Origin of the sequence: Acetobacter sp. DsW_54 (assembly GCF_002153575.1) — a bacterium.
Lineage (GTDB): Bacteria > Pseudomonadota > Alphaproteobacteria > Acetobacterales > Acetobacteraceae > Acetobacter > Acetobacter fabarum.
In genome coordinates this window covers 1-57,671 of the sequence record NZ_JOPD01000007.1, presented here as the reverse complement: position 1 = coordinate 57,671, position 57,671 = coordinate 1, and the positions used below count along the sequence as shown (strand labels likewise).

Annotated in this window: 48 protein-coding genes (1 of these 48 running past the window's edge); 29 read left to right on the top strand and 19 right to left on the bottom strand. The window is 59.6% G+C overall.

The window, feature by feature from the left end:
- From pgsA to HK20_RS04320, 3 genes are all read right to left on the bottom strand, one after another.
- A protein-coding gene (gene pgsA, locus HK20_RS04330) for a CDP-diacylglycerol--glycerol-3-phosphate 3-phosphatidyltransferase (protein ID WP_086645862.1) crosses the window boundary here: on the bottom strand, positions 1 to 448 show its 5' portion. It extends 122 nt beyond the left edge of the window; 448 of the gene's 570 nt are visible here — the first part of the coding sequence; its start codon is at positions 446 to 448; the stop codon falls past the left edge of the window.
- Between the two features lie 121 nt (positions 449 to 569).
- Positions 570 to 2,483, bottom strand: a complete 1,914-nt coding sequence (gene uvrC, locus HK20_RS04325) for an excinuclease ABC subunit UvrC (protein ID WP_086645861.1) — start codon at positions 2,481 to 2,483, stop codon at positions 570 to 572.
- A 247-nt stretch (positions 2,484 to 2,730) separates the two neighbouring features.
- Positions 2,731 to 3,813, bottom strand: coding sequence for a dipeptidase (locus tag HK20_RS04320; RefSeq protein ID WP_086645860.1), 1,083 nt, complete (start codon positions 3,811 to 3,813; stop codon positions 2,731 to 2,733).
- 116 nt (positions 3,814 to 3,929) lie between these two features.
- On the opposite strand from HK20_RS04320, the gene HK20_RS04315 reads away from it, so the two are divergent.
- Positions 3,930 to 4,730, top strand: a complete 801-nt coding sequence (locus HK20_RS04315; RefSeq protein ID WP_086646051.1) for an exodeoxyribonuclease III — start codon at positions 3,930 to 3,932, stop codon at positions 4,728 to 4,730.
- Positions 4,731 to 5,114: 384 nt separating this feature from the next.
- Positions 5,115 to 5,804, top strand: coding sequence for a class I SAM-dependent methyltransferase (locus HK20_RS04310; protein ID WP_086645859.1), 690 nt, complete (start codon positions 5,115 to 5,117; stop codon positions 5,802 to 5,804).
- Between the two features lie 183 nt (positions 5,805 to 5,987).
- On the opposite strand, the gene HK20_RS04305 is transcribed toward HK20_RS04310, so the two are convergent.
- Entirely contained in the window at positions 5,988 to 10,226 is a 4,239-nt protein-coding gene (locus HK20_RS04305) for a translocation/assembly module TamB domain-containing protein (protein WP_086645858.1), read from the bottom strand.
- A complete protein-coding gene (locus HK20_RS04300) occupies positions 10,226 to 12,091 on the bottom strand; it encodes an autotransporter assembly complex family protein (protein WP_369823024.1) in 1,866 nt (621 codons plus the stop codon). Before HK20_RS04300 ends, HK20_RS04305 begins: the two co-directional genes overlap by 1 nt.
- 319 nt (positions 12,092 to 12,410) lie before the next feature.
- On the opposite strand from HK20_RS04300, the gene HK20_RS04295 reads away from it, so the two are divergent.
- The 8 genes from HK20_RS04295 to HK20_RS04260 all read left to right on the top strand — a co-directional run bounded on the left by HK20_RS04295 (position 12,411) and on the right by HK20_RS04260 (position 23,703).
- Positions 12,411 to 13,499, top strand: coding sequence for a 1-acyl-sn-glycerol-3-phosphate acyltransferase (locus HK20_RS04295; protein ID WP_086645856.1), 1,089 nt, complete (start codon positions 12,411 to 12,413; stop codon positions 13,497 to 13,499).
- A 172-nt stretch (positions 13,500 to 13,671) separates the two neighbouring features.
- A complete protein-coding gene (gene miaB, locus HK20_RS04290; protein WP_086645855.1) occupies positions 13,672 to 15,090 on the top strand; it encodes a tRNA (N6-isopentenyl adenosine(37)-C2)-methylthiotransferase MiaB in 1,419 nt (472 codons plus the stop codon).
- Positions 15,087 to 16,184 carry a PhoH family protein gene (locus HK20_RS04285; protein WP_369823019.1) on the top strand — a complete coding sequence of 366 codons (1,098 nt, stop codon included), beginning with the start codon at positions 15,087 to 15,089 and terminating at the stop codon, positions 16,182 to 16,184. Before miaB ends, HK20_RS04285 begins: the two co-directional genes overlap by 4 nt.
- The gene (gene ybeY / locus HK20_RS04280) at positions 16,168 to 16,710 is read left to right on the top strand and encodes an rRNA maturation RNase YbeY (protein ID WP_086645854.1); all 543 of its coding nucleotides are present in this window, start codon (positions 16,168 to 16,170) and stop codon (positions 16,708 to 16,710) included. The genes HK20_RS04285 and ybeY overlap by 17 nt, the downstream gene beginning before the upstream one ends.
- The gene (locus HK20_RS04275) at positions 16,707 to 17,654 is read left to right on the top strand and encodes a hemolysin family protein (RefSeq protein WP_086646049.1); all 948 of its coding nucleotides are present in this window, start codon (positions 16,707 to 16,709) and stop codon (positions 17,652 to 17,654) included. Before ybeY ends, HK20_RS04275 begins: the two co-directional genes overlap by 4 nt.
- 70 nt (positions 17,655 to 17,724) lie before the next feature.
- Positions 17,725 to 18,345, top strand: a complete 621-nt coding sequence (locus HK20_RS04270) for a DsbA family protein (protein ID WP_086645853.1) — start codon at positions 17,725 to 17,727, stop codon at positions 18,343 to 18,345.
- A 47-nt stretch (positions 18,346 to 18,392) separates the two neighbouring features.
- A complete protein-coding gene (locus HK20_RS04265) occupies positions 18,393 to 22,940 on the top strand; it encodes a chromosome segregation protein SMC (RefSeq protein WP_086645852.1) in 4,548 nt (1,515 codons plus the stop codon).
- Between the two features lie 52 nt (positions 22,941 to 22,992).
- Positions 22,993 to 23,703 (top strand): hypothetical protein, encoded by a 711-nt coding sequence (locus HK20_RS04260; RefSeq protein ID WP_233129075.1) that lies wholly within the window; start codon positions 22,993 to 22,995, stop codon positions 23,701 to 23,703.
- 130 nt (positions 23,704 to 23,833) lie between these two features.
- On the opposite strand, the gene HK20_RS04255 is transcribed toward HK20_RS04260, so the two are convergent.
- Positions 23,834 to 25,351 (bottom strand): acetyl-CoA hydrolase/transferase family protein, encoded by a 1,518-nt coding sequence (locus HK20_RS04255; protein WP_086645850.1) that lies wholly within the window; start codon positions 25,349 to 25,351, stop codon positions 23,834 to 23,836.
- A gap of 308 nt (positions 25,352 to 25,659) precedes the next feature.
- On the opposite strand from HK20_RS04255, the gene HK20_RS04250 reads away from it, so the two are divergent.
- From HK20_RS04250 to gltA, 4 genes are all read left to right on the top strand, one after another.
- Positions 25,660 to 26,403 carry a metallophosphoesterase gene (locus HK20_RS04250; protein WP_086646048.1) on the top strand — a complete coding sequence of 248 codons (744 nt, stop codon included), beginning with the start codon at positions 25,660 to 25,662 and terminating at the stop codon, positions 26,401 to 26,403.
- A 69-nt stretch (positions 26,404 to 26,472) separates the two neighbouring features.
- Positions 26,473 to 26,793, top strand: coding sequence for a chorismate mutase (locus HK20_RS04245; RefSeq protein ID WP_369823018.1), 321 nt, complete (start codon positions 26,473 to 26,475; stop codon positions 26,791 to 26,793).
- A gap of 14 nt (positions 26,794 to 26,807) precedes the next feature.
- Positions 26,808 to 27,353: a histidine phosphatase family protein gene (locus tag HK20_RS04240; protein WP_086645849.1), complete on the top strand. Its 546-nt coding sequence runs from the start codon at positions 26,808 to 26,810 to the stop codon at positions 27,351 to 27,353.
- Positions 27,354 to 27,503: 150 nt separating this feature from the next.
- Positions 27,504 to 28,814 carry a citrate synthase gene (gene gltA, locus HK20_RS04235; RefSeq protein ID WP_086645848.1) on the top strand — a complete coding sequence of 437 codons (1,311 nt, stop codon included), beginning with the start codon at positions 27,504 to 27,506 and terminating at the stop codon, positions 28,812 to 28,814.
- A gap of 195 nt (positions 28,815 to 29,009) precedes the next feature.
- Here gltA and HK20_RS04230 read toward each other — a convergent pair whose 3' ends face one another.
- Positions 29,010 to 29,249 carry a hypothetical protein gene (locus HK20_RS04230; protein ID WP_086645847.1) on the bottom strand — a complete coding sequence of 80 codons (240 nt, stop codon included), beginning with the start codon at positions 29,247 to 29,249 and terminating at the stop codon, positions 29,010 to 29,012.
- Positions 29,250 to 29,518: 269 nt separating this feature from the next.
- Here HK20_RS04230 and HK20_RS04225 point away from each other — a divergent pair, with 269 nt between their 5' ends.
- On the top strand, positions 29,519 to 30,271 hold the full coding sequence (locus tag HK20_RS04225) for an orotate phosphoribosyltransferase (protein ID WP_086645846.1): 753 nt from the start codon (positions 29,519 to 29,521) through the stop codon (positions 30,269 to 30,271).
- A gap of 4 nt (positions 30,272 to 30,275) precedes the next feature.
- Complete coding sequence (locus tag HK20_RS04220; RefSeq protein ID WP_086645845.1) at positions 30,276 to 31,139, top strand: glutamate racemase; 864 nt, start codon at positions 30,276 to 30,278, stop codon at positions 31,137 to 31,139.
- Between the two features lie 93 nt (positions 31,140 to 31,232).
- Here HK20_RS04220 and HK20_RS04215 read toward each other — a convergent pair whose 3' ends face one another.
- Entirely contained in the window at positions 31,233 to 32,303 is a 1,071-nt protein-coding gene (locus HK20_RS04215) for a polyprenyl synthetase family protein (RefSeq protein ID WP_198943878.1), read from the bottom strand.
- Positions 32,304 to 32,404: 101 nt separating this feature from the next.
- On the opposite strand from HK20_RS04215, the gene HK20_RS04210 reads away from it, so the two are divergent.
- Positions 32,405 to 33,160 carry a methyltransferase gene (locus tag HK20_RS04210; protein WP_086645843.1) on the top strand — a complete coding sequence of 252 codons (756 nt, stop codon included), beginning with the start codon at positions 32,405 to 32,407 and terminating at the stop codon, positions 33,158 to 33,160.
- Positions 33,161 to 33,181: 21 nt separating this feature from the next.
- Here HK20_RS04210 and HK20_RS04205 read toward each other — a convergent pair whose 3' ends face one another.
- The 3 genes from HK20_RS04205 to HK20_RS04195 form a co-directional block, all read right to left on the bottom strand.
- Positions 33,182 to 34,198: a ribonucleotide-diphosphate reductase subunit beta gene (locus HK20_RS04205; RefSeq protein ID WP_086646046.1), complete on the bottom strand. Its 1,017-nt coding sequence runs from the start codon at positions 34,196 to 34,198 to the stop codon at positions 33,182 to 33,184.
- Positions 34,199 to 34,275: 77 nt separating this feature from the next.
- Positions 34,276 to 36,213, bottom strand: a complete 1,938-nt coding sequence (locus HK20_RS04200; RefSeq protein ID WP_086646045.1) for a ribonucleoside-diphosphate reductase subunit alpha — start codon at positions 36,211 to 36,213, stop codon at positions 34,276 to 34,278.
- A gap of 191 nt (positions 36,214 to 36,404) precedes the next feature.
- The gene (locus HK20_RS04195) at positions 36,405 to 37,385 is read right to left on the bottom strand and encodes a Gfo/Idh/MocA family protein (RefSeq protein ID WP_086645842.1); all 981 of its coding nucleotides are present in this window, start codon (positions 37,383 to 37,385) and stop codon (positions 36,405 to 36,407) included.
- A gap of 265 nt (positions 37,386 to 37,650) precedes the next feature.
- Between HK20_RS04195 and secD the strand changes: the two genes are divergently transcribed.
- Complete coding sequence (gene secD / locus HK20_RS04190) at positions 37,651 to 39,210, top strand: protein translocase subunit SecD (protein ID WP_086645841.1); 1,560 nt, start codon at positions 37,651 to 37,653, stop codon at positions 39,208 to 39,210.
- Between the two features lie 17 nt (positions 39,211 to 39,227).
- Positions 39,228 to 40,175, top strand: coding sequence for a protein translocase subunit SecF (secF, locus tag HK20_RS04185; protein WP_086645840.1), 948 nt, complete (start codon positions 39,228 to 39,230; stop codon positions 40,173 to 40,175).
- Positions 40,176 to 40,242: 67 nt separating this feature from the next.
- On the opposite strand, the gene HK20_RS04180 is transcribed toward secF, so the two are convergent.
- On the bottom strand, positions 40,243 to 40,641 hold the full coding sequence (locus tag HK20_RS04180; RefSeq protein WP_086645839.1) for a hypothetical protein: 399 nt from the start codon (positions 40,639 to 40,641) through the stop codon (positions 40,243 to 40,245).
- Positions 40,642 to 40,728: 87 nt separating this feature from the next.
- Positions 40,729 to 41,220, bottom strand: a complete 492-nt coding sequence (gene mscL / locus HK20_RS04175) for a large conductance mechanosensitive channel protein MscL (protein ID WP_086645838.1) — start codon at positions 41,218 to 41,220, stop codon at positions 40,729 to 40,731.
- A gap of 302 nt (positions 41,221 to 41,522) precedes the next feature.
- Between mscL and rpmE the strand changes: the two genes are divergently transcribed.
- The 3 genes from rpmE (at position 41,523) to HK20_RS04160 (ending at position 43,271) form a co-directional block, all read left to right on the top strand.
- Entirely contained in the window at positions 41,523 to 41,753 is a 231-nt protein-coding gene (gene rpmE / locus HK20_RS04170) for a 50S ribosomal protein L31 (RefSeq protein ID WP_086638545.1), read from the top strand.
- Positions 41,754 to 41,927: 174 nt separating this feature from the next.
- A complete protein-coding gene (locus HK20_RS04165; protein WP_233129073.1) occupies positions 41,928 to 42,476 on the top strand; it encodes an Hsp20 family protein in 549 nt (182 codons plus the stop codon).
- Positions 42,477 to 42,680: 204 nt separating this feature from the next.
- Positions 42,681 to 43,271 (top strand): DUF1013 domain-containing protein, encoded by a 591-nt coding sequence (locus HK20_RS04160; protein ID WP_086645837.1) that lies wholly within the window; start codon positions 42,681 to 42,683, stop codon positions 43,269 to 43,271.
- 60 nt (positions 43,272 to 43,331) lie between these two features.
- Here HK20_RS04160 and HK20_RS04155 read toward each other — a convergent pair whose 3' ends face one another.
- On the bottom strand, positions 43,332 to 43,496 hold the full coding sequence (locus tag HK20_RS04155; RefSeq protein WP_086646044.1) for a YdcH family protein: 165 nt from the start codon (positions 43,494 to 43,496) through the stop codon (positions 43,332 to 43,334).
- A gap of 230 nt (positions 43,497 to 43,726) precedes the next feature.
- Between HK20_RS04155 and HK20_RS04150 the strand changes: the two genes are divergently transcribed.
- From HK20_RS04150 to HK20_RS04140, 3 genes are read left to right on the top strand one after another with little or no spacing between them, the layout of a single operon-like run.
- The gene (locus HK20_RS04150) at positions 43,727 to 43,933 is read left to right on the top strand and encodes a YdcH family protein (protein WP_025824960.1); all 207 of its coding nucleotides are present in this window, start codon (positions 43,727 to 43,729) and stop codon (positions 43,931 to 43,933) included.
- A gap of 45 nt (positions 43,934 to 43,978) precedes the next feature.
- Positions 43,979 to 44,530: a 5-(carboxyamino)imidazole ribonucleotide mutase gene (purE, locus tag HK20_RS04145; RefSeq protein ID WP_255375210.1), complete on the top strand. Its 552-nt coding sequence runs from the start codon at positions 43,979 to 43,981 to the stop codon at positions 44,528 to 44,530.
- The gene (locus HK20_RS04140) at positions 44,527 to 45,717 is read left to right on the top strand and encodes a 5-(carboxyamino)imidazole ribonucleotide synthase (RefSeq protein WP_086645836.1); all 1,191 of its coding nucleotides are present in this window, start codon (positions 44,527 to 44,529) and stop codon (positions 45,715 to 45,717) included. Before purE ends, HK20_RS04140 begins: the two co-directional genes overlap by 4 nt.
- Before the next feature lie 15 nt (positions 45,718 to 45,732).
- On the opposite strand, the gene HK20_RS04135 is transcribed toward HK20_RS04140, so the two are convergent.
- Positions 45,733 to 46,446 (bottom strand): RadC family protein, encoded by a 714-nt coding sequence (locus tag HK20_RS04135; protein WP_158093031.1) that lies wholly within the window; start codon positions 46,444 to 46,446, stop codon positions 45,733 to 45,735.
- Positions 46,443 to 47,147, bottom strand: coding sequence for a JAB domain-containing protein (locus HK20_RS04130; protein ID WP_158093030.1), 705 nt, complete (start codon positions 47,145 to 47,147; stop codon positions 46,443 to 46,445). The genes HK20_RS04135 and HK20_RS04130 overlap by 4 nt, the downstream gene beginning before the upstream one ends.
- Before the next feature lie 102 nt (positions 47,148 to 47,249).
- Here HK20_RS04130 and HK20_RS04125 point away from each other — a divergent pair, with 102 nt between their 5' ends.
- The 4 genes from HK20_RS04125 (at position 47,250) to HK20_RS04110 (ending at position 53,385) form a co-directional block, all read left to right on the top strand.
- Entirely contained in the window at positions 47,250 to 49,475 is a 2,226-nt protein-coding gene (locus HK20_RS04125) for an ATP-dependent helicase (protein WP_086645834.1), read from the top strand.
- Positions 49,475 to 50,389 carry a 50S ribosomal protein L11 methyltransferase gene (locus HK20_RS04120; protein ID WP_086645833.1) on the top strand — a complete coding sequence of 305 codons (915 nt, stop codon included), beginning with the start codon at positions 49,475 to 49,477 and terminating at the stop codon, positions 50,387 to 50,389. The genes HK20_RS04125 and HK20_RS04120 overlap by 1 nt, the downstream gene beginning before the upstream one ends.
- Before the next feature lie 84 nt (positions 50,390 to 50,473).
- The gene (locus HK20_RS04115) at positions 50,474 to 52,255 is read left to right on the top strand and encodes an aminopeptidase P family protein (RefSeq protein WP_086646041.1); all 1,782 of its coding nucleotides are present in this window, start codon (positions 50,474 to 50,476) and stop codon (positions 52,253 to 52,255) included.
- 98 nt (positions 52,256 to 52,353) lie between these two features.
- The gene (locus tag HK20_RS04110) at positions 52,354 to 53,385 is read left to right on the top strand and encodes an isocitrate/isopropylmalate dehydrogenase family protein (RefSeq protein ID WP_086645832.1); all 1,032 of its coding nucleotides are present in this window, start codon (positions 52,354 to 52,356) and stop codon (positions 53,383 to 53,385) included.
- An 80-nt stretch (positions 53,386 to 53,465) separates the two neighbouring features.
- On the opposite strand, the gene HK20_RS04105 is transcribed toward HK20_RS04110, so the two are convergent.
- From HK20_RS04105 to HK20_RS04095, 3 genes are all read right to left on the bottom strand, one after another.
- Positions 53,466 to 55,385, bottom strand: a complete 1,920-nt coding sequence (locus tag HK20_RS04105; protein ID WP_233129072.1) for an FUSC family protein — start codon at positions 55,383 to 55,385, stop codon at positions 53,466 to 53,468.
- 115 nt (positions 55,386 to 55,500) lie between these two features.
- Positions 55,501 to 56,406, bottom strand: a complete 906-nt coding sequence (locus HK20_RS04100; RefSeq protein WP_086645831.1) for a LysR family transcriptional regulator — start codon at positions 56,404 to 56,406, stop codon at positions 55,501 to 55,503.
- 15 nt (positions 56,407 to 56,421) lie between these two features.
- The coding region (locus tag HK20_RS04095; protein ID WP_143296447.1) for a peptide chain release factor 3 at positions 56,422 to 57,671 on the bottom strand (1,250 nt) is incomplete at its 5' end.

Genomic DNA, 57,671 nt, shown 5'->3' with positions numbered 1-57,671 from the left:
GCAGCGCGCCCGTTCCATCCCCCGCCAGCAAAAAGCCTATGGCGGTCATCTGGAATCCGGTTTTCCATTTTGCCAGCCGGGTTACGGGCAGGCTGGCGCGCCGCTCGGCCAGATACTCACGCATACCAGATACCAGAATTTCGCGGCACAGAATGATAATGGCAGGCCACAGGCTAAGGTAGGGCAGGCGCAAAAAGCCCGCCAGCACCATAAGGCAGGCCCCTACCAGCAGTTTGTCCGCTATGGAATCAAACATACGCCCGAAATCGGATAGTTGATGGCGCGAGCGCGCCAGCTTGCCATCAAAATAATCGGTAATACCGGCCAGTATGAACAGCAGACAGGCCAACGCATCCGCCTGCGGTGTTCCCCATGCGGCAAATCCAACCACGATGGGAATGGCCACAATGCGCGAAAGTGTCAGGACGTTGGGCAGGTCTGTCAGCATTGCGATGCATGCTAGCGCATTTTCCACCAAACTGAAATGGTTTGACCTATCGCAAAGTCGTCACCCATCCACAATTTGGTTGCAGGGCTGCCATCGGCACGCAAAAAAGTGCTTACCCCGTTTAGTCTGGTGACCAACCGGGGTGAAAATGCCCGTAAACCACCCGTGCCAGTTCCCGGCTCACCCCCGGAGCCGCCTCCAGTGCCTCCAGCCCCGCCTGCTTGACCGCCCGGGCCGAGCCAAAGGTGTTGAGCAGCATTTTTTTGCGCGCAGGGCCAATGCCGGGAATGTCATCCAGCTCAGATGTCACAAGTGCCTTGGAGCGCCCCGAGCGATGCGTGGTAATGGCAAAGCGGTGCGCCTCATCCCGCAGCCTTTGCAGGTAATACAGAACCGGGTCGCGCAAAGGGAGCTGGAAAGGCTCCGTATGGTCGGTATAAAACCACTCCCGCCCTGCATCCCGGTCCGGCCCTTTGGCAATCCCCACGAGCTTGACGCCTGTTACACCCAGCTCATCCAGCACGGCCCGCACGGCGGAATACTGGCCTGCGCCACCATCTATCAGCAGCACATCGGGCCAGTTGGAGGTATCTCCATCCTCCGCTTCCCGCAGGGCACGGCCAAAGCGGCGCTCCAGCACTTCACGCATCATGGCAAAGTCATCCCCCGGTGTGATGGGGCCTTTAATGCGGAATTTGCGGTACGCCTTGCGGTTGAACCCTTCCGGGCCGCCCACAATCATCACCCCATAGGCATGCGCGCCCTGAATATGGCTGTTGTCATACACCTCTATGCGCTCAGGCGGGGCATCCAGCGCAAACACATCCGCAACACCCTGAAGCAGTTTGGCCTGCCCTGCTGTTTCGGCCAGCCTGCGGTTGAGCGCATCCCGCGCGTTGGTTACGGCGTGATCGACCACCTGTTTTTTCTCACCGCGTTGCGGGTTGAGAATCTCCACCTTTTTGCCGCGCCGCAGGGCAAGAGCCTCGGCCATGAGCGGGCTTTCCGCCAGAGCATGGTTGACCAGAATCTGCGCCGGGCAAGGTTTGTCATCATAAAACTGGACGATAAAAGCGGAAAGAATATCAGCCGGGGCCTCATCCTGCGCATGGGCCGGAAAAAACGAGCGGCTGCCATTGTTACGCCCGCCACGCACAAAAAAGACCTGAATGCAGGTCTGCCCGGCCTCCTGCCATAGCCCGAACACGTCCGCATCCTGCAAGGACGCGGGATTGATCACGCTAGACTCCTGCATTTGGGCCAGCGCGCGAATACGGTCGCGCAGTACGGCCGCGCGCTCGAAATCCATCTCCTCCGCCGCACGGTTCATGTCCGCGCCCAGTGTCTCACGCAATGCGGTGTCCTTGCCGGACAGAAAATCCCGCGCCTGTTCCACCAGTTGCCCGTAAGCCTGCTGGTCTATGCGCTCCACGCACGGAGCGGAACAGCGTTTGATCTGGAACAGGAGGCACGGTCGGCTGCGGCTGTTAAAAACGGAATCCGCACAAGAGCGCAGCAAAAACACCCGCTGGATCAGGTTCAGCGTCTGGTTGACCGCCCATGCGGAAGCAAAAGGCCCCCACAGGCTGGCCCCCTTGACCGCCTTGCCCCGGTGCTTGGCAATCTGGGGGAATGCCTGCCCATCGGTCAGCATCAGCCACGGGTAGCTCTTGTCATCACGCAGGAGGATATTGAAGCGGGGCTTCATCCGCTTGATGTAATTGGCCTCCAGCAGCAGGGCTTCGGCCTCGGTATGGGTTGTCACGATCTCCATGGAGGCGGTTTCCGACACCATGCGCCGCAGGCGTTCGGGCAGACGGCCAACCTGCGTATAGGACGTGACACGTTTTTTGAGCGAGAGCGCCTTGCCCACATACAGCACCTCCCCCTTGCTCCCGAGCATGCGGTAAACGCCCGGGGCAAAGGGCATGGTGCGCAGGGCATGGCGAATGACCTCCACCCCCTTGGCCGGAAGGTCAGGCTGGGCGTTGGTCAGGGCCTCCGCGTTATCCTGTGGCGAATTTTGTGCAGTCATCTGGCGCTCTTTGGGGGGCGATCAATTTCATCCACCGTTTTTGTGGATAAGTCTGTGGACGATGGGGGGCGGAAAGGGTGCAAACCGCAGATTTTCAGCCCTTCCAACGGATTGCATATTTTTTAATCAAACACATCATGCCATTGATTTAAAAGGATTTTACTCCTGAGCACCCTTAACCCATCTTTGCTTTTTTGAACTCTTTGTTGAAAATAGGGCGTGTCAAGAGGAATAGTGGACAAAATTTTCAGTCCGCAGCGTGGGCTGTAGTCCCGCTTTGTTCTGCCACCTGCTCCGCCTTTTCCAGCAGCCGCAAAAAATTCTCACCCCAGAAGGCCGCTATCTCGCTTCGGTCATACCCCCTGCGCAGCAGCTCGGCGGTAATGTTGGCACCCTGCGTTGCATCCTGCCAGTCCGCCAGTGCGCCGCCGCCATCAAAATCGGAGGAAATCCCGACATAAGCGGGGCCGAGCCTGCGCACCACATAGTCAATATGGTCCACAAGGTCAGCAACACCAGCAGAACGCCGCCCCTCCTCCGGTTTGGGTTTGAGGAAGGCCGGCATGGCGGTTATCTGGATCAGCCCGCCGCTAGCCCCGAGTGCATCAAGCTGTTCATCATCCAGATTGCGCGGATGATCGCACAATGTGCGCACGCAGGAATGGCTGGCAACAACTGGCGTGGCCGAAGCCGCAACAGCCTGCAACATGGTCTGCTTGGAGGCGTGGGACACATCCACCAGCAGGCCAAGCCTGTTCATCTCCCGAACTGCTTCACGCCCAAGGGTGGAAAGCCCACCGTGTTTTTGCGGTGTATCCCCCAGACTGGGGCGGTGGATGGCCGCATCCGCCAGAGCGTTGTGCCCGTTATGGGTCAGGGTAACGTACCGCGCGCCGCGCTGGGCAAATGCGCCAAGCAGAGCCGGGTCCTCACCCATGCCATAACCATTTTCCACAGCGGGAATAACCGCGATCACACCTTGGGCGTGAGCTGCCCGAATATCAGCCACGCGGGAGCACACCCGGGCCGTAACCCCATTATGGGTACCCTGCATGGTGTTGATGGCGTCCAGCATGGCCAGACATTCCTGCTGCACCTGTGCGTGCGCCTGCGCTGTAACCGGCCCCTGTGCCGTATAGGCCACAAAGCAGCCTGCCGACATGCCGCCACGCTGCATTTTAGGCAGATCCACCTTGCGCTGGGGGGTGTCCTCAAACGCATCGGCCCGGTCAGGCCATGGAATGTCGATATGGCTATCGAGTGTCAGGAGGGCGCGGTGCAGGGCTATGGCATCCTGCGGGGGGGCTGGCTGGGGGCGTTGGGTATCCATGCTTCTAATATCATGGTGCGGTTGCCAGAAATTGCAAGACTCCTCCCACCCCTGTGTGCATGGAGGTGCCTGTGTTTTTGCTTGCCCTCCCCCACACAATACGCCATGCCCTGCCCATGCGACTTGTGACATGGAACATCAATTCCCTCCGCCTGCGTATGCCGCTGCTGGAAAAACTGACCACCGCCTTGCAACCAGACGTTGTCTGCCTGCAGGAAACAAAGGTGACAGACGAACTTTTCCCGCATGAGAGCGTGCGTGCCCTTGGGTTTGAACACCTGCACTACAAGGGGATGAAGGGGTATAACGGCGTGGCCATTCTCTCGCGCCTGCCGCTCAGCCCGGTTGTGGACACGCCAACATGGTACGCTCAGGAAGACTGCCGCCATGTTGCTGCCACCGTTCATGCACCGGGGGGGGACATCACCCTGCATGATTTTTACGTCCCCGCAGGTGGGGATGAACCGGACCCGGAAACCAACCCAAAGTTTGCCCACAAACTTGCCTTTGTGGACGAAGCCACACAGTGGTTTGCCCAGCAAAAACCAGCCCGTACGGTACTGGTAGGCGACCTGAACATTGCCCCCCTTGAGCATGATGTGTGGAGCCACAAGCAACTGCTGAAAATTGTCAGCCACACACCACCGGAAACCCAGCGCCTGACCCAATGGCAGCAGACCGGCTTTGTGGATGCCATGCGCCGCTTTGTACCCCCCACCGACAAGCTGTACACATGGTGGTCTTACCGTAACAAGGACTGGCGCAAGTCCAACCGGGGCCGCAGGCTGGACCACATATGGGTCACCCCCGATCTGGTGCCGGAACTGGCCAGCATGTCCGTGCTGGAAGAGGCCAGAGACTGGCCATCCCCCTCCGACCATGTGCCTGTGGTCATGGACATTCACCCTCAGTCCTGAACAAAAACAGGGTCAGGGGCTATTATATTCATGCCCCCTTAGTGCTCGCACGATGCACCTGCCCGCCGTCCGACCAAGGCCGTCTGCCCGGTTCTGAAAGAACTGGGCAGGGTGTCTGCCTGTACCAACCTTGGCGACATGCAGTGCAGGCCCCAAAAACAACGCAATACACGCGGGTAAACACCCCTTATCTGCCGATTACGGCACCCCCGGCAAAATACCCGGCCCACCTGCGCGGAAACACATGCGGCAAGGGGCCGATAAGCTGACCAAGAACCATGCACGGCAAGCATAAATTTAAATTGTGCGGTAATGTCGTTTTATGCCAGAAGTGCCACTATTATTTTACAAACAGGCAACTTCTTTCACTCAAAAAAGGTCACGATGTCTATTTTTGATAATAGAGGCATTCTATGCCATATATATAAAAAATTATTACATAAATACTACTCAAATGACTTATGGATAGATTTGAAAATAAATGCAAAGAAGGAAACTGTAGATTACATATTAAATAATATGGGTCGCGCCATTGTCTCCAAAGACCGTTACTCTTTGCTAAAATACGCTTTCCAACATGCCGACAAAGAGGGACTAATACTTGAATTTGGCGTCGAAAAAGGGGCCTCAATCAATTACTTAGCCTCCCTTACCCAGCAGACCGTTCACGGGTTCGATTCTTTTGAAGGCCTCCCGACCGACTGGAAAGGCACGATGGAAACAAAAGGAGCGTTCAATATGAACAAGGCTCCCCCCAAAGTGCGCCCTAATGTTCAGCTCCACATTGGCTGGTTTGATGACGTTATTCCTGTTTTTCTAAAACAGACAGACAACAGCATTGCCTATATGCACGTTGATTGTGACACGTACGAATCAACAAAAATTCTGCTGGATCTGACCAAAGACAGAATAAAATCCGGAACCGTAATAGTATTCGATGAATACTTTAACTACCCCGGATGGAAAGAAAACGAATTCAAGGCTTTTCAGGAATTTGTTGCCGACACAAAAATAAAATACGAATACATCGGCTTTTCATCAGAAAAAGGGCACGTCGCGGTCAAGATCATTTAAGATCCGGGCCTATTCCATGCGACTGCATACATTCGCTCGCTGCCTTTAAAAGCCTATCGTCACTCACAGCAGCCCCCCTTGCGGAGCGCGCCTTGTGAGTGACGCATACTTTGCGGCCTGAAAACACTCCGGCGCAGCCAATACAGCCCCGCCAGAGGCCCCATGGGCCGCAAATACCCCCACCTAGTAGCGATACTGCCAGACCAGCCCCACACTGCTCCCCGGGTCGTTTTCGGGCGTAGTAAAGCCCGTTACGGAGCCACCCGTGCCTACCGTGGTGTTGAGCTTAAGGTGGTTTGTCAGGTCCACCTGCACCTGCGCCTGCGTGCCGGAGCCAGAGGTCGCCTGCTTGGCACCTACGTAAACACCTTTCATGACATATTTGCCGGCTTCCACGCTGGTACCACCATTACCAACGCCTGAACCGCCGCCAACGGCCAGCCTGTCCAGATGCAGGGTTTTACGCAAGGTGCCCATGGGGTCAAAGGTGGTCAGCCCGGTCAGGGTTGCCAGCGCTGTGCCCACCTCCACCATCTGGGTGGAAGAAAGCGAGCGGGCATCCGTGCCAAACAGCAGCATGGCCAGCACCTGATCCTGCGGCAGGGAGGGTATGGAATCAAAGCTGATCTTGGGAGCGCTGGCATAGCCCCCTACCTTCAGCATGGCTGTCTGGCCTTCCACCGCCCGGTCGGCTTCAAAATCAAGCGTTGGGTCAAGCTTGTGTCCAACGCCCGACCCATTAAAGCCGACCCGGCCCTTGGTGAAGTTGAGCGAGATCCCCGCCAGATCAAAATTACCGCGCTTGAGGTCAAACCCACCGGTTACAACGGGGGCCTGTGCCGTGCCCGTTACATTCAGGCGGCCTGCCATTTCCGCATCCAGCCCGTGCCCGCGCACAAAAAACTTGCCCGGAGATGTCAGCTTAAGGTCCAGCCCGATAACCGACTGGTGCGTGGAGGCGGCCATGGCTTCCTCCACCCGCTTTTTTTCCTCGCCGGGGCGTATGATGTCCAGACGCGCAACAGAGGCCGGGAGCGAATTGGGAATATTGATTTCCACGCGCCGCAGATCGACCCCACCGCTCACATCCATACGGGTTTGTACCTGCCCCCGCACGGTTATGTCGGCATTGAGTACCGCAGTCAGCAGGTCACTTGTAACCGGGCGTGCATCCTTGGCAAACAGATGCAGGTCTATGGGCATGCCCGGCATGGCAACACCCACAAAGCCATTTGCACCCAGTGTGCCGTCCCCTGCTTTTGCGCTGAGTGTCTGAATAACAATGCGGTCCCGCGCCCCGACCACACGACCGTTAATGGCGCTCAGATGGAACCCCTGCGCAAAATCCTGAAAATCTGCATTAATCAGGTCAACCGCCCCCATAATGGCGGGAGAGGCCGGCGTGCCACGCACCTGCAGGGCCAGTTGCACCTTGCCCTGCGCCTGCCGGGCCTGCGCGCCAAGTATGCCGTTGCCGATGCTCAGGTCCAGATTGCCATTGGCCCGCAAATCCAGCGGTCCCGTTTTGGACAGGGGCGCACTGCCGCGCACCTGCAGGCCCATTTTGCTTCCGGCAGATGCATCAAGCTGCACCTGTGCCTGCGTGCGGGCAAAAGTGGCCGTACCCGCCACCTCCATTGCAGGAACGGAGGCCGCAGCAGAACTATCTGCCATACGCAGGTTGCTGCCCCTGACCTGCACCTTGCCTTCTGGCTTATCCAGCGCACCAGAGAGTTTGGCGTTCAGAGACACCACACCCGTGGCGTTCAGGTCCGGCATAAACGGGTGTGCCAGTGCCGGGGTTACATTGCGAATATCCGCCGTAACCGACAGGCTGGGCTTTATCCGCCCGGCCACATCCAGCGTAGCAGGCTGGCTACCCGGCGTGCTCAGTACCGCTCGCAGGCGGTCGATTCCCAGCGTATCCCCAAACGAGACAAGCACAGGCGCTTGCAGGCGCAGGGTTTCCTGCTTTGCCGTGGCGTTCAGCTTCTGGAGTTTAAGCTGTTTATCCGGCAGATTCAGCACAGCCTGTGTGTTCAGCATCAGGGGGCTGTTCATCCAGCTAGCTGGCCCCACCTGCGCAGCAAGCACCATGCCTGTATCCGGCCCTTTAGCACTCAACTGCGCCTGCCCGCTTACCCCGGCGGCAGCCAGCCCGCCAAGGCGCAGGGTCAGGTCTGGCGTGGGGTGGGCAACCGGGTCGGTTATGGAACCCGCCAGCGCAATCGACCCCACCTTGAATGTGGGGGTCTGCACATTCCCCTTGAGCTTGAGGGCCACCACCGGCTTGTCCTCGGCCATGGTGGTATTGACCGATGCGGCCAGTGAGCCCGCTATTTTCTGGCCAACCAGAGGGCTGTAATCCGCCAGCCGGCCAATTGTCAGCTCCAGGTTCCCCTGTGGCACCACCTCTTTGGGGGCAAGTGTAAGCGCGCCTTCCCCTTTGGTGCTGTTCCAGGCCAGTTTTTGCAGGTCAAGATGGCGCGTGCCATCGGCTGCCTGCCCAAATGCCACAGCCAGTTGCGCGGGCGCGCGGTCCAGCGTGCCCTCCAGAGCAAGTGTGCCCTGAGGAGCCACTGGCAGGTGGGCAACCGAGGCATCCAGCGCCAACGCTCCCTTGGGCATTGAGGCAGTACCCAGATTGGCCTTTGCCCCCAATGTGGCAACAAAGTCCTGCAATGGCCCCTTGAGGGCGAGCGCAATACTAGTATCCCCCCGCAAGGTGGGGGCCAGTTTTTCCAGCGCGGGCAGGCCGATATTGGCCGTTATATCCACATTGCGGCCAGTCTGCACATGGCCCTGCACCTTGGCGTCCAGCGCCTGCCCCGACAGGGTGAGCGAGGACAGGTCAATCTGCTGCCCGGCAGCCATACCCGCCTGCGCTGGCAGCGGGTGCATGGCTGCAGCAAGGGCCAAATGCCCATCCGGGCCAATAAGCCCTGCGGCCTGCGCCTGCCCACCCGTTATGGCCAGTTGACCGTCGGTAGCCAGATGTGTCTCGCCCTGCGGGTCGCGGGGGCGGTCAAACTGGGCATTCAGGCTTGCATGCCCGCGCAGGGGCACGCCTGCAGCCTCCCCCACAGGGAGCAGGTCAGGCACGTTCAGGCTGAGTGTGCCACGCTGTGGTGCGGCTGCCTGCACAGAACCCGACAGGGCAATAACAGGATGTTCAAGGGTAAAGACCACCGGTAACCCCGGCACGGCTGGCTTGGCCACAACATCCAGCTTGAGCGGGGCGGCCGCCAGCAATGTGGGGGCTTTACCCGGCAGGCGCAGCCCATCGGCCGTGAGCATCAGGTGGAGCTGTTCAGCCAGTGCGGCAGCGTTACCGCCCTCCCCCGCAAAGCGGACACGCAGAGTACCCACCTGCACGCCAGAAGCGGCAAGCTGATCCACATCCAGTTGCGCTGTGCCATGGGGAGCCGCCATTTTGCCATTCAGCCGGGCAGCAAGGCGCACGGCCTGCCACCCGATCTCGGGCGTAAGAGCAAGCTGGGGTGACTGGGCCGAAACCTCCAGCTGGGCCATTTGCTGCGCAAGCAGGTCCAGCGTACCACGTGCCTGCGCGCTTACTGCTCCGGCGGAGGCCGAAAATGCCAGAGTGTTGGCCGTAACCGGCCCCTGCATATCCAGCTTGAGCGCTATGGGGGCCAGTTGCGGCATGCCCAGTTGGGTTGCCACAAACCCACCATTTGCGCCTTCGCTCGCATTCAGGTGCAGGGCCAGCTTGCCCTTCCCCGTTGCCGTGGACAGGCTGATCTGCCCGGTCTGGTCCAGCCGTGTAACCTGTATGGCAATGTCGGAACGGGGGAGTTTTGGCAGACTCAGCCCGTTAATAACCGGGTCAATATTGGCAAGCCTGCCATGCCCACTCACCCGGAAGCTGGCAGCCTGCCCGGCAAGGGGCGCGCCCACATTAATCTGCCCAACCTCCAGCTTGCGAATATCCACCCCCATACGCAAGGCGGAAGGGGAGGACGAGGTCGGCTGGGCAGGTTGTGGAGTTGGGTCAGACACCGGCAGGCGCGGAATATCCAGCACGCTTGCACTAAACACATAAATGCGGGCCTGCCGCCACACCATGGCCATGGGCGACCAGTCAAACCGCACGTCATGCAGTGTTAGCCAGGCTCCCTGCCGGTCATGGATCGCCAGCGTTTTAACACGCAGGTTATCGGGAAAACGGCCAGACAGCCCATCCAGCGTAACCATGCCCCCGGTCAGGGATGCGGTCTGGCGCACCAGCATCCGCCGCCCCGGCCCCGTATTGGCACCGATGAGCAGAACGGTTGTTGCCAACGCGCCAATGCCCGCCAGCGAGCCTGCGGTTATCAGCGCAAAACGGCCTGCGCGCCGCCACAGGCTGCGCGGTGGTGGAGGTGTGGGTGTGCTCGGGGGGGCGGGTGTGGCTTCTGGCATCAGAATGTTTCCCCCAGCCCGATGTACAAGTCCCACGAATCCCCACGTGGCGCGCGGTTAAGCGGCACGGCCACATCCAGCCGGACCGGACCAATAGGTGTATAATACCGCACACCACCACCAGCACCCACACGCAGGGTTCCGGTAAAGGGCATGCTGTTGCTCCCCACCTGCCCGGCATCCGCAAAAGCGGCCAGCCCAAAGCTCTTGAACAGGCGCTGCCTGTATTCCACCGTTCCCGCATCCAGCGAGGTGCCACCAATGGCATATTTGGTGTGGCCATATTGCGGCCCAACGCCCTGCCAGCGATAACCACGCACCGTAGCACTCCCCCCCGCGTACATGCGCTGGTCAGGCGGAATGTCCCACGTGCCTGCCCCCTGAATACTGCCAATAGTTCCACGGAACGCCAGAATACTCCGCCCCGGGCGGCTTATGCCCAGCTTGTGCAGGTCCACGTAGGTGGAGGCTGTTGCATTCATGATTGTAAAGAACGACGTACCCGCCCCCTTGCTCCCCAGAGAGACCGAGGGGGTCACGTTAATGCTCGCACGCACGCCATGTGTTGCGGGCTCTATGGGGTTGCCCACCCCGGTATTGTCATACATGCCCGAAAGCGGTGCCGAGAGAATGGTGTAGCTACGCGAAACGCCGAACTGCTCAATTCTTTCCTGCTCTGCGGCAATTCCAAAATTGCCGTTCCAGTTCTTGGCCAGTGGGCGGGTTATGCCCCCGCGCAACAGCAATGCCGTCTGCCGGTAGGACCAGAAGAGCTGCCGCAGGCCTTCTATGCGGGCATTCAGGTTCTGTTTGCTTTCCAGAAAGTCAGGTTTGAAAAAATCTGCATACACATCATACCCCAGCCCCTGCTGGGCAGACCCGCCAAGGCCGGTGATCAGGGCTGTCAGGCGCAGGCGCTCGGCATTGCCGAGCAGGTTGTTGTGAGTCCACATGGCCCCCACACGGGCGCCAAGGTCCGTGGAGTATCCGAGTTCTGCCCCAATGGAGTGGCGCTTGCCTTCCTGAAAGGAAAAATCCAGCGGCATGGTGCCATTAACCGCCTTGTTGGAGGCATCCCTGACCGTAACATTGGAAAAAACACCCAAGGTGGTCAGGTCCTGCCGTGCGGCTTCTATGCGGGATGGCTGGTACAGTTCCCCTTCATGCACGGTCAGCCGCCTGCGCACGAACGACTGATGCACCCGCTTAAGCCCTTCTAGGTTGATCCTGCCAATATCCAGTATGGGACCGGGAACAACAGGGTACACAATATCCACTGTTTTGGTGCCCGGGCGCAGGTAGGCCATGGGCTTGTCAACCTGTGCCAGCGCGTGCCCGCTCTCACGCAGAGCATCCATCAGGCGGCCACCTGCGGCCAGCACGTCTGCGGCTATGGCAGGCTGGCCGGTGTGCAGGCCAAACGCTTTTTGCTGTTCGGGAGTAAGTTGCGGGGCAACGCCAGTGGCACTTTCCACCAGCTTGACCGAACCAAGGTGGAAAAGCGGGCCTTTATCAACCTTAACGGTAATATCCACCTTGTCATGCTCGGGCACGGTCCCAATCCATGATGCCAGGGCGTTGGACATCCCATCCATGGCAATGCCCTGTTTGCCATTGCGGAGCATGATATGCACCGTACCGTCGTAATACCCGCAGCTTTCCAGCGCGCCGCGCAGGCGGTCATATTCGTTGCGCACGCGCCCGGCCAGCGCAAACGGGCCAACCGCCCGCGTGGATTGCAGGCTTAACAGGTCGGACGAAGCCTTGAGCGCGGTATCCAGATCGCTCTGCCCGGTTGGGTCGAGGTTTGTCACATAGGGCTGTGGGTCTGCTGCCCGCGCGCCACATGTTAAAACGCTCCACAGCGCCGCTCCAGCCAGAAGCCGATTCGCGGTGCCAGTAAACCTGCCAAGTATGTTGCGATTGTAAACGGCCACTCTGTCCTGTCTGTCTGTTGCTGCATGTAGGCTATGTGGCCCGTTATCGGGGCTTATTTTTACATGTTTCTCCCGGCCTACAAGCATACCATGACAAAAATTAGGTATTCCGCCAAAAAAAACCTTCTCACACGGTGGATTGTCCCCTCCCCCCTCTTCGCGGTATGAGAACGCATGTTTATGTGTTTCTTCCACATTGCTGCCCGCTCCTTGGCCCAACCGGCCAGCCTCTGGCAGAAGCAGGACCATGCGCACCAAGCCTGACCAACCTACGCAGTCCCTGCCCCTGGGCACGCCTGCCACCGCTCCGATCTCTCCCCTTCCGTCATGGGTAGATATGCTGTTCCGCCGTGCGGGGCAGGCCCGCTCGGCCATACGTCTGGCCGGACTGCTGGTATGGGTGCCGCTTTCCGTCGGGTTTGAGGCCTGCCTGCTGCCCGTGCCCGGCACGGCCAAAATCCGCTGGACGCGGGTTATCTGGGGTGTGCTGTGCCGCATTATTGGCCTGCATATTACCGTTGTGGGCAAACGGGTGGGCACGGTTGGGGGCATCAAGGCCCGCAAACGGGGTGAGCGGCCTGTTATCTATATTTCCAACCACATGTCATGGCTGGATGTGCCTGTGCTGGGCACGCTGCTACCCTCTGTTTTTGTGGCCAAGGGGGATATTGAAAAATGGCCGGTCATGGGGCTTATCTCCCATATTGGCCGCACCATTTTTGTCAGCCGCCAGCGCAGCACCACCGGGCGCGAACGCGACCAGATGATCCAGCGTATGGTGAACGGGGATAATCTGGTCCTCTTCCCCGAGGGCACATCCTCCGATGGGTCGCGCGTTCTGCCGTTCATGTCCGCTTTTTTTGCCATTGCCAAACTGCCCAAGCTCAAGGACGGCATGGACAAGAGCCTGCTGCCGGTAACCTACGAGCCCGGCATGGTGCCCCTTATACAGCCTGTCTCCCTTGTTTATGACGAACTGGAGGGCCTGCCGATCAGCCGGTTCCGCCGCCCTGTTTTCTCATGGTACGGGGATATGGATCTGGGCCCGCATGTCTGGCAGCTTTTGCAGTGGAAGCGCTCGCGTGTAACCGTTGTGCTACACGAACCACTGGACCCTGACCTGTTCCCCAGCCGCAAGGCGCTGGCGCAGGCAGCATGGAAAGCCGTGGCTGATGGCTGCGCCGACCTGCGACAAAACCGTGAGCCACGTGTGCAGCCCGGCCGGTTTAATGCGGCATCCCTGCCCGCCAATTTTTTACCCGCGCATGTGAAGAAAACAAAACTGCTGCTTGACAGAACGACCTCATTTTTTGCTTCATTGAAAAAGAGGACATAACCAGCGCGGTCGTCCCAAAACGGCCGGCGTATTGTTCACGGCGGGAGGCCACTCTGTCCGGCACGGCATGGCTCTTATTACGCACCATTCCTGACCACGCCCTTCCAAGCCGTGAGAAAAGAGGCTTGACCTGCGCCCCCGCACGCCTGATGTCCTCTTTCCGCCGCATGGAATGGGCCAGCGGCAGAGCGGAGTGGCAGCCATTATGACCCGAACCCCCGACCAAACAGCACCGTCACGCGCCCTGCATGTGATTACATGGGGCTGCCAGATGAACGTGTATGACAGTGCACGCATGGGGGATGTGCTGCGCCCATTGGGCTACCAGCCGGTGGATACGCCCGATACGGCAGATATGATCATCCTTAACACCTGCCATATTCGTGACCGTGCGGCGGAAAAGGTTTTTTCCGAACTCGGCCGCCTGCGGCTGATCAAGGAAGCCCGTAAGGCGGAAGGCCAGCAGACCATTATTGCCGTTGCCGGGTGTGTGGCGCAGGCCGAAGGGCAGGAAATTCTGGCCCGCGCACCATATGTGGACATCGTTCTTGGCCCACAGACATACCACCGCCTGCCAGAAATGGTGGCCCGCGCGGCCCGTGCGGGGAATGCCGTGATCGAAACCGACTTCCCCACCGAACAGAAATTCGACTTCCTGCCCGAAGCCGAAGCCCCGCAGACACCGGGGAATTACACAGCCTTCCTGACCATTCAGGAAGGGTGCGACAAGTTCTGCTCCTTCTGCGTGGTCCCTTACACCCGCGGGGCGGAAAGCAGCCGCAGCGTGCAGTCCGTTCTGGCCGAAGCCCGCCGCATGGCCCAAAGCGGCGTGCGCGAGATCAGCCTGCTGGGGCAGAACGTCAACGCCTATCACGGCGAAGGCCCTGATGGCACGGTATGGGACCTGACCCGTCTGGCCTATGCGCTGGCGGAAATTCCCGGTCTGTCCCGCATCCGCTACACCACATCCCACCCGCGGGACATGAACGATGCGCTGATCGCAGCCCACCGCGACCTGCCAGAGCTCATGCCGTTCCTCCACCTGCCTGTACAATCCGGCTCCGACCGTATTCTGCGCGCCATGAACCGTGGCCACACGGCAGATGAATACCGTGACCTTGTGCACCGCCTGCGCGCGGCCAAGCCGGACCTTGCCCTGTCCTCCGACTTTATTATCGGCCACCCGGGCGAGACGGATGAGGATTTTGAAGCCACCATGCAGCTTGTGCGCGATGTGGGGTTTGCGCTGGCCTATTCCTTTAAATACTCCCCCCGCCCCGGCACCCCGGCAGCGGGCGCGCCCCTGCAGGTGCCCGAGGACGTAAAGGATGCCCGCCTGCAAGCCCTGCAGAAACTCCTGCGCGAACAGCAGGATGCGTTTAACGCATCCATGGTTGGCAAGACCGTGCCCGTCCTGTTTACTGGCAAAGGGCGCAAGCCCGGGCAGATTGCAGGACGCTCACCCTGGCTCCAGCCGGTCCATGTGATCGGCCCTGACCGCCTGATCGGCCAGACGGTGCCAGTCCGCATAACAGAACGCCTGACAAACTCGCTGGGCGGTATTCTGGAAGAGGAGAATGTATACGCTTGAACACCACGCGCACGTCCCCCCCTCCTTCCGTCGCGGTTGCGGAGCTGGCTCAGCCCGTAACCCTGCAATTTGAAAACAACGCGCTGCTTGCCCGACTGGTCGGAGACCACGACAGGCACCTGCGCTGCCTGGAAGAAGGGCTGGAAGTGGACGTTGCGCGACGCGGCAACCGCATTTCCATCCGGGGTCTGCCAGAAACCACATCCCTTGCCCGCACGACCCTGAGCCTGCTGTACCAGAAACTGGCAGCGGGCGAGACCATAGACATCAGCGCAGTAGAGGCGGCCATACGCATGTCCAGAGTACATGAAAGCAGACCTACCCTCCCCCTGTCTGTTGCTCCGGCAACGCCCTTTGCCAATCAGGACCCCACACTGCCCGTTATCCGGCTGCGTCAGGGCAACATAGAGCCCCGCTCCCCCGGACAGGCCAGCTACATGCGCGCCCTTGCCACCAAGGAGCTTGTGTTTGGCATCGGCCCTGCAGGTACGGGCAAAACCTACCTTGCGGTAGCTCAGGCGGTCTCCCTCCTGCTGGCAGGCTCCATTGACCGGATCATTCTCTCCCGCCCTGCGGTGGAAGCGGGCGAACGGCTCGGCTTTCTGCCCGGGGACATGAAGGACAAGATCGACCCCTACCTCCGCCCTCTCTATGACGCACTGCACGACATGCTCCCCGGTGATCAGGTCATGCGCCGCATGAGTGCGGGTGAGATTGAAGTCGCCCCCCTTGCCTTCATGCGCGGGCGCACGCTCTCGCACGCATATGTTATTCTGGACGAAGCCCAGAACACCACCATCGCGCAGATGAAGATGTTCCTGACCCGCCTGGGGCCGGGCTCACGCATGGTTGTAACGGGGGATCTGACCCAGATTGACCTGCCGCATGACACGCCCTCGGGGCTGCAGGATGCGGTAGATACGCTTGAAAACGTCAAGGGAATTACCATTTGCCGTTTTGAAGCCGCTGATGTTGTGCGACACAAGCTGGTCGCGCGCATTATTGAAGCTTATGATGCAAAAACGACGACGGCTGATAAAAAAGGGCACTCCCGCCACAAGGGCCGTCAGGAGAACAATGGAACCGCGAAGTAGCCTTGGCCCTGTCCTGACGCAGGACGTGGCCGACCCTGTGGATACGGACCCGTATCCAACAGGGTTTCATGATGAGTTGACGCAGGATGGCCCGGATGTGCTTATCCGGGACGCACGCTGGCGCTCCTACGCCCCCGCACCCGAAAAAACCGTGCGCCGCGCTCTGGCGGCCTGCGCGCAGTATGGGCTTGAACCCGGCAGTGTTGTGCTGGCAAGCGACCGGGAGGTGCGGCTGCTCAACGGCAGGCACCGGGGCAAGCATAAACCCACCAACGTACTGACCTTTGAACCCCCACCCGGCTATGGCGGGGGGGATATTATTCTGGCGCTGGAAACGGTTGTGCGTGAGGCCCGCAAGGCTGGGCGGCCAGTCAGCCACCATCTGGCGCATCTGGTTGTGCATGGCAGCCTGCATCTGGCTGGGTATGACCACCACCACCCAGGCGAAGCACGGGAAATGGAAATGCTGGAATCCCGCCTGCTTTCCCGCATGAAAGTGCCTAACCCGTGGAAGACCCGGTCATGAGCGAACACGATACGTCAGCCGAGCGGGCGGAGCCTTCCGGGCGCAGCCTGTTTTCGTTTTTTCATCGCAAAAAGCCTACGGGCGGGTTGCGCAGTTCCATTGCCGCCCTTGTGCAGCAGGCCGCCGAAGCAGGGGATGAGAGCGCCCCGGACGGCGAAAAACCCGAACTGGACCGGCAGGAACGTGCGCTCATCGCCAATATCCTGCGCCTGCGCAATATTTCGGCCGATGACGTAATGGTGCCCCGAGCCGATATTGTGGCCATGCCGGTTTCCATCTCTCTGGACGAGGCCCTAGCCATGATGCGGCGCGAAAACCACTCGCGCATGCCCGTGTACCGCGACCAGCTTGATGACATTGTTGGCATGATCCACGTAAAGGATCTTATTGCCTATGTTGGCACCAGCGAGGCGTTCAATCTGGAACCCCTGCTCCGCCAGCCCCTGTTTATTGCCCCACAGATTCCCGTGCTGGACCTGCTGCTGCAAATGCGCCAGCGCCACATGCACCTTGCCCTTGTTATTGATGAATACGGCGGCATTGATGGTCTGGTAACGATTGAAGACCTGATCGAAACCATTGTGGGCGATATTTCCGACGAGCATGATGAACCCGAGGCGGTGCTGATTACCCCCCGCCCCGATGGGTCATATGACGTGGATGCCCGCTGCCCGGTGGAAGAGTTCGAGCAAAAAATTGGCCCGATTCTGACCGATAGCGAAAAAGAAGCCGAAATCGAGACCATTGGTGGCCTTGTCTTTCGTATGGCCGGGCATGTGCCCACACGCGGCGAGGTGCTGACGCACGAAAACGGTTATCTGTTCCGCGTGCTTGATGCGGATGCACGGCATATCCGCCGGGTACGGGTACGCAAGCTGGGTAGCGAGGGAGAAAACCCCTCCAATCCACCGGCTCAGGCAGGTCTGCCTGCAACAACAGGTTGACGGCAGTTCTTTCTGCCGCCATCCCTGTTCGCAGCATTTTGGTCCATTGATCGGGAAGGCTTGGTTCCTCATGTCCTTTACACGTCGTTCTTTTCTTGTCGCTACGGGCGCCGCCCTTACCGCCAGTTCACTCCCCGGGCTGGCTTTTGCGGCCGATGCAGCCGATACGCGCTTTACCCCGCGCGTGCTGGGCAACCCCAACGCCAAGGTGGTGGTGGAGGAATGGTTCTCCCTGACCTGCATCCACTGTGCGCATTTTGCGGAAGAAACCTTCCCGCAGGTTAAGAAAAACCTGATCGATACGGGCAAAATCCGTTACGTTTTTCATGACTTCCCCACCGACCAGCTCGCAACACTTGCTGCCATGGTCGCGCGCTCCCTGCCCGAAGAACGGTACGAGCCCTTCTGCTCGGCCGTGCTCTCCAGCTTGGATCGGTGGGCGTACAACAACGAGGCCGACCACAAGGCCGAGCTGCAAAAAATGGCGGCCTTTGCCGGCATGCCACCCGAAACGTTTGAAAAAGCGGTAACGGACCAGAAGCTGCTCCAGTTCATCATGACCGAGCAGAGCGAAGCGCAGGACAAATACAACATTGAGTCCACCCCCACCTTCCGCTTCAACAACAAGGAGCAGGTGTCCAGCGCCCTCTCCTACGACGACTTTGTTAAATATCTGACCAAGGCAAGCTGACTGTTTTTTAACAGTCAGCCCTCCCGACCAGAAAAACACAGATCTGTATGACGGTTCGTTTTGTTCGCCTCCGCATTGTGGGGTTCAAAAGCTTTGCCGACCCCATAACCGTGGATCTGCTCCCCGGTCTGACCGGCGTTGTTGGCCCTAACGGATGCGGCAAATCCAACGTGGTGGAAGCACTCCGTTGGGTTATGGGGGAATCCTCCGCCCGCTCCCTGCGGGGGGGGGAAATGGATGACCTTATTTTTGCAGGCACAGCCGGGCGTCCGGCCCGCTCGCTGGCGGAAGTCACCGTAACGCTGGAAGGCACAAAGGGCTTTGGCCCCGCAGCCTTTGCCGATCTGGATGAACTCCAGATTACCCGCCGGGCAGAACGCGGTGCCGGGAGCGATTACCGCATTAACGGCCGCCCCGTTCGCGCAAGGGATGTACAGACCCTTTTTGCCGATCTGGCATCTGGTGCGCGCTCCTCCGCCATGGTCAGTCAGGGCCGGGTGGCCATGCTGGTCGGTGCCCGCCCGGAAGAGCGGCGCAGCATTCTGGAAGAAGCCGCAGGCATTACCGGCCTGCATGCCCGCCGGCACGAAGCCGAGATCAAGCTCCGTGCAACCGAAGGCAACCTGACCCGCGCGGAAGACCGCCGCGTGCAGTTGACCGAACGGCTGAGTGGTCTGGCCGAACAGTCGCGCGAGGCCACGCGCTACCGCGAAATTTCGGCGGCCCTGCGGGACGCGGAAACCGAGCTGCTGGCAGTCCTGCACGCACGGGCCAGACTGGCCGTGGAGCGCGCGGCAAATGCTGCCGTGCAGGCCCGCAAAACCCTGACGACACATGAAGAAGCGGCCGAAACCGCTGTTCTGGCCGAATTTGAAGCCACCAAAGCCCTCCCCGCGCTGCGCGAAAAAGCCGATGCCGCCCGCACGGCACTGGAACGCTGCCGTGTTCTGGCAGAAGGCGTGGTCAAGGAAGAAGAACGCGCAGCCGCTCAGGCGCAGGCCGCAGCCGAACTGCTGCAACAGCACGAGGCCGATGCACAGGCCGCACAGACCCGCCTGCAGGACGTGCTGGACACGCTCGAACGCCTTAAGGCGGATATGGCCGAGGTGCTGGCCGCCCAGACATCGCTCCCCACCCGCACAGCCGAGGCCGAGCAGCAGATACAGCAACTGGGCACCCAGCAGACCGAAACCGAACAGGCCCTTGCCAGCCTGACAGCCGAGCTGAGTGCAGCCCGCGCAGGCAAGGAACGGGCCGAAGACAGCCTGAACAACGCCCGCACACGGCACGAGCGGATTGCTCTCGCGCTCAACACCATTCAGGCCGAACTGGCGGAACTGGAAAGCCAGCTCCCCTCCGAGCAGGCACTGGCTATGGCGCAGGAGCAGGCAGAGCAGGCCGCACAGGCCCAGCAGGCAGCCAAAGCCGCGCAGGAGGAAGCCGAGCGCCTTTGTGCGCAATGCAATATTGACCTCTCCATTGCCAAAAATAATGCACAGGCTGCGCAAGCTGCTCAAAACGAGCAACAAAAAGCCCTGCAACAGGCCCGACAACGCCTGACAGCCCTACAGGCTGAACTGCATGGGGCCGAAAAACGGCATGCCGAAGCGCTGGAGGCGCTCATCAGCCCCGATGTGCTGGATGCGCTCCAAACCAGCACCCAGCAGGCAGCCGCCACGCTGGAACAGGCCACGCAAACACAGGAAAAAGCCGAGGCCGAACGCCGCGCCGCCAGCACCGCCTTTACCGAGGCCAGCCGCGCTGCGCAGGAGGCCGAAGCACACCAACGTAGTGCTGCCGAAGCCCTGCGCACGGCCAGCACCACGCAGCAACGCGCACAGCACGAAGCACAGACCCTTACGCGGGAACTGGACAAGGTGCGGGCCGAAGCCATTGCTGACACGGTTCTGGACAGCGCCCGACAGGCACGCACCCAGCAGGAAAATGCACTGGCCCAGACCGGGGCCGAACTGGAGCAGGCCGAACACACACTAAGTGTGCATAAAGCCCAGTACGCAACAGCCCAGGAGCAGCAGACCACACTCCAGACCGAACTGACCCGCCTGCAGGCACAGGCCGAAGGGCTGGATCAGGCTCTGGGGCAGGATAGTGCTGTGGCGGAAAACCCGGTTTCCGCCCAGATTACCGTTCCCGAAGAATACGAAAACGCTCTGGCAGCGGCTTTGGCGGAAGGGCTGGACGCACCCGCAGCCCCCGATGCCCCCCAAGGCTGGCGGCACCTCCCGCCTGAATCCCTGCCTGCCCTGCCCGGCGGCGCACAGCCGCTCAAAAACCACATTACAGCACCGCCGGAGCTGGACAGGGTCCTGCTTTGTACCGGGCTGCTGCCCGAAGGTGCGGATGGGCGAGCGCTTCAGCCCTTGCTGGCTCCGGGGCAATGTCTGGTCTCCACCGCAGGGGACCTGTGGCGGTGGGACGGGTTTTACACTCAGGCAGGGGGAACCAGCACGGCCGCGCGCAGGCTGGCCCAACGCCGTGTTCTGCGCGAAACCCAAAGCCGCCTGAGCGTGTTGCAGGCCGACCTGCCCGCCATACAGGCAGGCGTTGCAAGCTGTGCTGCCGCAGTCCAAGCCAATGAGGACCTGCTCAGGCAACTGCGCAGCAGCCGCAACACGCAGGAACAAGCACTCCAGAAGGCCCGCGCGCATGAAACCGAAACAGAGCGCCGCCATGCCTCCTACCGCGCAAGGCTGGATGCCACACTCCCCCAGCATGAGCGCGCACAGGCCGCTCTAGCCGAAGCCGAGGCCACACTCAGCAGCGCCCGGCTCGCGCATGAGAGCCTGCCATCCTTACAGGATACCCAACGCGCCCTTGCCACCACGCGTGAGAGAAACACCGCGGCACAAACCGCCGAGCAGCAGGCACACACCACCTTCAAGCAAGCACAGACGGCCTTGCAAACGGCCCGGGACAAACTGGCCCGCGCCGAACAGCAGCATGCCTCCGCCACAACGCGGCTGGAAACGCTCACCCCCGAGCTTGAACGCCTGCGCCATAATCTGACAACGGAATCCACAACCGTTGCAGAAATGGAAGATAAACTGGCCTCTGCCCAGTCCATGCAGCAGGCACAGAATGCCCTGCACGCAGCGCAGGAAAAGCTGAACGCCGCCAACACGGCCCTACAGGCTGCAACCCAGACCACCTTGCAGGCCGATACGCAGATGGCCGCAACTGCGCAGACCAGCCGCGCATTGCACGAGCAGGCCCTTACCCTGCGCAGCCGTCTGGCGGGGCTGGCCCCACGGCAGGCCGAACTACACAGCGAACACACGGACACCCAGCAGAACCTGCTTGCAGCACAAACCGCGCTGGAGGCCGCCTGCGCCGCAGTGCCAGAAGATGCACAGGCCAGACTGGACAACCTGCACGCCCAGAAGGCCGACCTGCTGGGCAGGCTTGATGCCGCGCGCGAACTCCGTGCAGCCCTGCAGGCCGAATCCACCACGCTGGCAGACCGGATTAACACGCTCAACACCGCACAGGCCGAGTGGAGCGCGCGTGAGGACCTTGCCCGGACAGACACCACAAATGCCCTCCAGCGGTTGGAAGCGGCACGGGCCAACCACAACAAGGTGGCCGAACTCCCCACGGCGGCACAGCAGCAAAAAGCCAGCACATTGGCGGCTCTGGAAGATGCCGAGGAACACTTTTCCCAGACCGACCGCCTGCGGGCCGAAGCCGAAGCAGCCCTGACCACTGCCCACGAACTGCGCCGCAAAACAGAAGGCGAACTGGCCACCGCGCGTGAAAACCTGCTGAAGGCGGAAGGCAAGAGCGAGCAGGCACAGGCCATTCTGGACCAGTTGCTGGTAGAAACCCCTAACCCGCCCAGACAACCCGTTTCCGACCTGACAGAAGGGGCCGAAACCTCCCTGCGCCGCAAGATTGCCCGCCTGACCCGCGAGCGGGACGATATGGGGCCGGTCAACCTGCGGGCTGAACTGGAAGCGGAGGAAGCCTCCACCCAGGCCCAGACCCTTGGGGCGGAAATGACTGATCTGGAGGAAGCCATAAACCGCCTACGCGGCTCCATAGGCTCGCTCAACAAGGAAGGGCGTGAGCGGCTTATGGCGGTGTTCACACAGGTGGACCAGCATTTTCAGTCCCTGTTTACCCGTATGTTTGGCGGTGGGCGCGCCCATCTTGGCCTTGTCGGGAGTGATGACCCGCTGGAAGCCGGGCTGGAAATCTATGCCCAGCCACCGGGCAAAAAGCTGGCCACACTTTCGCTCCTGTCCGGAGGTGAACAAGCTTTAACCGCGCTTTCCTTGATTTTTGCGGTGTTCCGCTGTAACCCTGCTCCGATATGCGTACTGGACGAAGTGGATGCCCCACTGGATGACGCCAATGTGGGCCGCTTTAGCGCCCTGCTGGGCGACATGGTTGCAGAAGCCGGTACGCGTTTTCTGGTCGTGACACACCACCAGCTCACCATGGCCCATATGGACCAGCTTTTTGGTGTAACCATGCAGGAACGCGGAGTAAGCCGCGTTCTTTCTGTTGATCTGGCTAAAGCGGCCTCTATGGTCGGTCAGAAGGACAAGGAACCCACTGATGTCACATCCTGAAAAGGGAGCTGACATATCTGTTTGCTGCGGTGCCACCACCTCGCACAGGTGTTTGAAAAAAATTGCCTTTGCAGCAACCCTATGCGCTGCATCCGTAGCCGTGCTGGCCATCCACCACACCAAAACCAGTGGTATTATGGCGCGCATTCACCACGGGCTTATTGTTTGTGCCAGCAATACGGGCACACAGAGCGTGGCACAGGCAGCGACCATTTCCTCCATGGGGCGGCCCGGCATGGTACGTTTGAGCCTGACCAGTGGTGCAGACGGGCAGGTTGCCGTAGAACCGGGCAGCAGCACGCTTGCAACCATTCTGGACACGGCCAGCCACTCCAACACCCTGCTGATGCTTGACCTGCATGGAGCAGACCCCAAGGAAGTGGCGCATGAGGTCAGCAAGGCCCATATGCGTGACCGGGTGATTTTTGTACCAGCCGATTACAAAAGCACCGCAGCGGCCCTAAAAGCCGATTCCAAGGTTATGGTGGCCATTCCCATAAACTCCGAGCGGGATGCCTATAACGCGCACCGCATGGCCGGGCGCCACCCCTACGCGGCCTATCTTTCCCCCACTGCGGCACCCAGCCTGTTCTCTCTGGTTCACCGCGATGCCGAAGCCATTATTACCGACACCCCTTCGGCCAAAATATCTACGGCGGATTTTCTGGCAAACAGGCCGGTTGATATTGTTATTACCCACCAACCGTACCAGTTGACCACATCCCTTACGGTGCCCGGGTCTTCCACCACACATTCCGAATAACATCTGCCCCGAACCTTTTGCTCCTTGCAAAACCGGGTAGCGGGTCGGCTTGCGTTTTAAACGCCCCAACAAAAAAGCCCCTGCCCTTTTTACAGGAGCAGGGGCCTTGTGGCCGTAGGGCGCAACCCGCTTACGCGGGAAGCATTGAGCCTGTTTCAATAAACCGCTGGTGCCAGGACAGGGCTTCGGTCAGCAGGTGTGGTGTATGCTTGCCGAAGGACTCCTTGCATGCACGGTCCAGATAATCCTGCAACATCGGGCGGTAATCCGGATGTGCGCATTTTTCGATAATGGTCTGAGCGCGCTTGACGGGCGAAAGCCCACGCAGATCGGCCAGCCCCTGCTCGGTCACAAAAATCTGGGTGTCCTGCATGATGTGGTCCACATGGGCTGCCATGGGCACAATGGCAGAAATTTTGCCACCCTTGGCTGTGGACGGCGACAGGAAGATGGACAGATAGGCGTTACGGGCAAAATCCCCCGAACCCCCAATACCATTCATCATCTTGGAACCCATGACGCGGGTGGAGTTAACGTTACCGTAAATATCCGCCTCGATCATGCCGTTCATGGCAATACAGCCTAGCTGGCGGATAACGCCCGTGCTGTTGCTGATGTCCTGCTGGCGCAGGATGATCTTGGAGCGGAAGAAGTCCATCCGGTTGTTGATCTCTTCCGCCGCTTCGGGGCTGAGAGAGAACGAAGTTGCCGAGGCAATACGCATACGCCCCGAATCCAGCATGGCGAGCATGCCATCCTGAATAACTTCGCTAAAGCCAACCAGATTTTCGAACGGCCCTTCGTTCAGGCCATCGAGTACGGCATTGGCAACGTTGCCAACACCGGACTGCAACGGCAGCAGGGAGGGCGGCAGGCGGTTCTGTTTGACTTCGTGCTCAAAAAAATCAAGCAGGTAGCCCGCAATAGCTTTTGCTGTGCCATCTGGCGCGGCAAAAGGTGCGTTGCGGTCGCTGTCATTCGTGCGGACGATGGCCTGAATCTTGGCCGGATCAACCTTGAGGAAGGTGCGGCCAATGCGCTGGTCCGCACGGGAGAGCGGGATAATATCACGCGGGGCGGCACCATAGCTGTTGCCATCCCAGACATCATGCGTGCCTTCCAGCCCCGGATTTTGCCATTCGTTGACTTCGATAATGACCTTGTCGGCCAGATCGAGAAAAGCCTGCGAATTGCCCACGGAGGAGGTCGGTACAATGCCGCCTTCTTCCGTAATGGCGGTAGCTTCGACCACGGCAACATCGAACTTGCCGTAATTGCCCTGAGCCGCACGCAGGGCCACCTGCCCGAGATGGTTATCAAAATAATCCGTCTCGCCAGCATTAATGCGGTTGCGCATGGCCGGGTCGGTGTTGAACGGGGAGCGGAAGTAAACACCGTTCACCTTGCCCAGCTCGCCATCAAGCTGCGGGCCGGTGGATGCGCCCGTAATCAGGCTGATCCGGTGTTCCTGCCCATTGTTATGGGCGGCTTCCATCTGCTGGGCCAGGGCCATGGGCACGGCCTTGGGGTAGCCTGCGCCAGTAAAACCGCTGGTGCCCACTACGTCACCGTTTCGGATCAGCTTTGCCGCGGCCTCTGCCGGGCAAACCTTGCTACGCAGCGCGACGTTCCGAATGCGCTCTGTCATGAGAGGCCTTCCTGTTTTTTCTTCTCAAACTGTTCCGAACATACAAAAGCTGCAAACCACCACAGAGTTCCTGCGCCACGCCCCGGTCTGGAGCTGTGCGCCATCTGGCAATGGCCCTGCCCTGCTTTCGCATTTTCAGGCTTGTTTCCGCCCCTGAAAGTTCTTGCACCCTATGCGCAAACAGAAGCCTCTGGCGCGTCACATACTTGTGCATGTGTATGCCCCCTTCAAAAAAAACTTGCCAGCACCGTTCCTGTTTTCGCTCGAAAAGCCTACATGAAGGTTAGGAAAGAACGGGTATGGATGGCATGTTCACGGATACCAGGCATGACGAAAACGTGAAGAACGCAATGCGAAAAGGACTCCGCATTGTGGGCGATGTGCATGGGGATCTGGAAGCATTCCGCCATGCCGTGGCTACGGATCGTTTTATCATCCAGCTGGGTGATCTGGTGGATTACGGGCCAGATAGCGCAGGTGTTCTGCGCCTGATGCTCCAGGTCCAGCGCGAAGGGCGCGGCCTGTTCCTTATTGGCAACCACGACCGCAAACTCGGCCGTGCGCTTATGGGCAAGAAGCTCCGCTCCTCCCCCCATCTGGATGAAACACTGGCCCAGTTGAGCGCACCAGATAACATGGACGTCCTGCATGACGTGCTGCCAGCACTGGAGCAGGCTCCGGCATGGCTGGTCATGGGGCGAACCATTTTTGTGCACGGTGCGTTTGAGCCGCACATGCTGAACGAACCCCCGCCCCCACCGCTGGGCCGCGTAACCTACCTGCTCTCACGCGCACTGTTTGGCGAAACAACGAGCCGCGTGCAGGCCGATGGTTACCCCGAACGCACGCTTAACTGGGTCAACCACATTCCCAACGGCTACACGGTTTACTGTGGCCACGACCAGCGTTCGACCAATGGCTGCCCCCTGACCATACCCGGCCGGGCTGGCGGGCGCGCCATATTTGTGGATACGGGTGCAGGCAAAGGCGGACATCTGGCGTGGGTGGACCTGCCTTACCCGCCTGTGGAAGAAAAACTTTTTGTCTGTTAACGTCAGGGCGTTACGCGTTTATAACGCTCCCATAATGTTCTTTTCCAGCAGCCAGAGACCTTGATCACCGTGACAAATCAGCCGTGCCCCCCGGAAGCCCTGCAGGACCTCCGCCGCAGCATAGACAATATTGACGCAGCTCTCGTGGCCATGCTGGCAGAACGCTTCCGCTGCACCAAGGCCGTGGGGGCACTCAAGGCTCTCCACAAGCTCCCTCCCGCGGATCCCGCGCGTGAGACTCAGCAGATCGCGCGCCTGCGCCGCCTTGCGGAAGATGCACATCTTGACCCCGACTTTGCGGAGAAATTCCTCAACTTCATTATCCACGAGGTGATCCGCCACCATGAAGCCATCGCGCTTGAATCGGCTCCTCACCCCTCCTCCCCATAACATCATGTGATCTTATGCCCGCTCTCCCCACACCCCGCCGCCTGATTCTGCTCCGTCATGCGGAAGCGGTGCCACCTGATCCGGGCAATTTTTCTGTCGAGTCAGACATGGCGCGCCCCTTGACCCACAATGGCGAGCGCGCCGCCATACGGTGCGGGATGTGGCTCCACCAGAACGGAGTGGCCCCCGATGCGGTCCTGTGCAGTCCGGCGGTAAGAACGCAGCAGACCCTTGCAGGCGTGCAGAGCGCTCTCCCCCCCGCCAGCCCAGACACCGTGTTGTTGTGCCCCGAAATCTATGAGGCAGCACTTGGCGCGTTAAGCAATGCGCTCCGGCAGGCTCCCCTACAGGCCCGTACGGTTCTGCTGGTCGGGCATAATCCCGGCATTTCAGAGTTTGCGCGCTGGCTGGATAGCAGGAACGAAAAGCTCGATCAGGGATTCGCTCCGGCCTCTCTCGCGGTCTTCGAGATGATCGGAAGCGACCTTGTTCCGGACCCGACCACTTGGGCAAACTGCGACAGCATGAGTCTTACATTGCACACATTCACGCGACCCTGAGAGAAAAAACCCCGGTTTTCTGCCGGTGTGCACGCGTGATAACGCGCGGTTTATCGGGATGAACCTTTTTGTTTGCTCCTGAATGGGAGACAACACTCAAACAGCAGGCCGCAGCCGCGACCGTGACCCCATTATGCAAAAGGAAACACCATGAGCGTGTCGCAGAACGAGGGTAAGCAGTCCACCGCTACCATTTCGATCGGTGGCAAAACCGCCGAGATGCCCGTACTTTCTGGCAACCTTGGGCCGGATGTTATTGATATTCGTAAACTGCCCTCAGAACTGGGCGTGTTTACGTTTGACCCCGGTTACGGCGAAACGGCCTCCTGCAACAGCAAGATCACCTTTATTGATGGCGATAAGGGCGTTCTGCTACACCGTGGCTACCCCATTGCCCAGCTGGCGGAAAATGCTTCCTACGAAGAGGTGATCTACCTCCTGCTCAATGGCGAACTGCCCAACAAAACGCAGTACGATACTTTTTCCACCACGCTGACAAACCACACCCTGCTCCATGAGCAGATCCGTAACTTCTTTAACGGTTTCCGGCGTGACGCCCACCCCATGGCCATTCTGTGTGGAACGGTTGGCGCTCTTTCCGCCTTTTACCCCGATGCCAGCGACATCGCCATTCCCGAAAACCGGGAACTGGCCGCCATGCGCCTGATTGCCAAAATCCCGACCATTGCGGCCTGGGCTTACAAGTACACGCAGGGCGATGCCTTTATTTACCCGCGGAATGACCTGAACTACGCGGAAAACTTTTTGTCCATGATGTTCGCGCGCATGTCCGAACCCTACAAGGTCAACCCCGTTCTGGCCCGCGCCATGAACCGGATCCTGATCCTGCATGCAGATCATGAGCAGAACGCGTCCACCTCCACCGTGCGTCTGGCCGGCTCCACCGGGGCCAACCCGTTTGCCTGTATTGCCGCAGGTATTGCCGCCCTGTGGGGACCTGCTCATGGTGGGGCCAATGAAGCCGTGCTGAAAATGCTGGCCCATATTGGCAAAAAAGAAAACATTCCGGCCTTTATCGCTCAGGTCAAAGACAAGAATAGCGGCGTCAAGCTCATGGGCTTTGGCCACCGCGTTTACAAGAACTTCGACCCGCGTGCCAAAATCATGCAGCAGACCTGCCACGAAGTTCTCAAGGAACTGGGCATCAAGGATGATCCGCTGCTTGATCTGGCTGTTGAGCTGGAAAACATTGCACTCAGCGACGACTACTTTGTGCAGCGCAAGCTCTACCCCAACGTGGACTTCTATTCTGGCATTATCCTCAAGGCCATGGGCATTCCCACCAGCATGTTCACCGTGCTGTTTGCGGTTGCCCGCACCACCGGTTGGGTAAGCCAGTGGAAAGAAATGATTGAGGAACCGGGCCAGCGCATCAGCCGCCCGCGCCAGTTGTATCTGGGGGCTACGGAGCGGGATTTTGTCCCCTTCAGCAAGCGCTAAAAGCTGACTGCCCCATTGTTTGTAAAAAACTGGTCCGTGGTAACGCGGGCCAGTTTTTTTTTGCGGCAGTCAAAACCAGATAAATACTACGCCGTTATCAACCATAAAAAAAGCGGATGCTCATTGACCATGAGCATCCGCCAGAACTGTCTGGTGCTACCGGCCTAAACTTGATGGCCGGTAAAAATCGGTTATTCAGCCGCAGTTGCACCCGGCTGTCGGGCCATCATCCTTGCGAACCATATGGTGGTCAATCCATTCGGAAACCAGCATACGCGCTTCGCTCAGGGACGATTCGGGGTGGTGGATACGGTAAAGGGTGGTACAGGCGTTAAACGCGGTTACGTCTGCCGTACCCACTTCGCGTAGTTCCGTGTAAGCCGTGATGACGGCCCGCTCGCATTTCCGTGCGATCCGACTTGCTTCTATAGCCACGACATTTACCCTTAACTGATAACCAATCTCAACTCGCGCAATTAAACGCCACATCCAGCCCCAACGCAAGGATTAAGTTCCATTTTACTTTACACATAAAATCACAACCTGCTTATATTCGCCGTTTTTCTGTATTGTGCATAAATCCTCCCTTTTCCGGCCAAAACTACGCAGCAAATCACATATATCAGGCAGATGGGCATGGATTTTCGGCCCGGCTAGCGGTATGCCAATCCAGCTTTAACCACCATAACTTCAAGGAATCTGCCATGATGTCGCCAGCAGGCATTGCCTCTCCCACCGGAGAGACCAGCGAATGGGATCGTGATGCCGCCCTCACCACCGCACGCCTGCTGCTTGAAATCAAGGCAGTCAATTTCCGCCCTGAAGACCCCTACACTCTGACATCTGGCTGGAAGTCCCCTGTTTATATTGACTGCCGGCGGATTATTTTCTTCCCCCGCGCACGCGCAAAAATTGTGGAACTGGGCGTAGAAAAAATTGGCCGCCACGTTGGTTACGAAAGCCTGGAAGCCATTGTAGGGGGCGAAACCGCCGGTATTCCGTTTGCCGCATGGATGGCTGATCGCATGCTGCTGCCCATGGCCTATGTGCGTAAAAAGCCCAAAGGTTTTGGCCGCAACGCCCAGATTGAAGGCGACGTGCCCGAAAACATGCGGACCCTGCTGGTGGAAGATCTGACCACGGATGGCGCATCCAAGGTGCAGTTTGCCAATGCCCTGCGCAATGCAGGTGCCATTGTGAACCACGCCTTTGTGGTGTTCTACTACGGCGTTTTCCCCGGTGCCCAGCAGACGCTGACAGACATGAACGTAGCCCTGCACTCCCTGTGCACGTGGTGGGATGTGCTTGAAGCCTGCGCGAGCCGCCCTTACTTTTCCGAAGAAGCGGCATCTGAAGTCCGCCGCTTTCTGGAAGACCCCTGTGGCTGGTCCGCCCGCCGTGGCGGCGTAGGCAGCCTTGAAGAAGCCGCCGCATTCAAGGCACGCAAGGACAAATAACACCGTGCAGACGACTGGCCCCGCACTGACTAGTCCCTACCGTGTTCTGGCGTTTGATTCAGGCATTGGTGGATTAGGCATTGTGCGGGCCATTCGGGCACATGCCCCGTCGGTCAAGGTGGACTATCTGGCCGACACTGCCGTTTTTCCCTACGGTGAGCAGGATGATGCGGTCCTGACCCAACGCATTATTTCCCTTCTTTCTCACGCGGTTGAACGCCTGCGGCCTCAGGCAGTTGTTATTGCCTGCAACACGGCCAGCACTCTGGCGCTGGATGCCTTGCGCACCACATGCCCCAGCCTGCCGTTTATTGGCTGTGTGCCCCCCATCCGCTGGGCGGCACGCCAGACAGAAACCGGCGTTATTGGCCTGCTGGCCACCCGGGCGACCATCCGCCGCCCCTACCTGTCCCGCCTGCACACGCTTTATGCGCCGGAATGCACGCTCATCGCCCATGCGGCACCACATCTGGCAAGCTATGCCGAACAGGTTTTTCGCGGGCGCTCCGTACCTGATGATCTTGTTTATAAAGATATTGAAGGTCTGCTCAGCCACCCGGACTCTGCACGTCTTGATGCCGTGGGCCTCGGGTGCACCCATTACACATTCATGCTCGATCAGCTATGCAGGATAGCCCCACCCGGTATGGTATGGCTGGACCCGGCAGATGCCGTCGCGCGGCAGACCTGCACGGTTTTGCAAGCCCTGCCCCCCATGCCCGGTTTAGGCACACAGCCAGAGCAGGCGTGGTTTACGGCCATGCCAACCGACGCAGACGCCCTACGCGTGCATCTGCCTGCTTTTGGTTTTAACCAGATTACATTATGGCCCGAGCAGGCAAGCCAGCAACGCGCCTGCACGGCCTGAGCGCCGGAGGCTAGCTCTGGCGGGCAGATAAAGGCCGTTTCAGCATTACAATCAGCGTTTTTGCCGATCCTGCCAAAACGGCCACAGGCCAGCTTAGCTTGCGCGGCTGGCGGAATAACTCGCGGTTTCGAGCAACAGGGCTTTAAGGTCATTGTCAGGGAAGCCCTGCAACGCCTGACGGGCCAATGCTGCGTAGTCTTCCGCTTTGGCCAAGGTCACGCCAATCGCATTGGTCTGGGCGATAAGAGCCAGTGCGGCATCCAGATCTTCTGGCTGCTGTTCGCACTCCTCAATCACACGCCGCCAGAATACACGGTCCTGCTCGCTGCCTGCCTCGTATGCTGCCAGCACCGGCAGTGTAACCTTGCCTTCCTTGAAGTCGTCCCCGACCTCTTTACCCAGCACGGCCTGATCTGCCGAGTAGTCCAGCGCATCATCCACAAGCTGGAACGCCATGCCCAGATTGGCACCGTACACACGCAGGGCTTCACGGTCGGCGGGGGTTACATCCCCTATGACAGCACCAGATTCGCATGCGGCGGCAAACAGCGCCGCTGTTTTGCCATAAATAACCTGAAGATACTGCTCAACAGAGGTGGAAAGGTCATTCTGCGTGGTCATCTGCATAACCTCGCCTTCCGCCAGCGTAGCCGATGCAGCGGAGAGAATCGCCATGACATCCAGCGAAGCATCAGCCGTAAGGATCTGGAACGACCGGGCGAACAGGAAGTCCCCCACCAGCACGGAAGCCTTGTTGCCAAAAATGGCGTTGGCACTGGCCAGACCGCGCCGTAGCTGGCTGTCGTCCACAACATCATCATGCAGCAGTGTTGCTGTATGAATGAACTCGACACAGGCGGCAATTTCCACATGCCGCATGCGCCCGTCCTGATTGTTGTAGCCACACAGCCGCGCAGAGGCGAGCGTGAGCAGTGGCCGCAGCCTCTTGCCGCCAGCGGCCACAAGATGCGCAGCTAACTGCGGAATAAGCGCTACGGAGCTTTGCATGCGGTCCACAATGACCTGATTACATGCCTGCATATCCGCAGCGAGATAATCAGCCAGCGCCTTAAGGCCAGCTTCCCCTGGTTTACTCACAGAAACTCCAGATCCATCCTGGCTCGCGGCACTGTCCATTTCCGACAGACTGACTGCAACACCCAAATGCTATTCCCCCAGCCTCGGGATGAGTTGACGTCCTCTTATATGCGAGGCACCTGAAAAACGGTCAAGCACCAACACATTCAAGCCAGCCAGATACAGCGATGCAGCAAGCCCCATCTCTCCACCTTCCACCGACCTCGCAAGGCACTCTTTTGCGTGGACGTATCGCTTACAGCCAGTTCCAGCAAGGCTACCGCACAGGGCTTGAGCCCATTCTGATGGCTGCGGCCGTAGCCGCACGCCCGGGCCAGCACGTGCTCGAAATCGGCTGTGGAGCCGGTGCAGGGCTGTTATGCCTGATGCACCGCGTACCAGACCTGCACGGAACAGGGGTGGAGAAAGACTCCGAAACAGCGGCACTGGCCCGCACCAACCTGCTCGCCAACAAAAAAGTACAAGCTTCGGTAATTACAGCATCTTTCCCCGAAAGGGTGCCTGAGCTCCTGCGGTTTGACCACTGCATGACCAACCCGCCATGGCATGCCCCCACAGGCACAGCCTCGCCCGAGCCGCGCCGGGACCTTGCCCGCAGGATGGACATGCAGACCCTGCCACTCTGGATTAAGGGAGCCGCTGCCGTTTTGCGCCACAAAGGCAGCCTGACGCTCGCACTCCCCACAGCCCTGACCGACAGGGCCATAGCGGAGCTGAGCGCCCATGGTTTTGGGGGCGTAACCCTTTACCCCTTCTGGCCCAAAACAGGCCGGGAGGCGCGCATCCTGCTTATTCAGGCCAAACTGGGCGTTAAAAGCCCCGCCCGTGTGCTGTCTGGCCTGACACTACACGAAGCGGACGGAGCCTTTACCCCTCAGGCGCGTGATGTACTGGAAAACGGCACAGCCCTGCCGGGCCTGTAAACCCGCTCCACCTGCCCGATATTACGAGAAGACAGAGCTTTCAAACGCTTCTTCCCACGTGCCCAAGGTGGAAGCACGGCTGTATTCAGTCGCGCGGTTTTCAAAGAAGTTGGCGTGTTCGACTGCATTGAGCATATCGTCCAGCCAGGGCAGCGGGTTGGTGGTCGTGTTGTAAACCGGATCCAGCCCAAGCTGGGTCAGGCGGCGGTCAGCAATAAAGTGGATGTAGGTTTTAACCTGTGCGGCATCCAGCCCTTCTACCGGCCCCATTTCGAACGCCAGATCAATAAAGGCCTCTTCGTGCTCCACAATGGTTTTGCAGATCTCGGTCAGTTCCTGCCGCAGCCTGTCGGTCCAGATATGCGGGTTTTCCTGAATGAACACGCGGAACAGGCGGATAATGGACAGGCAATGCAGGGTTTCGTCCCGCACCGACCAGGACACGATCTGCCCCATGCCCTTGAGCTTGTTAAAGCGCGGGAAGTTAAGCAGGATGGCAAAGGAAGCAAACAGCTGTAGCCCTTCGGTAAACGCACCAAAAGCTGCCAGTGTTTTTGCGATTTCATGCTTGCTGTCCACATTGAAGGACTGCATGTAATCGTATTTATCCTTCATTTCCTTGTACTTAAGGAATGCGGAATATTCTTCCTCGGGCATGCCGAGCGTATCCAGCAGGTGGCTGTAGGCTGCAATATGGATGGTCTCGATATTGGAAAAGGCCGAGAGCATCATCAGCACTTCAGTCGGTTTGAAAACCCGGCTGTAGTGCTTCATGTAACAGTTGTTCACTTCCACATCCGACTGGGTGAAGAAGCGAAAAATCTGGGTCACAAGGTGGCGCTCGCTCTCGTTAAGCACGCGGTGCCAGTCTTTTACGTCATCAGCCAGAGGCACTTCTTCGGGCAGCCAGTGTACGCGCTGCTGCGTCAGCCACGCATCATACGCCCACGGGTACCGAAACGGCTTGTACACCGGGTTGGCTGTTAGCAGGTCAAAACGTTCTTCCTGCGGCTGCTCGCCAGCTTTATGCTCGCTCATGATGCCTCCATCGGACGGCACCACCCGGGAGGCCGCCTCTCGACTTTTTTACAAAACTGATGCGGACCAGCCTGCCCTTACTGGCAGGCCAGGCATTCGTCATAATTGTTGCCACCGGCGGCCTGCTCTGCGGCGGCCTGTTCGGCAACACCTGCCCCCAGCACCTCGGACTTGGCGAGCACGTTGCTCACCGTATCCGCCCGCTGGATGGACAGGCTGCGGCAGTAGTAGAGGGACTTCAGCCCCTTCTTCCATGCCTGAAAATGAATCTGGTTGAGATCGCGCTTATGCACGTCCGCAGGCAGGAACAGGTTGACCGACTGCGCCTGGCAGATAAAGGGCTGCCGGTCGGCCGCATGTTCCACCACCCAGCGCTGGTCCAGCTCGAACGCGGTTTTAAACACGTCCTTTTCCTGCTGGGTCAAAAAGTCCAGATGCTGCACGCTGCCTTTGCTGGTGGTAATGGAGGACCACACCTCCGGCGTGTCCTGCCCTTTTTCCACCAGCAGCTTCAGCAGGTGCCGGTTGCGTACCGTAAAGGAGCCGGAAAGGGTTTTCTGCAAGAACACATTGGCGGCAATGGGCTCAATACCCGGGCTAGCATTCCCCGCAATGATGGAAATGGACGCCGTGGGCGCAATAGCCATCTTGTTGGAAAAACGTTCCTTGATCCCGTATTCCTCGGCATCGGGGCAAGGGCCACGCAGCTCGGCCAGATGGCGGGAGGCGGCATCCGCCTGCGCGCGAATGTGCTTGAATATCTTGCGGTTCCAGACCTTGGCGATCACGCTTTCAAACGGCACGTTCTTGGCCTGGAGGAAGGAGTGGAACCCCATAACCCCCAGCCCTACGGAACGCTCACGCATGGCGGCGTATTTGGCCCGCTCCATGTCCTCTGGCGCACGGTCGATGAAATCCTGCAGAACATTGTCGAGGAAGATCATCACATCCTCGATGAACTGGGGATTATCCGACCATTCATCCCATGTCTCAAGGTTGAGGGAGGACAGGCAGCACACTGCCGTACGTGCCTTGCCGTGATGGTCTATGCCCGTTGGCAGCGTAATTTCGGAGCACAGGTTGGAGGTCTTGACTTCCAGCCCCGCGAGTTTGTGGTGCTCGGGGCGGGCGTTGTTCACATGGTCGGAGTAAACAATATAAGGCTCGCCCTGTTCCATGCGTGCGGTCAGGATACGAATCCACAACCCACGCGCTGAAATCTTGCGGATAACCGAGTTATCCTTGGGGGAGAGCAGCGCCCATTCGTCATCCGCTTCCACCGCGCGCATGAATGCGTCAGAGACCAGAATACCGTGGTGGAGGTTAAGCGCCTTGCGGTTGGGGTCCCCCCCTGTGGGGCGGCGGAGTTCTATGAACTCCTCAATCTCGGGGTGCCAGACCGGCAGATAGACCGCAGCCGACCCACGACGCAAAGACCCCTGAGAAATAGCCAGTGTCAGGCTGTCCATCACGCGGATGAAGGGAATAACCCCCGAGGTTTTGCCGTTGCGGCCCACGTTCTCGCCAATGGAGCGCAGGTTGCCCCAGTAGGAGCCAATGCCCCCACCCTTGCTGGCCAGCCACACATTTTCGTTCCACAGATCGACAATGCCTTTGAGGCTGTCATTGGCTTCGTTCAGAAAGCACGAAATAGGCAGACCGCGCGTTGTGCCACCATTGGACAGCACCGGGGTTGCGGGCATGAACCAGTGGCGGCTGATATAGTCGTAAATACGCTGGGCATGCTCCGCATCCGCCCCGTAATAGGACGCCACACGCCCGAACAGGTCCTGATAGCTCTCATCAGGCAGCAGGTAGCGGTTATCAAGCGTGGCTTTGCCAAAGGGGGTCAGCAGCGCATCGCGCGAGCGGTCAACACGCACCTGATGGTGCCCGGGGAGCTGCACCATATCCTGCATCTGTTCAGCGCCGAACAGGTCCGGTTCTTCAGCCGAGCCTGATACTCCTGAATGGGAACGACGAACGTCATTCTCATGCACGTCAATCAGACTCATGGCGCTTACTCTCCGGTTTTTGCGAACGATCATGTTGGTATGTGGCTGATGCGGCCGCATACACCATATATCGCGCTTCTTACCCTACTTTGCCCCCATATCTAGGATTTTTTTTGCCCGGAATGCGTGATTTTAGACTTGCTTATCCAAAAAATGGCTGATTCTTCCCGCTTCCTCAAAGGTGTCTTTTTTCAGCCTCCCCGGATCAGCCCGGACTGCTCCATAAGACTGCGCGAGGAGGTGATTCCATCTGCCACCGCCAAAGCCGCCGCCAGAGCGCGCCGTCCGGCCACCGCGTCCACCACAACAGGCGCTCCCTGCACGCACGACGCCACAAAAGCCTGATGCTCCGCGAACAGCGAATCATGTTCAGCCCAGCTTATGCCCTCACGCCGGAATCCACCGGTGCCCGGCAGGGGCAGCCCCCGCTCGCGCCCGATCATGCTTAGCTCACGTTTCACAAAATCAGCCGACAGATACCCTTCCTCGGAAAAAAGGCGCATCCGCCGCTCGGTCTTGAGCGATATGCGGCTTGCGGTAATGCTGGCCACGCACCCGTTTTCAAACCGCACCCGCGCATTCGCAATATCCTCATGCGCGGAACTGACCGCAGCCCCCAGTGCATCCACCTGTGCAATCGGGCTGTCCACAAGGGCCAGAACCAGGTCCAGATCATGGATCATCAGGTCCAGAATAACCGACACGTCTGTTCCGCGCGGTTTGTATGGGGCAATGCGCGTGGCCTCTATATAGAGCGGGCGGGTTATGCGCGCGCTTATGGCGGCGTGCTCGGCGGAATAACGCAGCAAATGCCCAACCTGGCAGACCAGCCCGCTCTGCTGCGCCAGCGTTACCAGCATGTCTGCCTGTTCCAGCGTAGCCGCTACCGGTTTTTCCACCAGCACATGCCGCCCTGCCCGCAGGGCCTGCACGGCCAGCTCAAAATGAAACTCTGCCGGGGCTGCCACCACCACCGCATCGGACTGGGCTAGCAGGCTATCCACATCCGCCATAACCGGGCACCCGGCCTCGCGCGCGACCAGCTGGGCGCGGGCGGGGTCAGGGTCAAACAGGCCGGACAGGCTCTCCCCCGGCACATCACGTATTTTCAGGGCGTGGTACCGTCCAAAATGCCCTGCCCCAATAACCCCTACGCGCAGCGTTGTGCTCATGTGTTACAGCCCCTGCCTGATCTGGCCTGTGTTTTGGTTCCCCCCAAGGGGTAGCAGCCCCACCCCCGAATGCAAACAAGCCCCGCCCCTGACCGTGCGCTACCTGCCATGCCCACCCACCCCATTTACGGCTGGGTGATGCGCCTGAGCCACGCAGAATGAGCGAAAAAGCAAAGCATTCCCCCCATAAGCACGCGAACGGGTTGCATCTGTCAGGGTTGAGCGGCATGTTCCGGGCAGCAAAACTGCAAGCGATCAGGTAAGAATGTATTACAGCCGCCTCAAACTGGCCTCGGTACTGGGCGTATGCCTTTTAGGCCTGCTGCTGTGCCTGCCCAATGGCATGCGCAAGCCGCTCCCTTCCATACCATGGCGACAGATCCACCTTGGACTGGATCTGCGGGGTGGTTCCTACCTGCTCATGCAGGTGGATCTGCAAAGCCTGACCCATGACAGGTTGCAAACCCTCTCGGAAAACACGCGTGATGCGCTGCTGAACGCGCATCTGGGCTACCAGAACATTGCGGTGGATGCCGCCAAAGGCACCATCTCGTTCATGCCGCGCTCCGCCGCGGAAACCGAGGCAGACATAGCGGCCCTGAACGCCCTGCCCCGTGCAGTGCCCAACGAGTTCAGCGTCAGCAAGCGTGAAGATGGCAGCATAGCTCTTGTTCTGGCTCCCGAATCCATTCGCACCCGTGCGCGTGAAGCCGTAACCCAGTCCATTGAGATCGTGCGCCGCCGCATTGACGGAACGGGGGCTGTTGACCCCGAAATTACCCGTCAGGGTGATGACCGCATTGTTGTGGAACTGCCCGGCATTAGTGACCCTGAGCGGATCAAGGCACTGCTGGGCACCACGGCCAAGATGAGCTTCCATCTGGTCGATGCCAACCCGCTGCACGCAACCTACCCGCCGCAGGGTGTCAGCCTTTTGCCAATGGCCGACCCGGCTGAGGGTGGCCCCCTCCCCGTTTTTGACCATGTGGATGTTGATGGCTCGGACCTGACCAACGCCGGCGCGGTCATTGACCAGCAGAGCGGCAAATGGGCAGTCAGCTTCTCTTTCGATTCGATAGGCACGCATGCTTTTGCTGCTGTTTCGCAGGCCAATGTTGGTAAGCGATTCGCCATTGTGCTGGATAACAAGATTATCGAAGCACCCGTGATCATGAGCCCCATAACAGGCGGCAATGGCCAGATTACCGGCGGGTTTGATGCACAAAAGGCAACCGACCTTGCCCTTATGCTGCGCGCAGGCGCCCTGCCCGCCCCGTTGAGCGTTATTGAGCAGCGCTCCATTGGTCCATCACTGGGGGCGGATTCCATTCGCGCGGGCATGATCAGCCTTGGTGTCGGCTTTATTATGGTCGTGGTCTTTATGGTGCTGTTCTACGGCCGTTTTGGCTGGTACGCGGACTTTGCCCTGCTGGCCAACCTTGTGCTCATGGTGGCCATTCTCTCGCTCTTTGAGGCAACACTCACCCTGCCCGGCATGGCGGGCATGCTGCTCACACTGGGTATGGCGGTGGACGCCAACATTCTGATCAACGAACGCATACGCGAGGAAATTGCCCGCGGGCGCACCCCGCTGGCAGCCATGCAGACAGGGTTTGAAAAAGCGACCTCCACCATTATCGACAGTAACGCCACGGCCCTGCTGGCCCATGTGATGCTGTTTGTTTTTGGCACAGGTCCGGTCCGTGGGTTTGCACTCACCATTACCATTGGCATTGTGACCACCCTGTTCACCACCCTGCTACTCTCCCGCATGCTCATGGCCCGCTGGTACGCGCGTACGCGCCCCACCAGCCTGCCTGTTTGAAGAACGAGGCGCTACTTATGTTCGGACGTCCTCTCCTGCGTTTTGTCCGCAAGGATACGCACATCAACTTCATGCGCGGCCGCTTCATGGGGCTGATTGTCTCGGCCGTGCTTTCGATCGCATCGCTTGTTCTGTTCTTCCATCCCGGCCTTACGCTGGGCCTGGATTTTCGGGGGGGGATTGTGGTGGAAGCCCAGACCCCCGGCCCGGCTGATTTTGCCAAAATCCGCGCAGCTCTGGCCGAGCATGGGGTATCGCACGCCTCCTTCCAGTCCTTCGGGGCTGCCAATGATGTTCTGATCCGGCTGGATGCTGGTTCCGAGCAGGATACGCAGGCCATTGTGGACAAGGTGCGCCACACCGTGGCCGAATCCCTGCCCGGCACCACCATCCTGCGAGCCGATGCGGTCGGGGCTTCGGTTTCGGCCGAGCTGTTCCGCAACGGCATGCTGGCTCTGGCTCTCAGCCTTGCCATGATTCTGGGTTACATCTGGTTCCGCTTCGAGTGGGAGTTCGCCCTGAGTGCGGTGATCACACTCGTACTCGACCTGACCAAGACCGTGGGCTTTCTGGTCCTGACCGGCTTTGAGTTCGATCTGGTTATGGTTGCAGCAATCCTGACCATTCTGGGCTACTCCACCAACGACAAGGTGGTGGTTTATGACCGTGTGCGTGAGAACCTGCGCAAATACCGCACCATGCCGCTGATCGACCTGATCAACCTTTCGATCAACGAAACACTCAACCGCACGCTGGGCACGTCCTCCACGGTCTTTCTGGCATCCCTGCCGCTGGCCCTGTGGGGAGGCGCCACGTTGTCCGGTTTTGCGTGGACCATGCTGTTTGGCATTGTTGTTGGCACGTCCTCCTCCATCTTTATCGCAGCACCTCTGCTGCTGTTCATGGGGGAAGGTCGCCTCAAGCGCGGCGCCAAAAGTGGCAAGGCTACGGCCCCATCGGCCTGAAGCCCCACCACAATTACGACTGACACAAAAAAACGGAGCAGTCAGACTGCTCCGTTTTTTTTACGCCTTAATGGCGGGAGAGTGGAACGGGCACACCATTGGGTAACACCAGCATGCTGTTCCCTAATGGGGCAGGTTCATCAATGGTTGCCAGAAAAGCCTCCACCTTAAGCCCTGCCACCTTGAGCGTATTGCTGCCCGGATGGTCCCGAAAAACCAGAATGGCGGCCAGCGCCTCCCGGTCGGCGGTAACGATCTGTACAATCTGCGGCAGGCTCAGGCCGCCACTCATCAACTGCCCGCGCGCCATACCATTGGCTATGGCGTAACTATACAGCAACGTGCTGGGCGTTTGCTCCACCTTGAGCTGATACGGCACACTCTGGCACCCCGCCACGCCAACAAGGGCAAGCAGGGCGGCAAACGGAGGCGCTTTATAAAAAAAGCGGAATACAGAGGGCTTCATGGTTGAGAGCCTACTCCATATTCCGCCTGTCGAAAACACAGTGCTTGCCGTGGGCATACGCCACAGCGCCTGCCCACGGCCCAGCCTTTAGCCCTGCGGCGTGGTCTGCTGCGTGTTGCGCGCGGCAAGTTCATCGCGGATCTGGGTCAGCAGGATTTCCGTCTGGGTTGGTGCGGGCGGTGCTGCGGGCTTGGCTTCCTCACGCACATGCAGGCGGGTCAGGGCTTTGACCATCCAGAAAATGGCCATAGCTACGATCAGGAACTGGATAACAGCGTTCACGAACAGGCCGAGGTTAAGCGTAACCGCGCCAGCTTTTTGCGCAGCGTCCAGCGTTGCTTCATGCGGGCCTTTAAGGGTGACAAACAGGTTGGAAAAATCAATCCCGCCGACCAGCAGACCAATAACGGGGTTGAACACATCCTTGACCAGGCTGTTCACAATCCCTGTAAACGCCGCACCAATGACCACACCAACAGCCAGATCAACCACATTGCCGCGCATGATGAAGGAGCGGAACTCGCCCACCCAGCCCGGTGTACGCACGTGGGCCTTAAGATCAGTTTTAAGATCAACCATAAATTCGGTGTCCTGTTTAAAAGGTTTTCTGCAAAGATACTGTTCTGTATCCGTGTGGCTAGCTATTTCTCAAGCGTTATTATTGGAATAACCAAAAATCTTTGCCATATCTGCCCCCGCCACGCCGTTATTGGTGCAGACTATTCAGGACGTTACCCCGCATCGGGCTGTGGCCTTAACGCCAGTTGCAGGCAAAAGGTGCATAATCAACGGTTGATCCTGCTGCCGCATACCGTTATATGCACGGCAATTCGGCCCGGTCGGTATCGGGCCTTCGTCTGCTGTAAAGAAAGACCTGTCCCATGAAGTCCGGCATTCACCCCGAATACCACGAAATCACCGTCATCATGACCGACGGCACGGAATACACCACCCGCTCCTGCTACGGCAAAGCCGGTGACACCATCCGTCTGGACATTGACACCAAGTCCCATCCGGCGTGGACCGGCGTGCAGCGCATCATGGACACCGGGGGCCAGGTCGCCAAGTTCAACAAGCGCTTTGCTGGGATCGGCACCCGTTCCAAAGGCTGATTTTTCTAGCCTTACCGTGTGCTTTTGGCCCCGCCCTCTTGAAAAAGGAGGCGGGGCTTTCCACGTTTGGAGCATGGCTGATGCCCCACGGGGGTTAGCCAGAAAGACCTGCCACACAGGCCGCCTTATGGGGCCTGCTGCACGGCAGAACCTTGCTGAACGAGGAGGTTCCACATGACTTACGATTTTGCACCCCTATTCCGTACCGCCATCGGCTTTGACCGGCTGGCACAGGTAATGGACACCGCAGCCCGCAGCACGGGCACCCCCAGCTACCCCCCCTATGACATTGCCAAGACCGGGAGCGACAGTTACGCCCTGACCATGGCCGTAGCAGGCTTTGCCCCGGATGATATTGAACTGCTGGTGCAGGACAGCACGCTTGTTGTCTCCGGCCGGGTCAGCGCCCCACAGGACGAGGGTGAAGTGCTGCACCGCGGTATTGCCCGCCGCGCCTTTGAACGCCGCTTTGCACTGGCGGACCATGTTGAGGTTACAGGGGCGGATATGAATAACGGTCTGCTCCGCATCAGTGTACGCCAGATTGTGCCAGAAGCGCTCAAGCCACGGCGTATTCCTGTTAATGCAGGCCAGACGGAAGGGCCACATGGCGTGGCTAAGGTGCCCACACCACCTCAACAGGCCCATACCCCCTTTGCGTCCACGTCCACGCTGGCAACACCTGCCTCCCCCCGAAACCAGAGCGTGCCAAACGCGGCCTGAACCCGCCTTGCAGCCCCAAAAGGGAGTGGAACTCCGGTTCCGCTCCCTTTTGTTGTATTTTTGCAGCTTGACCTGAACGGGCTGCTCCCTCCATATCGGGGGCATAGATGCGCGTCGGCAGGCACGCAGGCTTCGGAAGAGGTTCCAGGCCGTCAATTTACCGGTGCCTGCGTGAGCGCCGCCCGACGACAGGATAGAAGCCAAATGACGACCTTACCCTTGATGCCAAAAGCAACCGCTGTGTGGCTGATCGAAAAGACCGCGCTCAGCTTTGAACAGATTGCCGCTTTTTGTGGGATGCACCCGCTGGAAGTGCAGGCCATTGCCGATGGTGAAGTCGCTCAGGGCATTGTTGGCTACGACCCCGTTGCCAACCACCAGCTTGCACTTGAAGAAATCCGCCGTTGCGAAGCAACACCTACGGCGCGGCTTAAAATTCTGGCCACCAACAACCCCGTGCGCCGCCGCTCCAAGGGTGCGCGTTACACACCGGTTGCCAAGCGCCATGACCGTCCGGATGGTATTGCCTTCCTGCTGCGCAACTACCCGCAACTGAGCGAACAGCAGATTGTAAAACTGCTTGGCACCACCAAGGACACCATTGCCAAGGTGCGCGACAAGCAACACTGGAACACACCCAACATCAAACCGCGTGACCCGGTGACCGTTGGCCTGTGCAGCCAGACAGACCTGAACGCAGCCGTAGCCGACGCCAATGCCCGGCTTGAGCGCGAAGGGGCGGAAATTCCCGTACCTGCACTGGATGCAGGCGACCTTGATTTTTCTGCTGAATAAAATCCTGCCGGATTTATCTGCCGCTTTTACATATGCGGCAGATAAATCCACACTGCGTTTTTAGCCCGCCAGCCGTTCAATTTCTTCCTTGATCCTGAGCTTTTGCAGCTTCAGGCACATCAGAACGCGCTCATCCGGTCTGGGCCTGCCCCCTTCGGAAGCAATCTTCTGGTCAATATGGGAATGGCGGTGTTTGAGAGACTCTATCCTTGCTAGGCGCGCCATGGCTGCCTCCATTCGGTTAGTGACTCTTTTACGCTAGCGTACAGACGGCCAGAAATTTCATGTTAATTTCATATTCCACTGCATACCGATATGCGCTGTGCACATGGAACTTTTTCCCGTTTGCGCAAGCTGGCCGCGCAATGCATGGTTGGTAAAGAGCGCCATAAATGCGACAACGGAGTAATCCGATTGAATGCACGAGTCAGATGCACACAGGGAGAACCAGCGCCATGATGCAAGACCGCGAGTCACTACTGGGGCAGCTTCTTGAGCTGCGAAGCGAGCATCGTGATCTGGATACGGTCATCAACAGAATGACCAATGAGACAACCTTTATCGACCAGTTGTACCTTCAGCGGCTGAAAAAACGGAAATTACTGCTCAAAGACCGCATAACACGGGTTGAAAGCCAGCTGATACCCGACAATATTGCCTGACTTTGCAACAGGACCAGCATTAGCAAGACCGGATACCCTACCCCTGTGAACACAACAGCCCCCCAGACCACCACCTCCCACGCAGCAGATAACAGCGCAGCGGCCGCGCCCCCCAAGGTTGGCATTATCATGGGCAGCCAGTCAGACTGGGAAACCATGCGCCATGCCGATGCCATTCTGAACACGCTGGAAATCCCGCACGAAACCCGCATTGTCTCTGCCCACCGTACACCGGACCGGCTGGCGGAATACGCCCGTACGGCGGCGGATCGGGGGTTGTCTGTTATTATCGCCGGGGCTGGGGGCGCCGCCCACCTGCCCGGCATGTGCGCGGCATGGACCCGCCTGCCCGTGCTGGGTGTGCCAGTGGAATCCCGCGCACTCAAGGGCATGGACAGCCTGCTCTCCATTGTGCAGATGCCCGGTGGCGTGCCCGTTGGCACACTGGCCATTGGCTCGGCCGGGGCCAAGAACGCAGCTTTGCTGGCGGCCTCCATTCTGGCCCTGCAAAACCCCGAACTGGCCGCACGGCTGGAAGCTTGGCGCGCGGTACAGACCGCATCGGTTGCCGATACACCCGTGACAGAAAACGAATGACCCATACACACGCAGCTCTGGCCCCCAATGCCGTTATTGGCATTGTGGGTGGGGGGCAGCTTGGCCGCATGTCTGCTGTTGCAGCCTCCCGACTGGGCTATAAAACGCATATTCTTACTCAGGACGCACATGGCCCGGCCGCACAGGTTTGCAGCGCCATAACCCTTGGTGCGTATGATGACCCCGCAGCACTGGACGCTTTTGCCAAAGCGGTTGATGTGGTCACCTTCGAGTTTGAAAACATTAGTGCCGATGCACTGGACAGGCTGAGCAGGCACTGCCCTGTGCGCCCGTCGGGCAATATCCTGCGCATCAGCCAGGACCGGCTGGCGGAAAAAACCTTTCTGGCAGAAGCCGGGGTACCACTGGCACCGTGGCATGCGGTAACGGACCACGCCTCCCTGCACGCAGCGGCAGACCGGCTGGGCTTTCCGCTTATCCTCAAAACCACCCGCAACGGGTATGATGGCAAGGGCCAGCGCCGTGTGCAAAGTGCTGCGGAACTGGATGAAGCCTTTGCTGCACTCGCTCCGCACCCGCTGGTGGCCGAAGGCATGGTCGATTTTGCCTGCGAACTGAGCGTTATGGTCGCCCGCGGCACAGATGGCACAACCCGGTGCTTTGACACGGTTCTCAACCACCACTGGCACGGCATTCTGGACCTGACACTCGCCCCGGCCCCCGTGCCCGAAAGCGTTGCGGCAGAAGCCGGCCGGCTGGCCGCCCTTATTGCCGAGCGGTTTGATCTGGTTGGCATTATGGGCGTGGAGATGTTCCTTGTGCGCGATGGCTCACTCATGGTGAACGAGGTCGCACCTCGCCCCCATAATTCGGGCCACTGGACTATGGATGCCTGCGCGCAGGACCAGTTTGACATGCACATCCGCGCAGTTGCGGGCCTGCCCCTGCCCCACGCCACCCGCCATTCGGATGCGGTGATGAAAAACCTTGTAGGCCCCGAAGATATGGCCCTGTGGCCCGCCATTTTGGCTAATCCGGGCCACATTCCGCATCTGTACGGCAAAAAAGAGGCCCGTGAAGGGCGCAAGATGGGGCATGTGAATATTCTGTTCCCCTACGGCGCACTCCCCGGGGACTGGGGCATACAGGCGGCTCTTGGCCCGCTGGCAACCAAATGTGCCTCCCCCCCCACCTGCGGACGAAGACTGAACACCCCCACGGCCTGAGCAGAAGAGGCGCGGCTACAGCAGCCCTGCCTCTTTCATGCTCAGGACCCGCTCCCGGCCTACAATCAGGTGGTCCGCCACGTGCAGCCCCACAACGCGGGCGGCGGCAATGATCTGCGCGGTCATGCTCATATCCTCGGCAGAGGGCATAACATCGCCGCTTGGGTGGTTGTGCACCAGCACAAAACCACGCGCCCGCAAAGCCAGTGCGCGCCTGACAATCTCACGCGGGTAAACGGGAGCATGGTCCACCGTACCGCGCCCCATAACCTCCTCCCCCACAAGCCGATTGGCTGCATCAAGGAACACTACGCGCATCTGCTCGGTTTTTTCATGCGCCATAAGGGCAGACAGATACGCATTCAGAGCCGGGCGTTCGAGCAGCACACTCCCCTGCTGCAAACGCGCACGGTGCAGGCGGAACGCACTCTCACGCGCAAGAATTAACAACACGCGCGCAGCTTCGGGGAGCAGGCTTACACTCCCCTCGTGCTGTGCTGCTGCCGCCAGCACGGCAGAGAGGGTTGCGTATTCCCCCATCAAAGATTCAGCCTGCTCAATGGCCTGCGCTTGGGCCATACCTGCCGCCCCAAGCAATGCGGCAAGGCATTGCCTGTCATCCGGCCCTACGGCTTTAGCCTGAGGCAGCCCCGGCACCAGCCCTTCTGGCGGCCTTGTTAAAAAAGCCATGCCATCGGCCATGCCCGGTGGGGTGTGAGGGCTGCTCACCAGTCTGCTGCCATCTGGCGTGCACTTGCCCATGCACTCGTCCCAACCACCATATGGTCATGCACACTCACCGCAAGCAAAGGCGCAGCTTTGCGCAGGCTCGCAACAAAAGGCGTGCAATTCTGGAGCAGGGTTTGCACGTCCTGCCCCGGTTCGGCCAGATACACGCTCACAACCGCACTCGCCTGCACCTCCAGCGCGCGTTGCAGAACATGGGCCACAGCCTGCTGCACACGCTCTGCTTCGGCTTTTGCGGTTGGCATGGCCCATGCCAGTTGCTCGTCCGCCAGTAGGGTATTGCGGCTATCCAGCAGCAGCATGCGCATCTGCGGCCGCTCCGCCGCGCGCAAAACCGTGTTGCAATACAGTAAAAGACTGTCCCAATCGCCCAGATAGGCACGGTTACTGCCGCCATCGCGCACCAGACAGGCTGCCACATCCGGCAATTGTGCGCACAAAGCTGCGGCACCGCGTGGCGCCCCCGCCCCCTGCAACACCGCAGGCGCGGAATCGAGCACAGCGGAAAAAGACCCGAACTGGTTGATCAAGCTTTTGGCCAAGGGTTTGGTATCGCGCCGGGGGACGCCGTAAAACAGCAGCATTTCCAGCAATTCGTAATCAGCCAGCCCGCCCGCACCGTGGGCCAGCACCCGCTGACGCATACGTTTGCGATGCCCCACAGGCCCGGTTGATGCAAACACGCTCCTCCCTTCCTGAACGGAAGAAGCCGGGGGCGGTGGCATCTTTGTTTTCGCCATCCTATTGCTCCGATTGGCCTGAGGCGGACATCACTATATAAGAGAATGGTGACGACATTCGAGCCCCCTTCTCACCCCACCTCCGATGCTGCTCCGCAGAGCGGTTCCTCCTACCTTGCGCGCCTGAACCCGGAGCAACGCGCGGCCATTGAGACAACAGATGGCCCGCTACTGGTTCTGGCTGGTGCAGGAACCGGCAAAACCCGTGTGCTAACCACACGTTTTGCCCATATCCTGCTGACCGAGCGCGCAAAGCCGTGGCAGATACTGGCGGTAACCTTTACCAACAAGGCCGCGCGGGAAATGCGCGAGCGTGTTGCCCTGCTCCTTGGCGCGCCGGCAGAGGGGCTGTGGCTTGGCACCTTCCATGCCCTGTGCGCACGCATGCTGCGCCGCCATGCGGAATATGTGGGGCTGACCCAGAGCTTTACCATTCTGGACACGGACGACCAGCTCCGCCTGCTCAAACAGGTTATGGAACCCTGGCAGATTGACACCAAACGCTGGCCCGCACCCGGCCTGCTTGGGGTTATCCAGCGCTGGAAGGACCGGGGGTTAACACCTGCGCGTGTCACCCCGTCCGAAGATACGGACTTTGCCAATCATCACGCCCGCGCCATTTACGAGGCTTATCAGGCCCGCCTGATACAGCTCAACGCCTGCGACTTTGGCGACCTGATGCTCCACGTGACCGAAATCCTGCGGACCCGCCCCGATGTGCTGGCCCAGTACCACCGGCTGTTCCGCTATATTCTGGTCGATGAGTATCAGGATACCAACACCGTGCAGTATCTGTGGCTGCGCCTGCTGGCCAAACAGGCCGATGGCACGGCCAATATCTGCTGCGTGGGGGATGATGACCAGTCCATCTACTCCTGGCGTGGTGCGGAAGTTGAAAACATCCTGCGGTTTGAAAAAGATTTTCCCGGCGCAAAAATTGTCCGGCTGGAACGGAACTACCGCTCGACCCGCCACATTCTGGGTGCCGCCGCGGGGCTGATCGCCCATAACGGGGAACGGCTGGGCAAAACCCTGCGCTCGGGGCGGGATGACCCCTCGGATGGGGAAAAAGTGCTGGTCACCAGCGTATGGGATTCAGACGCCGAGGCCCGCAGCGTGTGCGACATAGCCGAGCGCCTGCACCACAAGGGACAGTCTCTGGCGGAAATGGCCATTCTGGTCCGTGCCGGGTTCCAGACCCGTGCATTTGAGGAGCGGCTTGTACAGACCGGCCTGCCCTACCGCATTGTTGGTGGTGTGCGCTTTTACGAGCGGGCCGAAATCCGCGATGCACTGGCCTATATGCGCGTGGTCAGCCAACCGGCGGATGATCTGGCGTTCGAGCGAATCATCAACGTGCCCAAGCGCGGCGTTGGCCCGGCCAGCCTGCAAAAACTGCGCGAGGCGGCCCGCTTTGCCAATACTCCGGTGAGTGTTGCAACCCAGACCATGCTCGAAACCGGCCAGCTCAAGGGCAAAATGGCCGACCAGTTGCGCACACTCACCAATGCCCTGAACACCACGCGGGATATTCTGGGCCGCGAAGGCCACGTGCTGGCCGTTGAACACCTGCTGGAAGAGAGCGGCTACCTTGAAATGTGGCGCCTTGACCGCTCGCCCGAAGCCCCCGGGCGGCTGGAAAACCTGAAGGAACTTGTGCGCGCTCTGGCCGATTTTGGCACGCTGGGCGAGTTTTTGGAGCATGTCTCCCTTGTCATGGAGACGGACGAAAAAGCGCAGGATTCCAAACTCTCGATCATGACACTCCACGGAGCCAAAGGGCTGGAGTTTGATACGGTGTTCCTCCCCGGTTGGGAGGAAGGGGTTTTTCCCTCCCAGCGCACGCTGGATGAAGGCGGGCTTAAAGGGCTGGAGGAGGAGCGGCGTCTGGCCTATGTGGGCATTACCCGTGCACGCAAACAGGCCATGATCTTCCATGCCGGGAGCCGGCGCATTTACGCCAACTGGCAGCCTTCCATGCCCAGCCGCTTTCTGGATGAACTGCCAGAGGAGCACATCAGCCGCAAAAACGAAGGCGGCTCCGCCCGCCGCGGTCTGTTTGCCGAACAGAGCCTGTTTGACAGCGGCCCCGTTGTGGCCCGCCGCAAACGCCCGCCCGAAGCGGAACCAGCCTTTGAGCTGGGGCAGCAGGTCCGCCACCCCCGTTTTGGTGTGGGCATCGTTATTGCGGCTGACCGCAACCATCTGGAAATCGCGTTTGAAGACGCGGGCACAAAACGACTTCTTTCCTCCTTTATCGAGAAACTATAATGGCCCCCATACCCCGCCGCCACGCTACAAGCTTGGAAACCATTTCTGTCACCGTACCCGAAGCTGCGGTGGAAGCTTACGAAAACGCCATTGGCAGCGTCTGTACCACGGTTGGTATTTTTGAGGCCAACCCCGAAGGCACTCAGTGGCGGGTTGAGGGCGTAAAAGACACGGGCCACCGTGAGGACGAACTGACACTGGCCCTTATGCTGGCCGAACTGACCAGTGGCGTATCCGCCCCGCTGGAACGCGCGGCAACCGAAGCCGAAGGCTGGCTTGCCCGCACTTATGAGGCTTTTCCTGAACAGAAGGTGGGCAAACGCTTTGTGGTGCGCGGCACCCATCTGCCCGATGCCCCCGAGGCAACCCGCATTGTGCTCACGCTGGATGCAGGCGTGGCTTTTGGCTCGGGCGAGCATGGTTCCACCCGTGGCTGCCTGCGCGCACTGGAACGCATTGCCCACCGCCACCCCCGCCGTATTCTGGACCTTGGCTGTGGTACGGGTATTCTGGCCATGGCCGCAGCAGCCCTTTTGCACCAGAAGGTGCTGGCGGTGGATATTGAGCCGTGGTCGGTCCGTGTTTCCGCCCAGAATGCGCGGCGTAACCGGCTGAACCGTGCCCTTACCTGCCGCCTTGGCAATGGCTGGCAAACGCCCGCCATCCGCAAGAACGCACCGTATGATCTGGTTTTTGCCAATATTCTGGCCCGCCCGCTGTGCCTTATGGCCAAGGATCTGGCACAGGCACTGGCCCCCGGCGGCACGGTTATTCTGGCAGGCCTGCTGCAAACGCAAATCCGCATGGTGCTGGCGGCCCACCGCAGGCAGGGGCTGGTGCTTGAGCAGGTCCTGACCGAAGGAGACTGGGCAACCCTGATCCTGCGCCGCCCCGGCGGTTCTTGCCCCGCCTGATCTTTTGCCACACCTTTGCGCAGGGCAGCCTATGCTTGGGCTACCCTGCGCCAGACCTTAGCCCCAAATCTGCGGAGTAGTACCTTGGCTTCCTTATCCATGAGCAGACTCACCTCGCTACGTGCCGTATTGCGCCAGAACGGGCTGGATGGCGTGATTATTCCACATGGTGATGAGTTTCTGGGGGAGTACACCCCGGCCTGCGCTCAGCGGCTGGCATGGATAAGCGGTTTTACCGGCAGCGCAGGCACAGCCATTGTGCTGGCAGACAAGGCCGCCGTTTTTTCCGATGGTCGTTACATCACACAAATGGACCAGCAGGTAGACGGCGCGTGCTGGGAGCGTGTGCATGGCGGGCAGGTGCCCCCCGCCACATGGCTGGCCGCCAACGCCCGGCCCGATGCCAGCATTGGCTACGACCCACGCATTATGAGTGCCGCGGAACTGGCCCCCTACCTGCAACATGAGCAGCTTTGCCTTACCCCCACCGCGCATAATCTGGTGGATGCACTCTGGCAGGACCGCCCTGCCCTGCCCGCTGGCCCCGCTTTTATACACCCCCTGCGTTATGCGGGTGAAAGTTCGGCCAGCAAACGCGAGCGCATTGCGCACGACCTGCGCCATCTGGGGCAGGATGCCGCCGTGCTGAGCGATTCAGCCTCCATTGCCTGGCTGCTCAATATCCGTGGGGCAGATATTCCCTGCACCCCCGTTGTGCTGGCTTTTGCCATTATTCATGCCGATGCAAGTGTTGACCTGATTATCCAGCCCGACAAAATTCCCGCAGACGTGCGCGCATGGCTGGGGGCGGACGTGCGTATCCATGCGCCCGCAGAGCTGGAGCAGGTGCTGGCCTCATTGGCCGGGCGCACCGTGGGGGTGGACCCGGCAAGCAATGCCGTGTGGTTTACACAAATACTGGGCCGCCATAACGCAACCGTTGCCACCACGCCCGACCCGTGCCTGTTGCCCAAAGCCTGCAAAAACCCGGTTGAGCAGCAGGGCATGCGCGCAGCCCACCTGCGCGATGGCGTGGCCTTGTGCCGCTTTTTGCACTGGATGGACACCCACGCCACCACCACAACCGAACTGGATGCCGCCAAACAGCTCGCCACATTCCGGCGGGCTGCGGCAGACTATGTGGAGGACTCGTTTACGGCCATTTCAGGCACGGGGCCAAACGGGGCCATTATCCACTACAGCGTAACCCCGCAGAGCAACCGCGCCATAGCCGCCAATGACGTTTACCTGATCGACAGCGGTGGCCAGTACCCCGATGGCACAACCGATGTCACCCGCACGCTCTGGTGTGGCCCCAACACACCCCCGCCAGCGCTAAAAGCCGCGTTTACCCGCGTGCTCAAGGGCAACCTGCGCCTTGGCCATGCGCGCTTCCCCACGGGTACAAAAGGCCATGCGCTGGATGCACTGGCACGGTACGACCTGTGGCAGGCCGGGCTGGATTTTGACCACGGGACCGGCCATGGCGTTGGCAGCTTTTTATCGGTGCATGAAGGACCTGCACGTATTTCCAAGGCTGTTTCCGCCATTGCGTTGCAGGCGGGCATGGTCCTGTCCAACGAGCCGGGTTTTTACCTGCCCGGTGCTTACGGTATCCGGCTGGAAACCCTTGTTCTGGTCCGCCCGGCCGAAGTTGCAGACTCCACGCGGTCTTTTCTGGAGTTTGAAACCCTGACCCTGGCCCCGTTTGACCGGAAACTGATCGACCTCTCCCTTATGGGGGAAGCAGATACCGCCCTGCTGGATAGCTACCATGCAGAAATCTTGCACCAGATTGGCCCGCACCTGCCCGCAGATGCAAAAAATTGGCTGCAAACAGCCTGTGCGCCTCTCAACAAGGCGTGATAGCAGGCTCTAGCCACCAATGGTCACGTAAATGGGAATCGCCTGAGCGCCCAAAGAGGCGCAGAACAGGCACCGAAGTTGAAAGGGAGCTTCTCAGAATGACAGCACATAGCAAGACCATTCCCGCCACACTTATTCCCGGTGATGGCATTGGCCCTGAAATTGTTGAATCGGTTATAGAAATTCTGGACGCGGTTGACGCCCCGTTTGTATGGGACCGTCAGCTGGCCGGCATGGCTGGTGTAGATGCGGTTAACGACCCACTGCCCAAGCAGACCATTGAGAGCATCCGCCGTACGGGCCTTGCCCTTAAAGGCCCGCTGACCACACCAGTTGGTGGTGGCTTCAAGTCCATCAATGTGACACTCCGGCAGGAATTCGGCCTGTTCGCCAACCTGCGCCCCACCAAGACCATTGTCCCCGGTGGCCGGTTTGAGGACATTGACCTCGTTCTCTTCCGTGAGAACCTGGAAGGCTATTATGCCGCCATGGAGCACTACATTCCCGTCGGTGAAGACCCCAAGGGTATTGCTCTGAGCTCCGGCTTTACCTCCCGCGCGGAATGCCGCCGGATTGTCAAATACGCCTTTGATTATGCCGTAAAAAACAACCGCAAGACGGTTACAATCGTGCATAAGGCCAACATCCTCAAGCTGCTGACCGGCCTCTTCCTTGAAGAAGGGCGCAAGGTTGCCGAGGAATACAAAGGCCGCATCGCCTTTAACGAACGGATTGTAGACGCCTGCGCCATGCAGCTCGTCATCAACCCATGGCAGTTTGATGTGGTTGTGACCACCAACCTGTTCGGGGACATCCTGTCCGACCTGACCGCTGGTCTGGTGGGTGGTCTGGGCATGGCACCGGGCGCGAATATTGGCGAAAAAGCCGCCGTGTTTGAAGCCGTCCATGGCTCTGCACCCGACATTGCTGGCAAAGGCATTGCCAACCCGCTGGCACTGCTGCTGGCTGCGGTTATGATGCTGCGCCATGTTGGCCACGACAAGCAGGCTGACCGGATTGATGCCGCGATCAAAAAAGTGATCACCGAAGGCGGCGTCCGCACCAAGGATCTGGGCGGCAATGCTACATCCAAGGAACTGACGGCAGCCCTCAAGCAGGGGCTGGCTTAAGTTACAGGCCACCTCCTCCGCCACGGGCAGGCCCGGTAGCGGAGGGTGACCACAAGGGGGTGCTCCGGCATCCCCTTTTTTTATGGCAGTTCCATAGGCTGCGCGCAGGCCAGAAGCTGGAGACTGAGCAAAGCGTGGTCAAATATTTCCTGCTGCTGGGGGGGCATCTGCGCGACCTGCCTGCCAAGCCAGCGGGCGGTTATGGCTGCCTGCCGGGTTACCACCACACCATCATCCTGCTCCCAGTGCCGCAGAAAAGCCCGGAACGCCTGTTGCACATTGCGTGGCGTGGTGGGGGCCAGAGCAAGCTCGCGCAGCAGAATAACATGCATTCCGCTCACCATGCCCGAGAACTGCTGGCGGGCAAATGCTTTGCGCTGCGGCAGGGCAATACCCTGAGCATTACGCACAATCCGCACCAGACTATCCGCATTGCCCGACAACCACTGATAAACCGAAACCCGGTTATTGGCAGAGGCCAGCTCCCGCAGTTGCCTGCTGGTCCAACGTGCCGTGCGCTGCATGTGGGAATCGGGGCGGAACGGCAGAACCGTGCGGTACGTCCACCCCGCCACCAGCACAGCCCCCAAAAATGCCAGTGCGGTATTGAGGAACGAAACCTCATCATACCGCCCCTGATTATTCGGCCCCATAAGAACAGGCAGAAACATGTTGAACGAAAACGCATAGCCCGCCGTAGCCGGGTTGCGCGCGGCAAGCCCGCCAATAACCATGGGCACCATAAGCAGCAGTACCAGCAGTTCGGGCGTGCTGAGCGCGGGCAGCACCAGCGTTACGTAAATCCCGGCGACAAGCACACACCACACAGCCCCCCGAAAGAACGGAGCCGAAGCCACAACCGGGTTTTCCCGCGTGGCCAGCAGGCCGTACACAAGTGCCAGCAACGACATAAAAGTTGGCCCTGCGGGCCATGCCGTGACCTCCCACAGCAACCAGCCAACCAGAATACCCGCACAGGCGCGAACACCGTTTTCCACCGCTTCCAGCGTATGCCTGCGCGACCGGATACGAAAACGGAAATGGTCCCCCCGCCGGTGGGTCAGGCAGGCCTGCACGTGCTCGTCAATACTGCGCTCATCCTTGCAGATGGATGTTGGCACCTTGCTGGCAGGCAGTAGCTTAAGGGTCGCCAGCCCTTCTGCCCGGGCCAGCATAACCAGCAGCCCCGCCAGTGCAGCACGGGCATGGTCGGCCATATGGCCATACCCCCCGGCTTCCAGCGCATCGTATTCAATACGACTGCCTGCGGCTGTCAGTTCGCCCAGCAGTGGGCTCTGGTCCAGTTCGGTTGTCGGGTGCCCTTCTACCAGACAGGTCACGCGCTTGCGCACCAGCGCCTGTGCGCTTTCCAGCCGGGTTTTAAGCCGGGCGCGCGCATGAGCCTGCAAGCCGGGCATAAACAGCAGGGCCAGCAGGGCTTCGCACACCACACCCAGCACAATATACGTGCCGCGCGCCATGGCGATGTCAAACACCTGATCAGGCTGCATAATGGCCCCGGTGGCCACAATGGCGGAGGTAAAGCCGGTCAGGACCAAGCCGTAGGCTTTATACCCTTCCAAAAACGTGGCCATGCCACAGCACAGGCCAATCCAGCAGGCCAGCACGCCAAAAAACAGGGCAGGACTTTGCGGAAAAGCGGCAATAAGCCCCACCGCCACACAACAGCCCAGAATTGTACCCGCAATACGCCAACGCGCCTTGGATAAGCTCTCCCCACGGGAGGACTGCGCGACCACCCACACGGTCAGCGGTGCCCATTGGGGGCTGTCCAGCTCCATGGCCATGGCGATAACAAGGGACAACCCGGCAGCAAGCGCCGAGCGCACAGCAAAGGCGACATCCCCGTAGGATGGAGCAACAAGCCATTTAAGCTTGCCCGCCCATTGCGCGCTCAAGGCCTGCCACGCAGCCAGCAGCTGCATGCCCCCCCACCGATGGACAACGGGCATGCCTGCGTCTGGGTCCATATTGCTCATGGTGTGTTGTACTCAGCCAGCCGGAAAAACCGCACGATGTTCAGGTCGCCCGCATAAGTCCAAGCGTTTGTTCTGATCACATCATAAGCAGAATTTATGATGAACCCACAATCCGCTAAACGGTATAAATACTGTCCAGTTCCAAAGTGCTGGCAACATGCCACAGACGGGTGAGTAGCGCGGTAGAGTTAGGCTGATTCAGCCGAAGCACGCCAACATCTGGCGCTGGGGACGGGTCGAGCCTGCACACCTGCAATGGTGGCATAAGGCCCGTGCGTTCAGGCAAGGCGGATATGGGCATAATGCCCGCAACCTTGCCTGCCATGATTTCCGCGTGCAGCAGTTCCAGCACGTTGGTTTCCAGCATAACCTTCGGCACCACGCCAGCCTGTGCAAAACAGGCATCCACCAGTTGCCTGCTGTGCATGTTGCGGTTGAGCAGCCCCAGCGGCAGGATTGCCGCCTCTGCCCAGCCACACCTGTGCTCCGCCGGCAATGGAATGGAAGGGGCTGCAATAAGCACGTAATGCTCGGCGTACAGGCGCTGGACCTCAAACGGTCCATCCTTGGGCACCTGCTCCAGATACATTAACCCCAGCTGAATACGCTGCTCCCTGAGCTGATGCAGGATTTCCGCATTAGGGTAAACAGTAACCTCAACCCGCAGAGCGGGCACGGCGCTGCGAAAATGCTCCAGCAGCAGAGGCACAACCTGCACCCCCTGAGGCATAACACCAATGGAGACAAACCCGCCCGCCACATCCTGTGCAAAAGCGGCCTCCTGCCGCAGGCTGTCCAGATCCGCCAAGGTCTGGCGGGCCCAGATCAGCACACGCTGGCCTTCCTCCGTCAGCCCGAAAAACCGGCGGTTGCGGTTGATGATGGTAATGCCCAGCTCGTTTTCCAACTGCCTGATTGCAGAGGAAAGTGCGGGCTGGGACACCCCACACGCCTGTGCTGCGCGCGAAAAATGGCGGTGCTGGTCCAGCGCGATCAGGTAACTGAGTTGCCGCAAAAACACCTGTACGCGCGCCCCTTAGCCGATTTCGATCCCGATCTGCTTAATGTCGTGGAACTTGATGTCGGGGTTCTGTTCTTCTGTCCGGCGCATCATAAAGCCCGACGTTGCGAGAAAAACAGGGTCATCATCCAGATCATCCGCCATGGCAGAGCGGTTGGAGGCGGCAAATGCCTCAATTTTATCCCGCGGTCCGGTTATCCAGCGGGCAAGGGAGAATGGTGTGGAATCAAACCCGATGCCCACGCCGTATTCCGCCCGCAGCCGGGCCTGCAACACATCAAGCTGAAGTGTGCCCACCACACCCACAATGGGGGGCGCGCCATCCTGCGGCCTGAAGAGCTGCACGACCCCTTCCTCCGCCAGTTGCACCAGAGCCTGTTTGAGCTTTTTGGCCTTCATGGCGTCATCAAGGCGCACGCGGCGCAGGATTTCAGGGGCAAAATGGGGAACACCGGTAAAGCGGATGTCCTCCCCCTCGGTCAGTGTGTCACCAATACGCAGGGTGCCGTGGTTGGGAATGCCCACAACGTCGCCCGCAAAGGCTTCTTCCGCCAGATGCCGGTCCTGCGCAAAAAAGAACTGGGGCGTGTGCACGGCAAAGCTTTTGCCTGTGCGCGTGTGTTTGAGCCGCATACCCCGCGTTAAACGACCGGAGCATATGCGCGCAAAGGCAATGCGGTCACGGTGGTTGGGGTCCATGTTGGCCTGAATTTTGAATACCAGAGCCGTCATGCCCGGCTCATCCGCCGTGACTGTGCGGTTTTCTGCCGCCTGCGCACGGGGGGATGGACCAAAGGCCACAAGCGCGTCCAACAGGTCGGTTACGCCGATTTCCTTGATCGCACTCCCGAAAAACACGGGGGTCAGGTGCCCGGCATCAAACGAGGCACGGTCAAACTCCGGCAGGGCGGCCTCCGCCAGTTCCAGTTCCTCACGCATCTGCACCAGACGGGCATCGTCCTCCGCCAGCGGTGTGAGCGTGTTGAGCTTGCCATTCAGCAGGTCATACGTGCCAACAAACGTGGCCGCACGGCCAACCGGCCAGGTAGCCGGGCATGTATCGAGTGCTAGGGAGGAGGCAATTTCGTCCAGCAGGGCAAAGGGGTCCTGTGCCTCGCGGTCCATCTTGTTGATGAAGGTTACAATGGGAATATCGCGCAGGCGGCAGATTTCGAACAGCTTGCGTGTCCGGTCTTCTATCCCCTTGGCGGCGTCAATCACCATAACCGCCGAGTCAACGGCGGTGAGGGGCCGGGACGTATCTT

Coding starts and splice junctions, on each gene's coding strand:
- uvrC (WP_086645861.1), bottom strand. CDS start 2,483: ATGACTGCACAAAATTCGCCACAGGATAACGCGGAGGCCCTGACCAAC.
- HK20_RS04320 (WP_086645860.1), bottom strand. CDS start 3,813: ATGGATACCCAACGCCCCCAGCCAGCCCCCCCGCAGGATGCCATAGCC.
- HK20_RS04315 (WP_086646051.1), top strand. CDS start 3,930: ATGCGACTTGTGACATGGAACATCAATTCCCTCCGCCTGCGTATGCCG.
- HK20_RS04310 (WP_086645859.1), top strand. CDS start 5,115: ATGTCTATTTTTGATAATAGAGGCATTCTATGCCATATATATAAAAAA.
- HK20_RS04305 (WP_086645858.1), bottom strand. CDS start 10,226: ATGCCAGAAGCCACACCCGCCCCCCCGAGCACACCCACACCTCCACCA.
- HK20_RS04295 (WP_086645856.1), top strand. CDS start 12,411: ATGCGCACCAAGCCTGACCAACCTACGCAGTCCCTGCCCCTGGGCACG.
- miaB (WP_086645855.1), top strand. CDS start 13,672: ATGGGCCAGCGGCAGAGCGGAGTGGCAGCCATTATGACCCGAACCCCC.
- ybeY (WP_086645854.1), top strand. CDS start 16,168: ATGGAACCGCGAAGTAGCCTTGGCCCTGTCCTGACGCAGGACGTGGCC.
- HK20_RS04275 (WP_086646049.1), top strand. CDS start 16,707: ATGAGCGAACACGATACGTCAGCCGAGCGGGCGGAGCCTTCCGGGCGC.
- HK20_RS04270 (WP_086645853.1), top strand. CDS start 17,725: ATGTCCTTTACACGTCGTTCTTTTCTTGTCGCTACGGGCGCCGCCCTT.
- HK20_RS04265 (WP_086645852.1), top strand. CDS start 18,393: ATGACGGTTCGTTTTGTTCGCCTCCGCATTGTGGGGTTCAAAAGCTTT.
- HK20_RS04255 (WP_086645850.1), bottom strand. CDS start 25,351: ATGACAGAGCGCATTCGGAACGTCGCGCTGCGTAGCAAGGTTTGCCCG.
- HK20_RS04250 (WP_086646048.1), top strand. CDS start 25,660: ATGTTCACGGATACCAGGCATGACGAAAACGTGAAGAACGCAATGCGA.
- HK20_RS04240 (WP_086645849.1), top strand. CDS start 26,808: ATGCCCGCTCTCCCCACACCCCGCCGCCTGATTCTGCTCCGTCATGCG.
- gltA (WP_086645848.1), top strand. CDS start 27,504: ATGAGCGTGTCGCAGAACGAGGGTAAGCAGTCCACCGCTACCATTTCG.
- HK20_RS04225 (WP_086645846.1), top strand. CDS start 29,519: ATGATGTCGCCAGCAGGCATTGCCTCTCCCACCGGAGAGACCAGCGAA.
- HK20_RS04210 (WP_086645843.1), top strand. CDS start 32,405: ATGCAGCAAGCCCCATCTCTCCACCTTCCACCGACCTCGCAAGGCACT.
- HK20_RS04205 (WP_086646046.1), bottom strand. CDS start 34,198: ATGAGCGAGCATAAAGCTGGCGAGCAGCCGCAGGAAGAACGTTTTGAC.
- HK20_RS04200 (WP_086646045.1), bottom strand. CDS start 36,213: ATGAGTCTGATTGACGTGCATGAGAATGACGTTCGTCGTTCCCATTCA.
- HK20_RS04195 (WP_086645842.1), bottom strand. CDS start 37,385: ATGAGCACAACGCTGCGCGTAGGGGTTATTGGGGCAGGGCATTTTGGA.
- secD (WP_086645841.1), top strand. CDS start 37,651: ATGTATTACAGCCGCCTCAAACTGGCCTCGGTACTGGGCGTATGCCTT.
- secF (WP_086645840.1), top strand. CDS start 39,228: ATGTTCGGACGTCCTCTCCTGCGTTTTGTCCGCAAGGATACGCACATC.
- HK20_RS04180 (WP_086645839.1), bottom strand. CDS start 40,641: ATGAAGCCCTCTGTATTCCGCTTTTTTTATAAAGCGCCTCCGTTTGCC.
- mscL (WP_086645838.1), bottom strand. CDS start 41,220: ATGGTTGATCTTAAAACTGATCTTAAGGCCCACGTGCGTACACCGGGC.
- rpmE (WP_086638545.1), top strand. CDS start 41,523: ATGAAGTCCGGCATTCACCCCGAATACCACGAAATCACCGTCATCATG.
- HK20_RS04165 (WP_233129073.1), top strand. CDS start 41,928: ATGACTTACGATTTTGCACCCCTATTCCGTACCGCCATCGGCTTTGAC.
- HK20_RS04160 (WP_086645837.1), top strand. CDS start 42,681: ATGACGACCTTACCCTTGATGCCAAAAGCAACCGCTGTGTGGCTGATC.
- HK20_RS04155 (WP_086646044.1), bottom strand. CDS start 43,496: ATGGCGCGCCTAGCAAGGATAGAGTCTCTCAAACACCGCCATTCCCAT.
- HK20_RS04150 (WP_025824960.1), top strand. CDS start 43,727: ATGATGCAAGACCGCGAGTCACTACTGGGGCAGCTTCTTGAGCTGCGA.
- HK20_RS04140 (WP_086645836.1), top strand. CDS start 44,527: ATGACCCATACACACGCAGCTCTGGCCCCCAATGCCGTTATTGGCATT.
- HK20_RS04125 (WP_086645834.1), top strand. CDS start 47,250: ATGGTGACGACATTCGAGCCCCCTTCTCACCCCACCTCCGATGCTGCT.
- HK20_RS04120 (WP_086645833.1), top strand. CDS start 49,475: ATGGCCCCCATACCCCGCCGCCACGCTACAAGCTTGGAAACCATTTCT.
- HK20_RS04110 (WP_086645832.1), top strand. CDS start 52,354: ATGACAGCACATAGCAAGACCATTCCCGCCACACTTATTCCCGGTGAT.
- HK20_RS04105 (WP_233129072.1), bottom strand. CDS start 55,385: ATGAGCAATATGGACCCAGACGCAGGCATGCCCGTTGTCCATCGGTGG.